This window comes from Saprospiraceae bacterium, assembly GCA_016715965.1.
Lineage (GTDB): Bacteria > Bacteroidota > Bacteroidia > Chitinophagales > Saprospiraceae > Vicinibacter.
The window spans coordinates 1,516,543-1,574,213 of sequence record JADJXG010000001.1; the positions used below are offsets into that span (position 1 = coordinate 1,516,543).

Below are 57,671 nucleotides of genomic sequence, written 5' to 3' on the forward strand. Positions count from 1 at the left end.
ATACAGAAAGTAACGATATTTCAATTGACCAAGCTTTCATTCTATATTCATTAAGATGGAGAATAGAAACTATATTTAAAAGCTGGAAGAGTTACAATAATTTGCAGAAAGTAATACCAACATATAATAAGTTATCAAAGGATAGAGTAGATTCAATTATAGTACTTTCTTTAATAAATATCGTAATACAACATAGAATGTACCAAGTGGCAATATTGTATAATAATAATCTTGGAAATGTGAACCAAATTAGTCTATTTAAATTTATAGACTATTTCAAAAAAGAAATCATTGATCTGCTTTCCAATCCAATAATAAACATCAAAAAATTAGTGGAAAATTGCAAATATGAAAAACGAAATGACCGTATAAACTATTTTAATAAACTGGCCCTCTAAGTTGACGCGTATGCGCTATGGCGGGACAAGCTGCTCAAAACTGCTTCGCAGATCGTTCAGTCGTCTTTTGACGACCAAAAGAAAGTAACATGCATATAATATGAAAAACATAAAATATTTTTTAAATTACAATAGTTGTTATGGGGTTCAATTTTAAAATATCGTTACAAAATTTGTATACACTTGTAAATCAGTAGCCATATTTTCAAATTAAAATTATTTTGGCCAAGTGTGTCATAAAAATTATTTCAAATTTATTTAAGCAGTATAATGCTTATAAAGTAAATCCTCTTTTATTTATTCTCATTATATAGATTGGGAATTTCAATGTTAATGAGAGGTTGTTGTTAAAATAAAAAAGCCCCTGAATACTCAGAGGCTTTTCTTTGATTCAGTATTTTACCTGCTACTATTTCTTTTTGGAGAGTTCGTAGAGTTTAGCCACATCCGGAGAAATGATAAACTCAATTCTTCTGTCCATGTTCATACCCTGACCAGTTGGTTCGAAATCGGAACGACCGGCTGCAGTCAATTGTTCAGCGTTTACTTTTTCATTCAGCATAAACCGAACCACTTTTGTGGCTCTGATGGTGGACAATTCTAAATTGTCTTTGTATGGAGCATCTGATTTTACACCGGATTTATCCGCATGGCCTTCCACCACGACATGAACTGCAGGACTTTTCTTAAAGATCTCTGCTAAGTTTTTTACCATTTTTTGTCCATTGGAGTTGAGGTTGGTAGATCCTTTGGAATAAAGTACTCTGTTGGGAAGAGAGACATACAATTTGTCACCTACTTCTCTCACTTGAAGATCGGTACCATCCAAACCAGAAAATGCTTTGCGGATTTCTCCTTTGATTCTTTGAATTTCGTCGTCTTTGGCTTTGTTCATTTTTTCAAGATCTCCTACCTGAGACTTGTATTTGTTCATTTCACCATTGGCGGCGCTTAAATCAGAATTTAATTTAGAGACTTGTTTGTCGAGGTCCATTTTTGCAGTCTCGCAGTCAGACAATTTGGATTTGTGAGAGTCCAACATTTTTTGGAGATTCTCATTTTCGGATTGTAAGGCTTTGTATTTTTTGGAGGACACACAGGAACCAGTACCCAAAATCAAAGCGATTGAAAAAACAAATAATTTGGTTTTCATCTTTTTAAATATTGATTTTTTAATAATTTGACTATTTTAGCCGCAAATATAATACAATTTATGTTCCAAAACTCATTCCCCAGCGATAAGATTTGCTATCGAGCCCACAAAGATCAATCACGCGATTGGTGACAGTGGCCAAAATTTCATCCGATGACTTCGGATTGGAATAAAATGAAGGTATGGCTGGACAAATGATACCTCCGGACAGAGTAACCATTTTCATATTTTCAATGTGAATCAGACTAAGCGGTGTTTCGCGAAAAACAAGGATCAGCTTTTTGCGCTCTTTGAGCATCACCTGGGCCGCCCTACTCATCAGATCATCTGCCATGCCATGGGCCACCTTGGCCAAAAAGCCCGCAGAACAAGGGCATATTATTGCAATGTCCCAAGCCGCCGAACCGGAAGCGATCGGTGCTGTGAAATCTTTGGTATCAAAATAAGTATAAGGGTATTGATCCCATGGAATTCCGGGATTTTCCAATGCCCAGTTGAGTTTGGCATTTTCACTGAATATCAACCCAATATGCACCTCTGGCATTTGACCAAGGGATTCGATCAGTAATTTGGCATACCTCGCGCCGGATGATCCAGAAATGCCAATGGCAATTTTTATTTTTTTTAATTCACTCAATGACTTCTCCTACTACAAAAATGCTGCCAATCACCACCACCAGTTCAGAAGTTTTTGCCAACCTCTTCGCGCTGGCTAAAGCATTTCTTACTTTTTTAAAAGATTTTCCGATAAGTCCATTTGATTTTCCCTGCTTTTTTAATGCCTTTGCATCCAGCGCTCTTGGGATAGAAGCCTGGGTGAAATAATAAATGGCAGTTTTTGGCAGTAAATTCAAAAGGGTATCTATTGATTTGTCTTTGACAAAGCCACACACGATGTGAACCTTCGAATAAGACTGTTGCTCAAGCCAATTCGCAAAATGACGTATTCCATCTTCGTTGTGGGCTGAATCCATTAATAGGTCATATTCAGCTTTTACAAAATGCCAGCGCCCCATCATCCTCGTAAGAGTCTGAGTATTTTGTAATGCCAGCTTTACATTTTCAGCCGAAATTTTAATTTTGGCTTCCTGACAAAAAAGACAAAAGGAGGCCATAGCCGTGAGAATATTTTCAGTTTGGTAAGGACCAGATAGCGATGCACTGAATGCAAGACTTCCATTTTTGCGGAGCCCCAATTCGGTAAGATCTACATCGCCGGCATACGAGAGCGGACTTTTCTTTGCTCTGCTGTGTTGATCAAAGACAGTCTGGGTCTCAGCTTGTCTTCGCCCAATGAGTACGGGCACACCAGATTTTATAATTCCGGCTTTTTCTTCTGCTATTTTTTCAAGACTGTCTCCCAACAAATCGGTGTGATCCCATGAGATGTTGGTGATGACACTGAGCAATGGTTTGATGATGTTGGTAGAATCCAATCTGCCGCCTAGCCCCGTTTCGATGACCGCATAATCTACCTGCTCTTCTTTGAAATAATCCAATGCCATTGCAAAACTCATCTCAAAAAATGAAGGTTGTATTTGATCAAACAATGATCTGTTGAGTTTGACAAAGCGCGTTACCCTTTTCTTTGGAATGTAAGCTCCGTTGATTTTAATTCTTTCTCTGAAATCTTTGTAATGAGGTGAAGTATACAATCCTGTTTTAAAACCATGCGTTTGCAACATGGCAGCGATAAGATGCGAGACTGAACCTTTGCCATTGGTGCCCGCAATGTGGATGCATCGAAGACTTCTTTCGGGATTTCCAAGTTGTTGACAAAGCGCTTTTATGTTGTGAAGGTCTTTTTTAAAGGCGCTCTTGCCATCGCGCTGGAACATTGGTAGATGATCCAACATGTATTTTAAAGTCTCTTTATAATTCACAAATTTGTTTTAATTATCTTGCTTAAACTCAAACCGGCTGAGACATTGTATCTGCATTCCAATCCAAATACTCCACCCAGTGTTTTGCTTTTCTGTTGGTGAAGTGCTCAATCTGGTGTCTACAGCTAAAACCCTGTGCAATGAGATTCTGACTTTGATTGCTTTCTCTGATGTTTTCTAATAGAGACATTTCGCCTATTTTCCGGGAAATTTCATAATGCTTTTTTTCATAGCCAAACATTCCTGCCATACCGCAGCAACCCGAGTTAATTTTTTCCAACTGAACCGCATCGCCAGGAACCAGTAATTTTTCCAAAGCACTTTGATCAAGCAATGCTTTCTGATGACAATGTCCGTGAAACAGATACCGACCCTCTTTGAGCCTGATCTGATTTTTTAATTTTCCTGTCTCCTTTTCCTGCATTAAAAATTCTTCCAATGCCAAAAACTGATTCCGGTAACCCTCCCATTTGTAATCGTCCATCAGGTCGTGCAGATCATCTTTGAAAGCGCTGGCACAACTCGGTTCTGCAAGAAGTACGGGAATTCCCTCCTTCAAAAAAGGATCAAGTGATTGAAACACTCTTTCGCCTCTTTCTTTCGCCTCTTTTAATAAACCCCGGGACAGAGCGGGTCTTTGACAACATCCAGTTGATTCTATCCTCACTTGATATCCACATTTCTCCAACAATTTGATGGCACCATGTCCGATGTCCGGATCGTGAAATTTGGTATAACAATCGGCAAAAAAAATAACATCGGGTCGTGGAATATTATTGAATCTGCTGGCTATTTTACTTTTGTGAAATGGATTTATTGTAAACAATGGAAGAATGCGTCTTCTGTCTAAGCCAGTGATTGACTCAAGCAGAAGCCTAAATGGCTTGGAGGAAATCAATGCGTTCGAAAGATGAGCCAAAGATCCGGATGCCAGTGAAGAAAGCAATGCCTGATGTTTGACCAGCAAATCTGTTGTTGAATATCCGCTCTTTGATTTTTGGTAAAATTGAATTTCTGATTTTAATTTAGACATGTCCACATTGCTCGGACATTCCGATTTGCAAGCCTTGCAGGACAAGCACAAATCCATGACTTCAGAGAGTCTTTCGGAATCCATTCCTTTTAGATCGAGTTGTCCGCTTAAAGCCAATCGGAGCGCGTTGGCCCTTGCCCTGGTACTTTCTTTCTCATCGAGCGTTGCTCTGAAACTGGGGCACATGGTTCCACCGGAAGTTTTGCGACATTCTCCGACACCATTGCACAAATGAACTGCTTCATGAAAACTGCCCTCGTCTCTGTAATGGTACATGGATGAAAAAGTCTGATCGCTGTAATGGCTTCCGTATCGCAAATTCTGATCGACCGGAGGAGAGTCCACAATTTTACCTGGATTCATCAGATGGTCCGGATCAAACAAATTTTTAACTTGTTTAAAAACCTGATACAATTGCGACCCAAAAAAAAGTTCGTTGTACGGACCTCTCGCCAGTCCATCACCGTGCTCTCCACTCCACGAGCCTTTGTATTTTTTTACAAGCGCGAGGGTTTTGAGGGAAATGTTTTTCATGCGCTGAATATCCGCATCATCTCTAAGATCTAAAAGTGGCTTGACATGCAACAAACCAACGCTGGCATGTGCATAAGCCACCACCGGTGTTTGCTCCTGCTTACAAACTTCAAATACTTCCGTGATATAATCTGCCAAATGCTCTACCGGTACCGCGGCATCTTCAATAAATGCAATAGGCTTCCTGTTGCCTTTGACACCCATCAGTAATCCAAGGCCTTTTTTCCGGACGGTAAATATTTCTTCTATTTTGACCGGATCAATAAATACGGGATGGGTATATCCAATTTTCCTGGCCTGCAAAGCAGAAGCCATTTTATCTGCTTTTGATTTTGCTTCTTCAGCATTTTCACCATAGAATTCTACAACGAGAGCAGCTTTGGGGTGACCTTGAATAAATCCACAGTACTTTTTTGTCTCCAAATTTTCTTTGCTCTTCTGCATCAGCAATTCATCCAGGAGTTCGACCGCTGCTGGTTTAAAAAAATTGATTTCTGCAATATGCGCGATGGAGTCATAAAAGGAATCAAAATGGACGACACACACTGACTGGGATTTTGGATTGGGCACCAGATTAATTTTGGCAGATAAAATGATGCCCAGTGTGCCTTCGCTACCGACAAATATTTTTGACAAATTCCAGTCTGGATCCATAAATTCATCCAAATTATATCCACCAACTCTACGCATGACCTTTGGAAAAATTTCAATGATTTCATTTTTGTTTTCAGAGATCAGTTGAAAAAGCCCTTTATACAATTCAGAATCGACTTCCTCCGATGAAAGTTTCTTTTCCAATTGCTCTTGTGTTAGTTTTTTGCAATGGATGATTCTTCCATCAGCGAGGAGAATGTTCAGTTCCAATACGTGATCGATGGTCTTCCCGTACATAATGGATCTGGTGCCTGAAGAATTGTTTGCTATCATGCCGCCAATGGTAGCGCGACTGGTGGTAGCAGGGTCAGGCGCAAAATGGAGTCCATGTTTTTTGATGGTTGCGTTGAGTTCGTCTCTCACCAAGCCAGGTTGAACCCAAGCCCATCGTTCCTCTACATTCAATTCCAATATCTGGTTCAGGTATTTTGTAAAGTCAAGTACAATCGCTTGACCAACAGTCTGGCCCACCAGGCTGGTCCCTCCACCTCTTGCAAGCAATGGAATGCGATGGAACTTGGAGAATTCCACCAATCTAACAACATCCTTTTCACTGCGGGGATAAAGTACTGCAGCCGGCTTAATCTGATAATTACTGGCGTCTGTGGAGTACATACCCCGGTACAATGGATCCCAATGTAGATCTCCGTCTATTTCTTTTTTAAGGTATTCAAAGTCCACATCAGATGAAGCTCTCAACATAATGGGGCAAAATTAAACCAAAAATTGATGTATATTGTGCCCGGTTTAATCCTATTTTTATGTCTGATACGCTTACTGCCAATATTTTTAGTTTTATTGAAAATACCCATTACGCAGGTAAAAAAGATTTTGTCGATGATATAGCTGAATTATTGCATTTGCAAAAGTCTTCGGTGTACAAAAAGATTAAAGGTGAATCATCACTTAGTCCGGACGACATTGCCAAATTGGGTAAACACTATCAGCTCAGCTTGGATGATTTGCTGGGATTGCAACAGGATAGAATTTATTTTGATTTTCCAGCGCTCAACGGAGAGGTCAAAAATGTCATGGATTATTTGATTCCCATAGAGTACAATATCAAAAGGGTCCAGATGATTCAACCAACCATCTACTACACCAGTAGAGAAATTCCAATATTTTATTATTACACCTCACCCAAACTCGCTGCATTTAAGTTCCATGTATTCTACAACATCAACTGGCGGGATGAAAAATTCAAAATGACCAGTTTTGATTTGAAAGAATATGAATTTAATCAGGATTATTTGAATATTTTAAAAAGTATATCGGACATCTATATGGGCTTAAACAGCATCGAGGTTTGGAATGTGACTGTATTTGACAACACGCTTAATCAGATTCGATACTTTCTCGAATCTGGTCTGATGCACCATGCTGAAGATGCACTTAGGCTGCACGATGAATTATTGGCACTGGTTGAAAAACTTCAGGAATGTTGTGAATTGGAAACAAAAAGACCTTTTGGAAAACAACTCAAAAATCAAGGAAGTTTGAGTTTGTTCAACAACGAAATTGCATTCACCGGTAACCTGATTTATGTCAAAAGCAATTCCATCCGCACGGTTTATACCACCTTTGACAATCCCAATTTTTTGAATTCTTTCAATCCGCGCCTCTGTGATTATACCGAAAAATGGCTCCACAGGATCATCAGCAATTCCATCCACATCACGGGTGGAAATACGAGAGATAAAAATCAGTTTTTTCTGAAAATTTCAGAAAAAATTGAGAGGTCAAGAAAACAAACTGAAAATTGGATTGAGTTCCATCAGGATAGACCAGAATAAATACATTTTAAGCTTTCTTGGTATTTGTCAGAGAGCCATATCTTCGATGGCCTGGGCCAATACATCCGGAAAGAGCTCAGGGGCGCAGGCAAACACAGGAATGCCAAGGTTGGCCAGTTTTTGTCCATTTGTTTCATTAAAAATTGGTTTGCCTTCATCATCCATGGATACAATACACTGAATATTGCAGTTTGATTGTAAAAGAAACTGGAAACTTTGAATCATTTCTTTGACAGGACCTCCTTCATCAAGGTCGCTGATTACAAACAGGATGGTCCTGGATAAATTTCTCATTTTTTGGCGCACATATTCCAGACCCAATCGTATATCCGTACCTCCACCCATGGGAACGCTAAACAATATTTCTACGGGGTCATTGTAAAGGTCCGTCATATCAGTGATCGCTGTATCAAAAAAGATGAGATGGGTTTTGATGGAAGGTAGGGAAGCCAATACAGCGCCAATGATGGAACAATAGATCGCAGATTGAATCATTGACTCGCTTTTATCCACCAGCAAAACAATCTCTGTCAAACGAGTTCCACGCTTCTTTCCATACCAATCCACCGGAATCACTGATTGTATATCCGGGATGTAGTGTTTTAAATTTCTGCCAATGGTTTTTGACCAATCAATTTGTGCTTTGGAAGGATGTATTTTTCTCGATCTTCCAATCATCGAAGACCTAATGGCTGCGCTGAATTTTGGCTTTAGTTTCTTTTCTGTTTGCTGCACCAATTTTTGCACCAGATTTTTTGCACTGTGCAATGCTCGGTCGGGTAGTATCTCCCGGAGAGCTATGATGGTAGCCACCATTTGGATGTCCGGTACAATGCGATCCAGCAATTCGGGCTCAAGCAACATCTGATGAGCGTTCTGTCTTTCCAGCGCATCCTGTTGCAACAACCGGATCATATCAGGTTGAAATTGTTGGCGAATTCCATCCAGCCATTTTCTGATTTTCTGAGGACTTTTGGTCAGACTGCCGGATTCTCCACCCGCACCATACAATGTTTTTAAAAGATCTTCCAATTTTTTCTCTTCCGCAGTCAACTGAATATCCGGATCCTTGGCATTGTGCGTGCCCAATACCAATTCCCAACGGTTTTCAGGATTTAGAACTTCTTCGTTCATTGATGCTAAGACTGGTAAGATAATTCGTATGCTTCCAAATGAGACTGATACCGCTTTTTCATTTCATCTTCATAAAACACACAAGCCATCAGGACCAACGCTTTTGTGGACAGCCGCTGAAGACCCAACCAGTTGAGGATTGCTTCTTGAGTTTGTTTAAAAATGTTTGGACAAAATTCTATCAATTCTTGTTCTGAGAGCAATGGCAATGCCGGGTTTTTTTCTTCTGTAATGATCAAACACCATTCATACCAGGCCGGATTGAAATACTTGTCAGGCTCCCAAAATGAGGCATTCAATTGCTCTTCAGAAAAAATGAGCACTCCATCTTCGCGGTCGTGTTCACACACATGGACTTGTCCGATATTTGGAGAAATAAATGGATGTTGATAAACAACTGTGCGCTGATACCTTTTCCAGATTTTCGGATCCTTAAATACACCGAGCTTTACAGCAGGCACCAAGACCATCCATTTTAGTTCTTCATAGAATTTGGCGAGATTCATTGGAATAAACTCATGTACCAGACAAGCTCGGGAAAGTTCAATGAAAAATTTGTTTTTCTCCTCTGATGCCATGTTCAGAATAAAAGAATATCTGGAAGATAAAAACAATTTTTCTCGTTCAGACAAGTCTGGTGTTTTGACTTGATAGAAATAGTCATTGATCTGATGCTTAAAAATAAACACTCCCACTGCCAATATCACCAGCATCAAAATGACAGTTGCATTTAGACTTTCCCGGGTAAAGCCATACCAAAAGTAGATTCCCGTTATGAGTAAAATTGGTATTAGAAAATATCTATACGGCATTTCGCGAGGGTTTATGATGTTGCAAACATTGGAAGAATAAGACTTGTTGGGAGATCGGCATAATGTCTTTCATGGTAGGTCGAAAAATGCGAACAAAAGTAATTCATTCCCGCTTGCAGTGCCGTTCAATCTGAGATTTAGGCCTTAAAATAATATTTAAAAAACAGAAAACCAAGGAATTAATACTTTGAGCGGAAGATAGCATCGATTTTTGTTAAAAATCATTTGTCAAAATGAATAAAGACCTATATTTGCAGCCCCAATTCATAATTTGGGGATACCAAAGGGTACCTTAGCTCAGATGGTAGAGCAACGGACTGAAAATCCGTGTGTCCCTGGTTCGATTCCTGGAGGTACCACCGCTAGCCCTTGCAATTTGAAAATTTGCAAGGGTTTTTTTATTGTATAATTTTGTAATTGATTGTATGGCTTATGCTTAAGTGCTGAAGAGAACTCCCTGAGTGAATTGTTTTTTTAAGGAATAATTACTTTCAATAGTATGAATTGTATTCTTCACTGGGGACTCTTTCAGAAAATGCACACAAATTTATTACTCTTAAGAAAAGAGGATAGTGTATTCTGATTTTATGAATATGATTTGAGATAATATTTGACACAGGTATTTTATCACGGTCCTTTATATTCAAATTTATAAGTTTCTCCCCTAACTAAAGTTATATTGCGGGCCTGCCAGGAGCGCCGGATGTTTGTGTAAAAAATCATGAAAACAATCTTCCAAATTGTAGTTGGCCTGATGGCGTTCACAAATGTTGTCAATTCGCAGTATTTTGTTCCATTGATTGATGAATCAAGAAAAGCCACAGAATCATTATCTGAAAGCCCAACGGATGTTTGGGAGATGAACCTCAGCTTTTTTGGCGGGTTCAGGGAAACAGGTGCAATAAAACAAGAGGAACTTGATAAAATCAATGGATCTGCCATCATCAATTTTCATAAATCGGATAAATTCAATTTTACCATTGGCTACACTTTAAATAAGATCAATACCAATGGCATCGCGACTGCCAGGCAATACTTCTATTCGATCCTTGTCCCGGATCTCGGCGGACAGGCTTTTTCTGCCAATTTTATCCGAAAATGGAAAGACAAAAAATATTTTCAATTGAATTTTTCAATCGGAAATGATCTTTGGGAAATAAATGGGACAGAATATGAAGCCAGTCCTTATTCAGTAAGGTTAAATTATATCTATAAACCTTTTGACCAGTACGAATTGGATGGTGAAAATTTCTTTGATATGCGGTTGGAATTAGGAGCCTGCTTGCGTGGTTTGAGCAATAACATCCTGGATCAAAGGGATGTATTGAAAACAAATTTCGGCATGGATCGGACCAATTTTTTTGGATTGGAGGCGAATGTGGTATTTACTTTTAATAAATTTAGTCTTTTCTTTCACCCAAGTATTATTTTCGCTTCTAAGGTGGATGGTTTTCCAAACCGCGGACTGTACCTTTTTGGAGCCCTGGTGCAGGGTGACGCATTAAGTTTTAAACTGAATAAAAAACAATAATTATGAAAAGTTTCATTTTAGTCCTTTTAATGACAATTATTTTGTCTTTCAAGCCCACCACCGATTCTGCAAATTTTGCTGAAAGTCTGGATTCGATTTCAACTGAGAAATTGGAAGCCATACTTTTGAAAAGAAAAATGGAAAATTTGGTAGATATGAAATTGGAATCTCCTGTTGACTTGAGTTATGCAAAAGGCCTGGTAAATAATTATATAATTGCCATGAAGAATAAATACAGTATTGAAAATGCAAACACCATTGAAAGATCGGTTTTGCTCCCATACAGTGAAATCGATGCGAGTATTAGCTTGCTTAAGTTTTATTATCAATCGACTTATCCAGATGCCAATAAATTTCAATACAGAATATACTTTGGTAAAAACAATTCAGTAAATCAAGAATCCTTTCCTACCGGTCATACTGCCATCGTGCGATTGTGCTATGACAGTATCAACATTCCAGATCTTATATCAATCCCTCAAAGTAGTAATACCATCAGAACCATATTTAATGTAGGAAATATATGTCCTCCCAATTGTCCTGGTGTTTTAGCGACACAGGATGACATGTATCATCAGTAATGTTTCTTCATGCTGGTTTATTAATACCAAGGAATCATTGTCGTTGCTTTGCTGTTCTCCTTTGGCAGAAAAGCAAGGTTCGATCCGGCCTATTTTAATTACTTTCTTTGGTATATTGTAATTTTTGAAATTTTTCTTGCCAATTTATCAAACTATTTATTTGGCTCTAATGTCATCATTTACAATTTCTTTGTGGTAGGCTGTATTGGATATTATGCGTTTGTTTATAACCATGTTTTAGCAAAAAATCAAATGGTCATTCCTATTCTCATCCTTTATATAATTTTGGTTATTTTTGAGAATATGGGTATATCAGGTTTTTATAAATTTAATCATATCAGTTATACTTTTGGAATGGTTTTTATAGGTATTCTCGCGATGATGTATCTTAAACATTTAGTGGATAATGGAGCGCATCAATTTAGCCAGAGCCCAATGTTTTATTTAAGTTTTGGAATTTTATTTTTTTATACCGCTTGTTTTACCATCTTGTTATTGAATCCTCTGATCATGAAAATAGACATTGGTTTATCCAAAGAAATCTATGTATTGGTAAAAGTCGGAAACATTATTTTAAGTTTGTCCTATTTACAAATAGCTTATTTGAATTGGAAAACAGAGAATTGATTTTATATATTGTTATCATTTCATTCATAATGCCATTGGTATTGAGTGGCATCTTGGTTTGGTTTTTTATGATTGCTCAGAAACGAAGACACCATGCAGAGTTATTGCAAAGAGAAATTCAAATCCAACAACAGAAAATGATGATTGAGAGGATCCAACTCATCGAGCAAGAGCGGGCCAGAATTGCCTCCGACATGCACGACGACCTTGGTTCAGGTCTTACCAACATCCGTTATTTATCAGACAGGGCCATTGAATCAGATGATCCGCTGGAAGATAAAATATATCTGAAAAGAATTGGTGATTACAGCAGTCAACTGGTTCGCAACATGAGTGAACTGATTTGGGCTATGAATTCAAATCTGGACAGCTTGGCCAATTTATGCGCGTATGTCAGAAGGTACGCCTATGAATACCTGGACCCATTCAAACTCAAATTGGTCTTTGAATGCCCTGATTTTCAGAATGAAGTCCATCTCAGTACAATTAAAAGAAGAAATTTATTTCTTGTTGTAAAAGAATTCCTGCACAATGTTGTTAAGCACGCGCATGCTTCTGAAGTGATGATGAAAATTGAATGTATTGATCATTCTTTCAGATTGACCTTATCGGATAACGGTCGCGGATTTAATGAAGTTCAAGCTTCGGGATCAGGTAACGGATTGAACAATATCAGAAAGAGATTGGAACAGATTGGGGCACAATGTAATTTATCGTCTTCCGATCAAGGAACTCAGTTGAGCATACTTCTGTTATTGGTTGAAGATCAAGATTCCGGGGCTTAGCTTAAAATATCCAATAAAACATGGCAATTCATATATTTTATCTTTGCTCTCTTAAAAACCTGAGCTTTGTCGATACAAGGAATGAATTTATTTTCAAACTAAATGGTACGTGATATGAGAGTAGCGATTCTGGAGGATATTAAGGAAATTGCAGAACGACTCCAACAGTTGTTTGGATCACAAAAAGATATGGAATGCCGGCAATTGTACCACAATGCTGAGGAAGCCATGCAGTTTCTTCCGGCAAATCCGGTAGATATTATGATCGTGGACATTGGGTTGCCCAATAAATCAGGTATAGAAGCGATCATGTATCTGAGCGAACTCTGTCCGGGTACTCAATTTTGTATGTTTACTGTGTATGAGGACGATGAGAAAATATTTCTATCGCTACAGGCTGGTGCAAGAGGATATATTTTAAAATCTTCTCCACCGGATAAAATCATTGAGGCTGTAAGAGAATTGTACGCAGGCGGTTCACCCATGAGCCCCAGCATTGCCAGAAAAGTGTTGAACTTTTTCAACAAAATTCCCATCGTTTCTAATCAAAATCTCGCCGGACTTTCATCCAGAGAGAATGAGCTTCTCGTGCATTTAGCCAAAGGATTGTATTATAAGGAGATTGCAGATCTGCTGGGTATCACCACCGGTACAGTCAAGCAACACATTCACAAAATTTACGAAAAACTTCAGGTATCCAACCGAACAGAGGCGATTAATAAAATTAACCATCCTCTGAAGTAGATACTAGTTAAAGGTATCTGATGATATAACTTTGGTTATATTCCTGCGTTTAGAGGCCCATCTATTTTTGTGGAATTATTTAACCATTAAATCCATAAAAATGATGAAATTAAAAAAATTACGACTATTGATTGTGCTTGGCTTCTGCGTAACCATCGCATTTGCGCAAACAGGCAATCCACCCAACGAAAAGTGGTACAGACATCTCCGAGGAGACATACACAATGTGGTTAACGATGTAATTCCGGCTCAGGATGGGGGATATTTTGTAATTGGAAGTACAAGATCAACAAAGGATGACTTTAATTTTTGTTATTCATGTAGCTACAAAAGAAATCAGGCTTATGTTATAAAGCTGGATCATCAGGGCAAGCCGTTATGGAAAAAGATTTTACTGCCACCAAATAATCAACTAAATGCATACGATAGTTATGTAAACCATGGCATAGAGGTTAATGATGGGATAGTTCTTGGAGGGTATTTGAGAAATGGGCTTAATCTGAGCAATCAATTTCATTTAGTAAAAATCAATAAAAACACAGGAGATGAAATTTGGGCCAGAAGAGTTGGAGATATCTGGCCAATAGATTTTAATGGGTATAACCCCATTAGGTTTATCAGCACCCAAGAAGGGTTTCTGGTTTGGGCTCAGAGCAGTATAAATACTAGGCACACAGTTCTTGTTAGATTAAGCCATGAGGGAACTGAAATTGCTAGAAGGACAATGGAAGATTTTCGTTTGGAAGCCTCGTGCGTAGTTCATTTAAACAATGATGAAACACCAAGTATTGGAAGTACCTCAGGCAATGTTATAAAACCAACCGCGGAATATCCCATACAAAAGACAGCTGATAATAATTATATTCTACTCGGATATAAAATCAACGAGAACGTTATTGACGAATGTAATTGTTATGATTCCGACCTTAGGCTGATGAAGATTAGTCCTAATTTATCAACAGTCTGGGACCGAAGCTATGGAGGCAATTCACAGGATTCCTGGAGAGATATGGTAGTCCATCCGAATGGTGAAATTGTGATATTGGGCCGTAGCTGCACGGAAGGGACCATACCCTATGGACCTGCCAATGTCAATAGTGAAAGTTGGCTGCTCAAGCTTAACTCTTTGGGAAATTTTTTAGCCGTTCAAAGTTTTGAGCAAGGAAATCCCTTTATCGGTTTTAGAGCGTTTGGTTTAGAACTCACCTGTGACAATAAATTAGCACTGTCAGGTGTTAGTTACCAGGGATTTGTCAACTATCCGGGAATTCAGAAATTGGATTGGGATTTAAAAACACCTATTTGGACGGTAAATTACCCAAATCTTGTCTTTACTGATGAATTTCCTTTTCATGATGTTGTCAGGGACTATTCTGGAAACTTAATCTGTTATGGAAATCAAAATAGATGGGAGACTATTGATATTGTGATTTGGGCACTACAGAGCGAATGTTCCTCATCCGGAAAATGCCAGAATGCTATTCCGATTCAGTGTAGTCAGACTTTAAGCGGAACGACCATCGGTAAAACATCTGAATTTGGTAGAACAGACTATAGTTGTTTAGCAACAAATTCATTGTTCGATGGAGCTGACCAGGTCTATGTTTTGGATAAAAATTCAGGAAGCGGATCATTGCAAATCAGTCTGGTGGCCAATACCGACCTGGACATTTTTCTTTTCGATCGGTGCGATGCCACAGGATTGAATTGCATTGGCAAAAGTACCGAACCACGCAGACCATCCGGAGGCAATGCCGAACTCATCAGATTTGACAATTTACCAGATGGAAGATATTACATCGCAGTGGATGGATTCCGTCCCAGCGAAAATGGTCCATTTGAGTTGACAGTTACATGTGGTAACCTGAGTTGCGTCAATGCAAGAAGTTTAAACTGCAACACACCAGTCACCGAGACAAACTCCGATGGGGTCAACAATGTCAGCACTTATTGTGGACTGACAAATACCAAAGGTACACTCAACGGATTTGCAGGTCGCGGCAAGGAAAAAGTATACAGCTTTAATATTGATGCAACACAGATGGTAAGAATAGATTTGACTGGTATGTCTCAAGGTAGTGATTTCGATATCTACCTTTTATCAGAATGCAACCCGGACAAATGCGTATCATCCAGTTTTAATGCCGGTACGACGAATGAATTGATCAATGTGACCTTAAATCCAGGCTTGTATTATGTGGTAGTAGAATCTTATTATGATCGTGTGGGTAGCTATACCCTAAGGGTGAATTGCACGACCGGAGGGGGAAGTATCCCAAGACCTCGTATCGTAATGCCCACCAACCTATCGGTTGAATCGGGTGAAGATGTGAGTTTTCCGATAACTGCTTCGAATTTTACCAATATGGCCGCGATGGAGTTTTCACTCAAAGCAGATGATCCTAATATTTTAAATATTTTGGGTATTGAGGGAAAGGCGATTACTCCGGCTTTCAATTTAACCTCTGCATCAAACATTGGAATCAGCTGGTTTTCTCAAAATCAACCCACTGTGACTGTTCCGGATGGTCAGGTTTTGTTTAATGTATTATTAAAAATAAAGGCTGCATCCGGCAAAACAGATATATCCATTACCGATGTTCCAACCGTACCGTATGCTCTAGCCAGCAGAAACGGAAGTCTTCAAACAGTTCCGTTGGATATTGGTAAGGGTTCTGTGGTAATCAATGAAAATTTCATTCAATTATGTGGTGGAATAAGTAGAATAGACAATGTGCCGGTTTCGGATGTCAACTTAATTGTATCTGGATCCAAAGCAGTCAATGGTTACAATCAGAATAATGGAAATTATTGCTTTACGAGTCTGCCCAAAGGAGGAAATTTTACAATTACGCCCGTGAAAAATACACATCTTAGAAATGGAATCAATGGCAGAGATCTTTATTTGATTCAAAGACACATATTGGGTGAGAGGTTACCAGGACCTTACAGGATCATAGCAGCGGATTATGATGGTAACAATGCAATAAACGGCAGAGATCTTTACCTGACACAGCGTTTGATATTGGGAGATTCGCTGATTCCTCCGGTTTCTTCCTGGCGATTTATAAGAAAGAACCAAATATTTTCAGACATTTCAAATCCTTTCATGGATCAACTTCAAACAAATATTACACTCAACAATGTTGGTCAAGCTCAGGTGGGACTGGATTTCATAGCCATGAAGGTTGGCGATGTTGATTATTCTGCGACTTTGCAGGAATCTGTTCTGAAAGTTCGGGGAGCTGCTCCGCTTCAATTAAGTCTATCAAAACATACCGCGATGCAAAATTCAGAGGTGGAAGTTAAATTAATGGTAAAAGGTTTTGACAACATAACTTCATTGGACTATACCTTACAATGGGATACGACAGTTATTCGCTTTTTGAGATTTGAACCACCGGCAGTCAATTCCTTGGGTTTAAGTGCTGGAAACTTTGAATCCACAACAAGCCCTGGGAAAATTGTGTCAACATGGTTCGACAATGGGACCGGTAAGTCTGTTTCAGATGGATCAGTCATTGCAAAATTTATATTCAGGGTTGTAGGACAGGTTGGGAGGAACAGCCCAATTCAGTTTGTCAATAGCCCGGTACCTCTTCAGGCTTATACCCGATCAGGTTTGGTGCAATCGGATACAATCACCGGCCGTGTGACAGTATCAACCATTAATTCTGTTGGCGAAGAGACCGATCTGAATTTTAATGTTTATCCAAATCCAGTGAATGATCAACTTTTAATTGAGAACTTATCCAATACCGTCGGCGCTCAATTTTATTTGTATGATGCCTTTGGCAAAGAAGTTACTCATATTCAGTTATCCACAAATGGCAATTTGATAAATACTGAAGATTTGAAAAGTGGTATTTATTTTTATCGGATTATGATTAAAGATAAATATCTGGTCAATGCTGGTAAACTCATAAAAAATGAATAAAAGAGCTATTTAAGGTTTTACTACTAAAAGTTCTATGTACATTGTTTATCCTGTGCTTTATGAATATCTTTTCATAAAGTGCAGGATAAATATTTTAACAATTGAGTACGGCACCAATTTGCTGCTAAGCGTACGAACATAATCCCATTTAAATGCCCTTATATTCTAAAAATAAATCCCAAATTTCGATCCTTATTTCACATTGAGTTTGACAGCTCGTAAATCCTCCGATCCAAATACTTCTGGAATGGTCTTCTGCAAAATCAAAAACAAAAATGATGGGCAAGTCCTTTTGGATAGAATGCAACTATGTGTATTTCTTTTCTTGAAATTTTATCAATCCTCAGTACCCGACTTCCGCTAATTGTCGTCTGATGATTCGCTGATAGGATGGATGATGTCATTGCCTATATCTGACTTGGCATGATAAATAACCATTTCATTTTTTGAAACCAGTCCCATACTGGTTTTAAGGCAAATCCAGTTTTTGGAGCCGGACCAATTCTCCATAAAAAAACTGAGTCGTTTTCTCAAAGTGCTCTGAATAATCCGTAACCAAAAACTCATTTTGTTTGGGCGATACGTTCAAAGAGAGTAGTTTTTCCTTGGTCAGAATGGATTTTAATTTTTCTGCTACCACCAGAGCAGAATCAATGACTTTTATTTTGAATTGATAGAACGCTTCGATTTCCTTTTTGATCAAAGGATAGTGGGTGCAGGCGAGCACCAGTGCATCAATATTTTTCAAAACAGGATCGGAAAGATATTCTTCGAGTACGACATGGCTGATGTTGTTGTTGTAAAATCCTTCCTCAATCATTGGAGCCAGTAAGGGAGTGGACAAAGCACAAAATTTCAGTCCTGGTTTTCTTCTCGACAATTTTTCCTGATATACACCAGAACCAATGGTGGTCTTTGTGGCGATAATTCCTGGGTGTAGTATGTCATTTGAGGCCACCAGAAACTCCACCATGGGATCGATGACATTGATCACGGGAATTTTACCTTTTAAAGCATCTCTCAAATATTCATAAGCTGCGGCAGAAGCTGTATTGCATGCGATGACAAGAGCTTTGCAATTTCTCTGATCTACCAGATATTCCGCAAGGCGGATGGAATACTGCCGGATGAGCTGAATGGATTTATCTCCATAGGGCATGTGAGCTGTATCGCCTACATAGATGAAATGTTCTTGGGGAAGAATTTGGTGAATGGCCTGAGCTACGGTCAATCCACCGATTCCGGAATCAAAGATCCCAATGGGTCTGCTATCTCCTAGATTAGATTCCAAGTTTGGTTTTCACCAATTTTGTAACATCCATCGACTCTTCTGCGAAAAGTAAAATTCCCGAGCTGGAATCAAAAATATAGGTGAATTGATTTTCTTTGGCAACCTGTTTAATGATCTCATTTATTTTGTCCAGAATAGGTTGCAATACTTCCTGCCTTTTGGCCATTAGTTGTTTTTGCATTTCCTGCTCGTATTCTCCTAATTTTGCTTCTTCCAGTTTCAGCATCTTGGCTTCTTCTTCGAGCGCTTTGGGAGATATTTCTCCGCTCTGCTCACGTCTTTGGAGATCTCTGTATTTACCTTCCAATTCCTGTACCATTTGCTGACCCTTTTTCTCCAGTTGAGATTGAAATGCCTGCAGGTTGGCATCTGCTTGTTTCACTTCCGGTATTTCTGATAGCAAAGCCTGGCTATTGACATATCCAAATTTCTGAGTCTGCGCATCCAAACCGATCAAAGAGCAGATCAATGAGAAAGCTAAAGTTAATATGTTGATTTTCATACTATTGAAATTAAAAGGCTGCAAAGATATTTTAAATTTATAAAATAAAACCGGTTTATTTGGACAAACCTTTGAGCTTCTTGATGATGTCCTCTGTTTTGTCCAGCTCCTTGTTGTAGTAGATAATGCCGGCCGTGCCGCTGGTATCAAAAATGGCATCAAGGGACCTGGCCAGTGCATAATCCTGAATGGCTGCATATACCTTGTCCTGAATGGGTCTGACCAGGTCTTGTCTCTTTTTAAAAAGCTCGCCGTCCTCGCCAAATTTGTCTTTCTGAAGTTTTCTGGCGTCTTTTTCCCGATTCATTATCTCCTCTTCCTTGAGTTTTCTTTGCTCATCTGTCAGAAGGACCTGTTCTGCCTGGTATTTATTGTACAAAGCTTTAATTTTATCATACTCTACCGCAATTTCTTGTTTCCAGACTGCTGCCACCCGATCCAGTTCGTCTTGTGCTTTTTTATAATCATCCAGGTTTTCGAGCACCTGATTGACATCCACAAGGGCAAATTTTTGTGCCTGAGCGGTAAGTCCCAGAGCCAACATTAAAAGAGAGGAGAAGAGCAATTTAAATTTATTCATGGTTTTAATTTTGAGAATTATGGATTAGACAAGCGGTGATCAGATAAGTTTCTTAAACGAATGTTAAAACATCTTAGTACCGCTGTTTCACATTTTTGTATTGTTTGAATAAAAACGATCGAGGGAAATTAAAAAGAAGACTGTCCGAAGTCAATATCCACTATCGGGCTTTTTTATAGACTGGAACGGTTGAGCAGGGTTCTCCGTACATGATACTATTGGCAAAGGGGATGAGTTTGGAAGTGACCAACAGATAGGCGGAAGCAGGGACTTCCAGATCGCTGCAGCCCTTGATAACCACTTTTGCAGATTCGTATTGACTCCAATCTTCTTGGTTGATATTTTCACCAATGACTTGCCGGGTGACTTCTGCCGGGTTCCCAAATCTCAGAGCGATCTCTTTTTCTGCGGCGTGTTTGGCTATCAACATATAGGCCCATGTCGGCACGATGGCATCGTTTGAGCACCAAACAGCCAACATTTTGTTTTCGTATTGATTCCAATCCAATTCTTTCAAAGCCTGTCTGAAATCAGCTTCTTTTAATATCCACTCTTTAAACAGAAATGGTTTGAGGTCAAAAGACACGATGGGTTTTTGAGGAAGGTATGGTTCGAGCTTTATGGTGACCAGTTTGCTGTTGCTCACCCGGTTGACCAAGGTCGTTTCATTGCTCATCTTCGGATTTTTCATTATCCAACACCGGAGCGAGCTCGATGGTTTCCTCGATGGGCGGTGCTTCTCCGATTTCCTGATCAGGTGGAGCAAAATCTTTGAGTTTGGGAAGATCGGACAGACTTTTTAATCCAAAATATTCCATAAACCTTAAACTAGTGCCCAGAAGAATGGGTTTTCCGGGTCCTTCGCTTCTTCCTTTAATTTCGATTAGTTCTTTTTCGAGCAATTTTTGGATCGAATGATCGCTGTTGACACCGCGTATTTGCTCTACTTCAGATTTCGAAATGGGTTGTTTGTAAGCAATGATGGCCAGTGACTCCATGGCAGCCCGAGATAGCTTTTTCCGATTATTGATCTTAATGTAGTCGGCTATCAGAGGAAAGTAATCGGGTTTGGACAAGAATTGAAAACCATCGGCGATTTCTTTGAGCTCAATGCCAAATTCTGGTGATTCGTATCTCTGGCGGATAGCCTCCAGAGCCTCATCGATAAGCTCTATATGAATGCTCAGGCCCTGGTTGTTTTCAAGGCAATATTTAATGTCTTCTTTGAGAATGGCTTGTGGCGCCGCAAAGATGAGACTTTCTATAGCAGGTATGTATTGGCTTGATTCCATGGTGCAAAGTTAGAAAACAGTCAGAGAGTAGGAGTCAGAGGATGAAATAAAATAGAAAATGGATTCTTTATTTAAAAAGACAGGGCACCACCCCGAGCGGGGCAGCACCCTGCATAACCCCAAAAAACCAAGTGAAAACTAATATCTTTAATGCTTATGGAAAATTTCAATCAAGGAGTTACAATAACAAGAACACAAATATGGTGATTTTGATTTTAGCCGGGCAGAAAAAACCTTTGTTTTATGTTAAATTATTAACCTGCTTTATTTTTTGATCCCTCTTTTATCCTTAAAAAACTTCTTTAGCAGGAGACCTGCCTCCTCAGAGCATAAGCCAAATTCGACCTGAGTCTTGGGATGGAGCAGATCTTTACCATAACGCATAAATCCAAGTTTTTCGTCTTCTGCCCCATACACCAGACGACCGAGTTGAGACCAACGAAGAGCTCCTGCACACATCACACAGGGTTCGAGGGTGACAAATAGACTGCAATTTTTTAAATACTTGCTTCCCAAAAATTCAGAACCGGATGTGATGGCCAACATTTCAGCATGCGCGGTCACATCGTGCAATAACTCCGTTTGATTGTGAGATTTAGCCAATATTTTGTTTTGGTGCACAAGGACGGCTCCGATCGGTATTTCACCCGCCAATTGGGCTTTTCTGGCCTCAGCCAGTGCCATTTTCATAAAATATTCATCGTTGAAAACTGATAGCAAAATGATAAAAATTTAATGGATTAGAGGCGTAAAGATATATCTTTGCAGATGGAAACAAACTTCTTCGCAGCACAATTTCCGGGTCAGGAAGCTCTGACCTTTGATGATGTTTTACTGGTTCCTTCCTATTCCGAGGTATTGCCCAGAGAAACGGACATTAGCACCCGGTTGACCACTGATATCAGGATTCACGTACCCATCGTTTCAGCCGCTATGGACACCGTTACCGAAAGAGACCTGGCCATCGCAATGGCCCGGATGGGAGGAATTGGCATGATCCACAAGAACATGAGCATCGAACATCAGGCTTCTGAAGTCCGCAGCGTGAAACGCTCTGAAAGCGGTATGATCATCGATCCCGTAACCCTTAAAGCGGATGCAAAGGTAAAGGAAGCACTTGCCCTGATGGAGCAACACAGCATTGGCGGTATTCCGGTGATCGATGAATCCAGCAAACTGGTGGGCATTCTCACCAACCGCGATTTAAGGTTTGAGGCGCATCCCAACCGACCGATTTCTGAAATTATGACACGGGAAAATCTGATCACTGCACCGGTTGGAACCAATCTGACCAAAGCAAAATCCATTCTCCAGAAATACAAGATCGAAAAATTGCCCGTGGTCAAGAAAGATGGAACCCTCATGGGTTTGATTACCTACAAGGATATTATGAAGTTGGAGAATTTTCCAAATTCGTGCAAGGACAATTTAGGTCGTTTGGTGGTTGGAGCAGCAGTGGGCATTGCCTCCGATACGATAGAAAGGGTGGAGGCACTCGTAGCTGTAGATGTCGATGTGATTTGTGTGGATACAGCCCATGGACACAGCAAGGGAGTACTTGATATGATCAAGTCCCTCCGAAAAAAATTCAAACATCTGCAGATCGTCGGAGGCAACGTCGCCACTGGAGAAGGCGCTTTGGCTTTGGCTCAAGCAGGTGTCAATGGGGTCAAGGTGGGAGTCGGACCCGGTAGCATTTGTACCACCCGTGTGGTGGCGGGGGTCGGTGTTCCACAGCTGACCGCGATCGCATTGGCGGCACACGCATTGAAGAAAAAAGGAATCCCCATTATTGGCGATGGAGGAATTAGATATACCGGTGACATACCCAAGGCCCTCGCGGCAGGAGCAAGCACCATCATGGCGGGATCGCTTTTTGCAGGGACCGAGGAAGCACCGGGTGAAACCATCATTTTTGAAGGAAGAAAATTTAAAGTGTACCGTGGTATGGGTTCCATTGGCGCCATGCAGCAAGGATCCAAAGACCGTTATTTTCAGGATGTGGAAGACGACATCAAAAAACTGGTGCCGGAAGGCATCGAAGGAAGACTTCCATTCAAAGGAAAAGTCTCAGAAGTCATGGTTCAGTATATTGGTGGATTGAAGGCCAGCATGGGATATGTGGGAGCAGCCACCATTACTGATTTACAAAATGCAAAAATGGTACGCATCACCAATAGCGGTATCACTGAATCCCATCCCCACAATATCACCATCACCAAGGAGTCCCCGAATTATAGCAGGAGGTAAGGGTGTGATACAACGATGGAAAAATATAAATATAAATATAGGATTCCATCTGCCCGATTAACAAATTCGGATTACGGTTCTGCTGCATTGTATTTTATGACCATCTGTACCCATAATCGTCATTACTATTTCGGTGATATTTTGGATGGAAAAATGCAATTATCAGAAATCGGTAATATCGTTGAAATCGAATGATTGAAAACATTTGATATACGTCAGGATATGAATTTAACCAAAGGCCATTATATTGTGATGCCAAACCATTTTCATGCCATCGTAGTCATTGGTAAAATCCATATAATACGAAACATGATTCCGATCGTAGAGACACCATGCATGATGTCTATGCGATAAATACCAATTCCAACAATCCCCCAAAAACAGATTTGGTCCCCAATCAAAAAATTTGGCTTCGATGATTCGTGGATTTAAATCGGCTGTAACCATTACTACCCACTAAATCAATCCTCAATTTCAGTGGCAATCAGGTTTCCGCGAAAATATAATTCGCAATGAAGATTCATATCATCGCATTTCAAATTACATCATTTATAACACATCCAATTGGATAGAGAATAAATTTTGTGATGATAGATAGAATTAATTAGCATCCAGATTTGTATAAAACTATTTCGCAATATCTTTCGAATGAGAATCTTACATTTTGAGTACTACTGATCATATTGCTTAAAATGTAATAAATACCACAATACTTTGTCCTCTTTTCTTTCACCAATCATTAGATTGTATTATATTTGTATAGATATTCACTTCAAATGTGGATAAAGATCAATTATTTATTTACAAAAAATCGAATGTGATGAAAGAGAAACTATTTTGTGCAATACTTATTTTAATCGGGCAATTTGCGGTAGCCCAGGATTATTGGGAGTGGGTGGATTCACCTCCCATTGGTTTGGTCAATTCCTTCGTACTGGATAAGGATGGACGTATGTATCAAGCGGTTTGTGACAGGATATACTATTCTGATGACCATGGCTCAAGCTGGGAACCTACCCAATTTTATTTTGACAATTGTTTTCCTTCCACATTGGCCATCAACAAAGATGGATTTCTTTTTGCGAGTACCATTTCAGAGGGCATCTACCGATCTGCAGATCGAGGCCAAACCTGGAAGCATCTGACCAATGGCTTGCCGGCTTGCTGCATCCAATCGATTGCATTTAATTCTGCAGGTCATATTTTTGTGGGGTCAAGAACCATGGGAATTTATATCTCTAAAGACAAAGGAGAGAGTTGGACAGAATTTAATGCAGGATTACTTCATTTAGGTGTAAGTGTGATTAGAATTAACGATAAGGATCATATTTTTGCCGGTACGGATCAAGGTATAGTATATAGATTTACGCAGCAGGGTTCCAAATGGTTTAATATAAACAGAGGCTTGAAGGGCGACAAGATTAATGATTTGGCCATTAATTCCAAAGGTCATCTCTTTCTTGGAACCAATAAAGGTGAATTGTATCGGTCTACCAATAATGGTGACCAGTGGACCCAATGTCTGAACAATTCTGCTTTCAAAACATCTTCGATTCGGTCAATTGTCATCAACCGTTTTGATGATATTTATATTGGGAGCCCCCATGGTGTATTGCGCAGCACCGACAATGCCCAAAATTGGACTTGGTTTAATCAAGGGTTGACCAATACCTATGTGTGCAAATTGGGCATCAATGCAAGAGATCAGATTTTAGCAGGAATTGAAATCGGAGTATTCAGGACCAACTCGTTGGTGAGTTCAACCAAAGAATTGTCAACATTGTATCCAAAGAATTTTGTTGAACAAAATTCTCCCAACCCGTTCAGCTCAACTACCCAAATTCCTATTTATTTGATGCGTGGTGATCGAATGACGGTAGATATTTTAGATGAATTTGGAAGAACCATAGACAACTTAAGGAATGAACCAATGGTGCAGGGTAGACAAATGATTGAATGGAATGCAGAATCTCACCCTCCGGGAATTTACTATTGCAGAGTAAGAGCAGCTGACTTTATACAAACGATTAAATTGATTGTGGTGAAATAATTTATTTTAATGCTGAACTTTGGATGTTTTGGTTCAGAACATTTTTTGAGCGATATCAAGGATTTAATTCAAATGGGAGGAGACTTGTTTTTATGATTCACAAGAATCAGCTTGGATATTGGAAAAGTCTCGTGGATTAAATCAAATACGTCAAATAAATGATTATTGTCAGGGCAGTTTACTGGTTATTCTCACGAAGGTCTCGAATTTTAATATCAAAGTCAATGCCATGCAATAATGATTTTGTTGAAGGATTGCTTAGGTGGGGTTACAGTTGGAATAAAAGCACGAAGGACACTTTTTTCTATGCCCCCCTATAATGCAAACAAATCCTGCCTTGGCTTAAGATAAGCTTTCTTTTATGTGGTTATATTCACTTAAATTCATGATTCATTTGTTTCTTTGTCCTCGCAATGAATCAACTGTCTTCTGATCTTCGAGTTTGTCATACCATCAAGGCGGTTCATTCATTCAATTTTAAAATCAATTGATTCAACCACGATTATGAAAAATATTTTTCTTCTTATTGCTCTGATGGCCATCAGCGCTCAAACTCGTGCACAGCAAGAAGCTTTATGGCTTCGGTATCCTTCCATTTCTCCGGATGGAAAAACCATATTGTTTAGTTATCAGGGAGACCTTTACAGTGTTTCATCAGAAGGCGGTGTCGCTACTCCACTGACCGTACACGAGGCATACGATTTTATGCCGGTTTGGTCACATGATGGACGTCAGATCGCTTTTGCCAGCGACCGCTATGGGAATTTTGATGTATTTGTGATGCCAGCCACCGGAGGCTCAGCCCAACGCCTGACTTATCATTCGGCCGGTGAATTTCCCAGTGATTTTTCGAGCAACGATCAAGAAGTAATCTACAGTTCCAGCCAACTGGATGCAGCTTCTCATCAACAGTTTCCCTCGGGAATTCTTCCGGAACTATACCGCATCTCCGTAGCTGGGGGAATGCCTCGTTTGTTGCTGACGACGACCGCGGAAGCTGCCAAATTCAATCGCGATGGATCTCTGCTGGTCTTTCACGATCGGAAGGGCTATGAGGATGAATTTAGAAAGCATCATACCAGTAGTGTGGCCAGGGATATTTGGAAATATGAAGTGAAGTCCGGTAAATACACCCGTCTTAGCAAATTTGAAGGAGAGGACCGACATCCTGTAATTGCTCCGGATCAACAAAATTGCTATTTTCTGAGTGAGCGAAGTGGCAGTTTTAATATTTGGAAAATGAGATTGGATGGAAGCAATCCAATACAGCTCAGTTTCTTTCAACGGCATCCTGTTCGGTCCTTGAGCATAAGCAATGAAGGTATCTTGTGCTTCAGTCAGGATGGAATGTTGTACACCATGAAGGAAGGTAGTGAAGCAAAAAAAATCACCGTTAAAATTTTAAACGACAAGCGTTATAATCCTTCAAAAACCATTTCGGTGGGCAATGGAATTTCAGAAATGACGCTGTCTCCCAATGGGAAAGAAGTGGCCTATGTCCATAGAGGTGAGGTTTTCGTTTCTTCTGTCAAGGAGGGCCACACAAAAAGAATCACCAACACTCCGGAACAAGAGAGATCGGTCAGTTTCAGTCCTGATGGTCGAAGCATTCTCTATGCCGGCGAACGCAATGGTAGTTGGAATATTTATCAAAGTACCCTGGCACGACAAGAAGAAAAGTTTTTTTTCAATTCAACCGTTCTGAAAGAGATTGCATTAATTGCGACTGATGCTGAAGAATTTCAACCGGCCTATTCTCCGGATGGAAAGGAAGTTGCCTATTGGGAAGAGCGCACGACATTGCGCGTGTTCAACCTATCCAGTAAAGCAACCCGAACAGTTTTACCGGGAGATCGCAATTACAGTTATGCAGACGGAGATCAACATTTTCGTTGGTCACCTGACAGCAAATGGTTACTGGCAGAATTTCTTCAGCCCAATCAGTGGATTGGCCAGGCAGGTCTCGTAGATGCCGCAGGAGGTAAAGAACCAATCAACCTTACAAAAAGCGGATACAGCAATTTTCAGCCCAAATGGATGATGGATGGGAAAATGATGCTGTGGTTTAGCGATCGGGATGGAATGAAAAATGACGCCAGCTGGGGAGGTCAGGCAGATGTCTATGGAATGTTTTTTACACAGGAGGCCTACGACCGATTTATCTTGAGCAAAGAGGAATATGAAATTTTGAAGGAGGAAGAAAAAGAGAAAAACAAGGAGAAAGAAAAAGAAAGCAATCCAGCAGAGGACAAGTCCAGAAATAAATCCGAAACGGAAACAAAAGAGAAAAAAGAGGAACAAAAAAAGATAGAGCCTCTGAAATTTGAATTGGATGGGATTGAAGACCGGAAACAAAGACTGACCATACATTCTTCCCTGCTGGGTGATGCCATCCTTTCCAAAGATGGTGAAAAGATGTTTTATTTGGCCAGGTTTGAAAAAGGCTTTGACCTTTGGCAGACAGAATTGCGCACAAAAGAAACCAAGATTCTCCTGAAGTTGGCAGCTGATGGAGCCGGTTCTTTAACGCTTGATAAAGAAGGCAAATTCATTTATCTCTTGACCGATGGAAAAATGATCAAGGTCGAGGTGGAAAGCGGAAAGCAGGAAAGCATCGGAATAAAAGGTGAAATGACCCTCAACGAAGATGTGGAGCGTTCCTATTTGTTTGAACACGCGTGGAGACAGGCCAAGAAAAAATTCTATGTAAAAGATTTGCATGGGGTGGATTGGGAAGGATACAAAAAAGATTACAGCCGTTTTCTGCCCTACATCAACAACAATTTTGACTTTGCAGAAATGATGAGCGAGCTATTGGGAGAATTAAATGCCTCGCATACAGGAGCTCGTTTTCGTCCGTCCGTTCCCCTGGGTGATCAAACGGCATCATTGGGATTATTTTATGATCAGACTTATACCGGCAATGGTCTGCGAATTCAGGAAGTGATGGCCAAAAGTCCGGTCATCCAAAACGGATCTAAAATAAGAGCCGGAGTGATTATTGAAAAGATAGATGCCAATACAATTACAACGGAGACCAATTACCACAGCCTGCTCAATCGCAAAACCGGCAAACCCACCCTTTTGTCACTTTACGATCCTGACAGCAAAACCCGCTGGGAGGAGGTGGTCAAACCCATTGGACTCGGAGAAGAGGGAGAGTTGCGCTACAAACGATGGGTAGAACGTTGCAGGCGCATCGTGGACAGTCTGAGTGGAGGCCGCATTGGTTATGTCCACGTTCGCGGAATGAATGATCAGAGTTACCGCACCGTGTATGAGGAAGCTCTTGGAAAAAATGCCGGAAAAGATGCGCTGGTGGTGGACACCCGTTTCAACGGAGGAGGATGGCTACACGACGATCTGGCTACTTTTTTGAATGGCAAAACCTATATGACCTTTATGCCCCGTGACCAAAACATCGGCAATGAACCTCAATTCAAGTGGCGAAAACCAAGCGCAGTAGTGATGAGCGAAGGCAATTACTCGGATGCCCACATGTTTCCATATACTTATCGCGCGCTGGGGATTGGTAAGTTGATTGGTATGCCAGTTCCGGGTACCGGTACCGCTGTGTGGTGGGAAGGACTTCAAAACGGAGTGGTCTTTGGAATACCGCAGGTGGGAATGGTGGATACCAATGGCAAATACCTCGAGAATCAACAGTTGGAGCCGGATTTGCTGGTACCCAATGATCCCGACGAGTTGAGCCGCGGTCGCGATCAGCAATTGGAAGCGGCAGTAGAAGAGCTTAAAAAACAAATTGGAAAGTGATTCGCAGGGTCCAAAGCACTCCAAAATCGCTATGATAAAATATCTAATCAAACACTAAAACCATTTTGGAATATAATGGGATTCTTGAAGAACCTCCTTTGGATCGCTTATACGAACGCAACAACAACAAAGAAGAAATGAAACAGCCAATATGGAAGAATTAATATCTCCAAAATACCAAATAAAATAAGCTGATATTTTTTTTTGAGCTGCTGACTTTCTTCATTAGAAAATCGCATGTTGTAGGATAGATTTGTTTTAAACACTCCTGTACAAATTTCGGTCCAGTGGAGCCACCATATTTGAATCCAAGTGGCTTGCATTTGAACATTATCAGCTTATCTTAATTCTGTGTTTATAAATTCTCCATAATTCCACGGTACTCCCTTCCGATGGGAATAGAAATTCCATTTATTTCAACTTGTTCTGATGTGTATGATTCAACTTTGGTCGTTGAGATGATAAAGGAACGGTGTATTCTCTTAAAAAGTTTTTCAGGAAGCAGGCTTTCCATTTCATGGGTACTCAACTTTGACGTAAATTGATTTTTGATCGTCACAATCTTGATATACTCCCTTTGACTCTCAATGTATAAAATATCGGAATAGAGAATTTTCACTTTTTTCTTTTGAACATTCAGAAAAATGTAGTCTTTCCTGGTAGGTGCATCATCAGTCTCTGAACCATCTTGGCGAGTGATCTTTACCTTATTGACGGCGACCAAAAAGCGTTCGAATGAAAAGGGTTTGAGAAGATAGTCTGTCACATTCAGATCATAACTCTGCAAGGCATATTGATGATAGGCGGTTGTAAAAATAACAGCCGGCGGGTGAACCAGGGTTTTCAGGAAATCTATTCCCTTTAGTTTTGGCAGATGTAAATCAAGGAAAATGAGATCAGTTTTATTTTCACGCAGAAATTCAATAGCCAGCAGTGCATTTCGGAAACTTCCTTCTAGTTCCAAAAATGGTACCTGTCCTATATATTCGATGAGTACTTTCATGGCCAAGGGTTCGTCCTCAATCACAATGCACTTGATATTAGACATGGCTTGTCAAATTAATTTTTAATGTAACTACAAAGACGGAGTCAACGGAATGGAAGCTCAAGTCGTAATCAGTATAAAGCAGTTGAAGTTGCTTTTTGACATTCGTAAGTCCAATGTTTTCCTTCATCATCTTTTCTTCTCCGGAATATTCGTTTGAATTTTTTACCTTGAAGCACAATTGATTGTTTTGAACAGAGAGATGGATATCCACAAAGGGCAAATGACTGGATTCAGAGACACCATGCTTGAATGCGTTTTCGACCAGGGGTATCAACATGAGAGGCGGCAGTTTCTGTTCCTTATCATCTATGTCATATACAAAATTTACTTTGAGAGAATCATCATACCTCAGTTTTTCAAGGGCAATATAATCGTTGACAATGGCTATTTCTTGCTCCAGGCTGATAAACTTTTCACTGGTTTCATACAGCATGAATCTCAATATGGAAGACAATCTCAAAATAGATTCCTGAGTCTGGTCTGATTTCTCAATGGCCAACGAATATATATTATTCAATGTATTGAATAAAAAATGAGGATTTGTTTGGGACTTGAGGTAATTCAATTCTGCTTCTTTTTTTTCAAGCAAGAGTTGTTGGGTGACTTGTTTAAGTCTGTAATTATCGTATAAAAGTTTAGACAGACCAAAGAAAATAAAGGAGCTGAATCCGCCCTGAGCTTGAAACAAAACATCTTCCATCATTCTTTGATACGCGGTGTCTGGAACGATGCTTACATGCCTTAAAATGGTATAAATCTGACATTGGACTCCCAGTACTTTCCAGCCATACAATCCAAATGAAAGGAGTATAAAGTGTAAGCCTGTGAAAAGGATCCCGGCCAGAAAGTTGACATAGATCATTTTTCTCTTCTTTATGATATAGGGTACGCTCCATTCAAAGAAAAGCAAATGGACCCCCGTAATAAAGACTGCTCTCCATACCTCATTCAATACTTGTGGAACAAAGGTTTCTTCATGTGTCATGAATGCAGAAAAAATCCATAACAAAAGCCAGGCAAGCCCTGACCACAAATAAAATTGATATCGATTGAAGGCCGAAGAAAATTTCATACCTGTTTTTAAGGGCAAAGTTCAGCAATTGTTTTTACATCTGCTCTCTCACGATACAAGATCTTTGTGTCGTTTGTAGACCATTTCTTGTTGTTTGTTGACGCAGCGCTTATTAACAGATTACATTGGTATAACATTGCACCGTATTGTATCAGCTTATTGAATTTTTTTCAGTTTAAACTCAAATAGATTTATATACATGAAACAGTTCCTTCTATCCGCATTCATTCTCATCTTTGGATCTTGCTTCCAGGTAGCTTTTGGTCAGGACAAGGTAGTAGATCTTCCCATGGATCAATTTGACAAAATCTTGTCGGAGCATTTCAAACCAAATGAAACAGGTGCTACTGTTTTGGTTTCAAAAAAAGGACAGGTTATCTATCATAAGGCTTTCGGTATGGCGAATCTTGAATTAAATGTGCCCATGCATACAGATCATGTATTCTGGTTGGCTTCCATTGGTAAGCAGTTTACTGCGGTCGCCATCCTCCAATTGATCGAAAAGGGAAAATTAGAACTGCACGACGAAATCACCAGATTTATTCCTGATTATCCTACGCAGGGAAATAGAATCACCATTGAACATTTGCTCACCCATACCTCTGGCATTCATAATTATTCAGGAATCAAAGACCCGGAAAAGAAATTGGCGGTTGATTGTAAACCGGAGGAGGTCATAGATTTCTTCAAGAACCTGCCAATGCGATTTGCACCGGGAACAAAATGGGAATACAGCAATTCTGGATACTTTTTACTGGGTTACATTATTGAAAAAATTTCCGGTAAAAAATATGCAGAATACCTGGATGAAAATATTTTTAAGCCATTGGGAATGGCGAATACCCATTTTGCCAATAACAAAAGAATTATTAATAACCGTGTGGGTGCTTATAGTATGGGAAACCAAGGTTATGAAAACTCGAGATATTTAAATGAGACGATTATTTTCTCTGCCGGAGCAATCCAAACCACGGTTTCAGATTTTTTTAAATGGCATGAGGCAGTTCATTCTTACAAATTGGTCAGGAAAGAAACCATGGACAAAGCTTTCAACCGATATAAATTGTCGGATGGGCAAGAAGTGGACTATGGCTATGGTTGGCGTCTTGGATACTTGTACGATCGTCCAAGCATTTGGCACGGCGGGATGATCGAAGGTTATGGAACCATGGAACTCCATTTGCCAAAGGATGATGTATTTATTGTGATCTTAACAAATTGTGATTGTACTTATCCCAAGGATATTGTCAGGAGATTGGCCGCATTGACCATCGGAAAGCCCTACCAATATGAGGAAATCATCATTGATAAAAAAGTGTTGTCTCATTATTCAGGACTTTATGAAAATCAAATGGGTCGCCAACATCTGATTACAGTCATTGAAAATCAACTCTATTTTCATTCCGGCAGAGGACCCAAATTCCAATTAAAGCCCTATCAAATAGACAAGTTTTATTTCGCAGATGATTTAATGGAAACCATTGAATTTGATAGAAATCATCAGGGAGAAATAGTCTCATTCACTCTCCAGAAACTCACTGGAAACGAATCATTCCTTAAAACAAATAAACCGATTCCGGATGAAAACGGAATCAAGCTGGAAGAGAAGATTTTAGCAAGTTATGAGGGTGATTATGAAATTCCATCGGCTTTCACTTTTAAGGTTGTCCGGGATGAATCGCGAATCTTTATAAAAGTAGTCGGACAAGACCCGTTTGAAATTTATGCTCAGACAGAAAACAAGTTTTTTGCCAAGGTGGAAGATGCTCAATTTGAATTTATGAAAGACAGTGCGGGGAAAATTACAAAAGTAATCCTGAACCAGGGAGGAAGACAAATTGAAGCGATCAAATTAAATGAACAATAGAAATTTTATAAAGCTGTAATCATAAAAAATGAATGACATATCTATCTTCAGACTTTATCTATTGAGAGCGGTCTACCTTTTTGTAGCAGTGGGACTGGGCTTTACAATATGGCCTACCATCATTGGACACACATCCATTCTGCCTTTATGGCGTGGTGTTGGATGTAGCATGCTCGCTGCTGTATCCATTCTTGCATTAATTGGAATCCGTTATCCTTTGGCCATGTTACCCATTCTTTTCTTCGAACTCATTTGGAAATCTGTCTGGCTTATCGCCATTGCGCTGCCACTTTGGACTTCAGGACAAATGGATCAGATAAATTTGAATACGACCTATGATTGTTTGACAGGAGTCATTTTTCTTTTTGTCATTCCCTGGAAATATGTTTGGTTTCAATATGTAATTAAGAATGGGGACCCCTGGCGTTAAAATTTTTTAAATCCACTTCTATGAACGCAAATGAACTAAAGAAAACAGCGAGGTTGACTGGAATCTTCTATCTCCTTTGGATATTTACTGCATTTTATAGTCTTGTATATGTACAATCAAAAACTTATGTCAAAGGAGATGCTGCGGCCACCGCTGCCAATTTTCTGGCGAACGAATTCATATACCGAACAGGGATCGTCAATGGCTTAATTGGTAGCATCCTTTGGATTTTTATCGTTTTGTTATTGTATCGCATGTTTGTGCAAGTTCACAAAGCGCAGGCTCTTTTGATGGTGGTATTGGTATTGGTCCAAATTCCGGTCTTTTTTATCATGAATGCCCTGGATCTGACCTCACTCATGCTTTTTAAAGGTGAAATATTAAAAACATTTGAACTTTACCAACGACAAGATCTGTCCATGTTTATCATAAAAATAAACGACTACATTTCTATTGCGCTTGAAATGTTTTGGGGTCTATGGCTTTTCCCGTTTGGATATCTGGTGTATCAATCAGGATTTATCCCAAGAATATTGGGTACATTTTTGATACTTAATGGAATAGCCTATGTCATTCATTGTTTGACCCATTTAATTTTTCCAATTTATCAGGATTTTGTTTTTAAATTATCGACTCCCATTTGGACTCTGGGAGAAGTTTCAATCATGTTATGGCTAGTAGTCAAAGGGGCTAACATTCATCAGAAAGATCTGTTGGAAGAAAACAAAATTTAATTTTACCCTTTGCAAACAACATATCTTTGGACCAGTCCTGTAAAAACAAATGTGGTAATACAGTAAAAATTTGATCCAACGGAAATGAAAGATTATTCTCTACATTGTATAATTGCTTAGAATGGCAAAAGGCACTTGAGAAATATACAAATTCCTTTGACTGAACAATTTGTCAAAAATGATCATTATCTATGTGAATTTTTAGCTTAAATTTATTTTTTCGTTCATTTGTTATCATCTCTTGGAAACCATTTCCATAATAGTTTTAGCCATCTAAAATTCCCTTCAATCTTGGAAATTTTGAGTAGAATAGAATTCCAAAAACTTAGTCTCAAGGATCTTGATGAACTGCGGGAAATCAGCATAAAGACTTTCTATGAGTCCTTTGCCATGGGCAATACTGAGGAAAATATGAGGAAGTATTTAACTGAGGCTTTTTCTTTAGAACAGTTAAGTGCAGAACTTACGGATGAAAATGTTGAGTTTTACTTTGCAAGCATTCATCAAGAGCGAATAGGATATATAAAACTAAATCATGGTCTGGCACAAACCGAGATGAAGGAAGACAATGCTCTTGAGATCGAACGCATTTATGTTTTACGCAATTATCAAGGCCAAAAAGTAGGGCAAGCCCTTTATGAAAAGGCACTTCATATAGCAAGACAACATAAGCTTGACTATATATGGCTGGGCGTTTGGGAAAAAAATACAGCTGCCATCAGGTTTTATGAAAGAATTGGTTTTGTTGAATTTGACCGGCATATTTTCAAATTGGGCGATGAAGATCAAACAGATATCATGTTGAAAGTAAGAGTAGAGCACAGCTGAGAGATACTTAATTTAATATAACTGTAGAAAAAAATTAGCCGGGACTTCAACTCCGATCAGAGTCAGGGTCCCGGCTACAGGATAGAAGATAGGTTATTGAAATCAATGAACCAGGATGCTTCTAGTGTATGTTTTATTTTCTGACAGAACTTTTAAATGGTAAGCTCCTGAAGGAAGCTGGCTTACATCTAATTGATTTGTATTCGAAAAATCAGATAGATTTTTAGAAAGAATTAATCTACCCTGGGCATCATACCATTGATATTCTTTGATTTTACCTTGGTCTAACAATTCCATAAAGATGAAATCTGATCCCTGGCATCGGATATTCTGCAGAAACAATCTGAGTGCTGGGGTCAATTTTAAATAAGCCATGAGTTGTGCCTACAAGGAGTGATATGGTCTTGCTGTAATGGATTTTATGTAGGAGCAATGTGCCATGTGACCCATCTTTCATTTTGTCCAGAGAAATTGAATTGAACTCAATTTTAATATGGGCCTGCTTGTTTTTTGTCGCAGCAATTAATAGGTCCTTATTTGGCAACAGCTTGATTACTTCATTCTGTCCACAAAACCAAATCGTTCCGTCTTCCAGCTCCACAAGCTTACATAGGAAGGAATAATGCTCTTCTATATTCACATGAAAGAATTGATCGCTCCCAACATCCAAAATATCCAAACCATTTTCATGTTCTACCCAAATCCAGCCACGACTATCTTCGAATAATTGACGAATTTCGCCACCACCCACTGCAAATGGATTAAACGGATCCGGTGAAAATATCTTAAATCGGGAGCCATCGTACCGGTTGAGTCCGTCTTTGGTGGCAATCCAGATAAATCCATCTTTGCTTTGGATCATATCAAAGATCATCTCTTGGGAGAGTCCGTCATTGACCGTCAATCGGGATATGACAGGCACTGATTGCCCGGCCAGCTGTTGTGCAAGAAGAAATAAAATGAAGCACCGTAAAATGGACATTATATGGACTTGAAAAAAGCTGGTGTAAATATTAGTTTTTAACTTTATAAAAATTTAACAATCTAAAAAGTCGATCACTAATAAATGATTAGCTTTTCTATTGAGCTTCTCTTATTGGAGCTTAGCTTAACGAAGTAAACTCCTTTAGGAAGATCGGATACATCAATATCAGAGTTAGCTGATTGATTTAAGCTTTGAGTTAAAGTTATACCTTGCTCATTCAGAATTTCGATGTGGTATATTTCTGTGCCGGAAATAGTCAGTTTATTTTGTGTCGGGTTGGGATAGAAGATGATTGTCTCATCTGAATCAGGGTTATTTGCATCGGTTGATTGGACAGCTTCATAGAGTCTGACAGATTGGAGGGTCCCTAATACAAGGTCTTTATCGCCATCGTTGTCAATATCTGCAAAAACCGGTGCTACAGAGGTTGGCCCTGTAATATCTCTAAAGGGGTTATCTATGCCGGTTTTTTTTGTAAATTTGGCAGCTTGCTTCGAGCCGGTGTTTTCAAAATACAGGAGTTCCGGTGATGACAGGTCATGTCCTATGACTGCGTCGGTTAACCCATCTTCATTGACATCGTGAAATGCAATTTTGGATCTCGCACTCAATCCTGCTGTAGCTATAGGATTCTCCGCTTCATTTCTTGTAAATTTTGGTTCATTCCTAGTGCCTGTATTTTCATAAAACAGAATGTTACCATCCGCATCGGTAATAAACACATCCATGTCCATATCTCCGTCAAAATCCATGAAGGCAGGATAGGTACAGATTCCTTCTGTCAGGACCTGATCCAGGGGATTCATGGCATCAGTGACCCAAACAAAATCCGGGTTCATGGCATTGCCATCGTTTCTGAAGTATCGGATGATATTGACCCACACTCCGGAAAACATATCCATATCTCCATCACCGTCAATGTCTACGAAACTCGGAGCGCAACATCCGGAGTTATTTCTATAATTAACGAGAGGATTGTCAGAACCCGTTTGTTGGGTGTAGGCCGGATTGGATCGGGTTCCTGTATTTCTGTAGAACAGCATTTCATTTGAAGCATATTGCCCTACGAACAGATCAAAATCACCGTCCGCATCAATATCTACCAAAGCCGGTGAAGCGTAGTTAAACAAGCTAACCGGTGCAAATGGATTGATCGTTGCTAATTTGTAATCATATTGCGCATCAGTTCCGTCGGGAATTGCAAGAAGAAGGCAACTAATGGCCAAAATTGATTTAATTTCAGATTTTACCATGATTTTTTCATTTGAAGCAAAAATAGGCATTTTTAGGGCATGGTTTCGATTAAATTTGAGGCGGTGGCAAGCTATTGTATTTGCAGCTGTTTTTGGCTTATCGATCGATTTTGGGGGGATAAAGCAAATTTTCAATTCCGAAAGACCCAATTCAATATGAAATTGGGAAGACTGGTTTCTATTCAGGAAGAACAAATACAAATCAAAATACAATAAAACTCCCTCCCGTGTGAAAAGCCATATATATTTCAAAAGTCAGTCTTGCATGAATCATTGCATCTATACCATTCCTGTACAGTATCAGAATAAGCATAGACTTGAGTGATTCAAATTATCATTAATCGGACGAATCAAAATGATTTGACGAGGATTTAAATGTAATTCCAGGAATATGCATTTGCTGAATTGGTCTTTTGTTTCAAAATATATCTACTGAGTCTGTGTTATTAATTTCAAAGAGGGATTTATGTTGAAGACCAAGATAACGATAATGTGAAATTAACCAAGATGAAGAAACCCCCAATCTCTTCTACTAGGACATTCTTGTACTCTAATAAGATTCATTTAGTATTAATTTATTGAATCTAATATTCTATTTGTATCATATATTGAGATTGGTATTTGCTATGATTTTTCTAGTAAAAACATTCGTTCCGGAAAACGATTATAAGGATAGATAGGGTAGAAAGGGTTTATGGTGCAGAATAGACGGATTAAATATGGTATGATTTCAGATGAATGAATCGGCACTCGATTTGAGTTAATTGCTTTTCAGTTTGGGTAAATAATGGATTTGGAATAGATAGTATTTCACCCTGATCAGCAAATGGAGTCGCGATTAAAAATTGGGTATTTGAATGATCTGCCGGATACATGCTTGATGTAAAATCTATAAGGGAATTAAACCACAAGTGATTCAATGTTCTGCTGAACATGTGAAAGTTTATATTCCTCTTTTTCTGTGACACTAGTTTTTTTTATCAAAAAAAAAATAATGCAATCCCATCGATTAAATCATAACAAATCAAAATTCATGCTTTTTTCTTATTTGAGGAAATTGACTGGAGTAGGTATATCTTTGATTATCACAACCAAATATTGCATCTAGAGATAAATCAATGGATTCATTATCTTTGAAAAGCCTCAATTTGTTTTCTGGTAATGTTAATCTTGTAGTGAAGATGGTTAAAAAATACGCTGGTCATGTGCCCACTTCCTTTTCCAAGGAGGAATGAATTTTCTTCTATAGTTTGATACCATTTATTGGAATACTCGAGAAATTCTACGTCTCTTGAAATAATAAAGTTGGGATGATCAAAGGCAATGTAAATGGACGAAAGATTTTTGGTTTGCACCAAGACGTGGTTGGAAGTATGTAGTATTTTGTTCTCATACAAATGAAAATTGGAAACCAATCCTTCTTGTTTAGAATTCGTCATTGCCATTTCCTTGATTCTTTGCAAAGTCGATTCCAGATCAACGAGTAAACCCATTGCAATATCTTTGTCAAGGTCTCCTGCTTCAAAATAAAATCTAATTTGTTCTAAAGTTATATCAATTACATTGGTGTTCCAGTATTCAAATGTATTGAGATTGGCATATTTGTCCCATATTGTTTTAATCTTAGAGATCAGATCCGGAGGAAATCCATTTGAATCAAAAGGGGCACGAATATACTGTTCTACCTTCCAAACAGTTTTCGCAAAAACATAAAACATGAAAAGTGCCAGATTGGGATAAAGAAAGTAGTAAAATATCGGTAATTCTCTGGTTGCATAAAAAACCTTAGCTTCTTTTTCCTGATCCAGTCCACTCAAATTGATTGAAAGTCTGGTCAGGTATTCCTCTATATTTCTAATTGGATAAACGATATTAGGCACAGAAAACAACTTTAATTTTCCAAGATTGCCAAATAAGTCATTGGTGTCAATGGAGTAATGTTTGATCAGGAATAGCATTTCATCAACCGTATAAAAATGATCAGCCCTGTTTTTCTTATAAATAGCAGTAATACTGCAATTTAACAATTCGGCCAATTCATTCACCCACCTTTTCTTGTCCTTAATATTTTCTTTTAACAAATCGTGAAACCGGTTCTTGATTTCCTGATTAAAATTATTCATATTGTATAAATTTATAAGTTTTTATGGTTTAAAAATATCAATTTTAGCCAAAGATAAGTAATTAGTTACTATTATTTTAAAATTTTGTACAAAAAGTTTAAAAAACTAGTTTAAATCTGTCCAACAAATCCAACACATGACATTCAGAGGCAAGTACTTTTGTTCTGATAATTTTATTGTTCACTTTTAACACCTAATTTTATGTTACACTATTCCCACATTTTTAAGTATTGGCAAAATTTAATGCCTTTAAGAGCTTTTAAAATATGCCTTTTGATCCTTGTTGTATTTTTTGATCATTCAGTTGTCCAAACACAAGATTTGGATCCTGTTAAAAAAATTAGTTATGATCAGCTTGAGACCGTTTCATTTGCGATTTCCAGTGATTTAAGCCTGGAGACTCTTCACCCATCCGACATTCTAATGGCACGTAGTGAAGTAACTAAAAAAAGCAAAATCATCACGGTAGATCAGTCTGGTAAATTAAGAACGGAAACAATTTCGTTGTATAGCAATGGTCAAGAAAAGAGCCAATTTACAAGACCTTATCGAACCGTTCTGGATGATCAAGGAGTTAAATTTTATAATGCTGAGAATGTCCTTTATTTTCAAGAGCAACATTCAGAAGGTGAAGAAATTCCAACTTTTGAATTAACGGAAGATTTTATGGATCATTTTGGCTATCATCCCACCTTGCAAAAGCCAAATCAAGATGAGCTATATGCACTGATTAATTCTGGTTTTTCAATTGATTTTGATGGACAGAGTATTCTGACCTTAGTTGATTCTAATTTCCGCGCAGTTTTTGATTTTATCAAGCAATCCACTTTGGAGGAATTTTATAAAAATGGTGTATTGCACCATAGCATATATACCCAGTTTTCTCCAGAATTGGAAAATGGTATGACTGTTAAAGTCTTGACTATTGATAAGTCTTACCTCTCCCTAAGAAATGGAGGATTAATGGAAAAAACCACTCAGACTGAATTTAATAATTATGAAATAGACAACCAATCAGTTTATCAAATAGAGAATTTTAACGATTTAAACACGAGATCCAATAGTTCTCAGTCGAGAATAACAATAAATCAATTTGACAACAAGGTATTTACAAAACAAGAGTCGGTGGTTTTATGGCCTAATCCAATGACAGATATCATAAATGTTGAGGTGAATGATTCTGCTGGTAAATTGGAATACAGGATATTAAACTTACAAGGTCAAACCATTGTCTCAGGTGGATTTCAAAGAAAAATACAAATTAACCTTTCCGACATTTCTAGCGGATCATACATTCTGGAAATTAAAAATGGAACTAATTTTTACTACAAAAAATTTCAAAAAATCTAACATTGTTTAACTAACTAGAAAAATTACATCATGAAAAAATTAAACTTCACTATATTGTACCTTATTATGTTTTATCTTGGCAATGTCATGGCTCAGGAAATTCAAGGTCAAAATAACCAACCAGGTGGTGCAGCAGGATTTAATCAAGTGATTGGATTAGGCGGACCTTCAATAGAAGCTAATTATGTACCAACACAGGTCGATAATCCACCAGTATCACCTGCTCCGGATGAAGGGCTAAGAAACATTTTTTGGGTGCACGGACTAAATGGTGACATTGGTTCTTGGGCAAGAGCTGCTACTGCATCTGAATTTAATGTAGCACCTGACTTTTCGGCGAGAAAAGTAATTTCTAATTCGAATTTCACCTATACCCAGTCTTCTGGTTTGTTAGATGCATCTGCACAGGTTGGTACCTGGATTAGAGGCACCAAGGATAATCATCCCGACAGAGACTTTATCATTGCACATAGTCAAGGAGGAATCGTCAGCCGTGGATTGTTGCATTTAAATTTTTGCACCACGCCTAAAACCAAACCAAATTTTGGAGGTTTGGTCACATTTTGTAGTTCACACCAAGGAGCACTTTTATTGAATAATGTAGCAGAATTTGAAAAATTGGCTATAAAAATGTGTACTGAGATGAATGACGGTCCAATACTCGAAGGATTATTAGATTTCAAAATTTTTGGTTTACCTCTTCCCTGGAGACTGGGAAAGAAAGTATTGGTAACCGTGGATAGCCTTTGTGAAGATTTTACCAAAACCATTTTCCCATTAGTATTAAACAAAGAAACACCAAACATTACCAAAGATTATGAAGTTGGGGCACCATTGTTAAAAAAGATGAACGATTGTCTGGACGGAAATCGAGAACTTGAAGTTTTTCCTAAAGTTGCATTTTATGGTGTTGAACCAAAAGAACACCTTATGCTTAGAACTGTTCTTTATTTTGCGAAATCTTCTCAAGTACCAGATTATTTTCAAGCCAAAGATGATGATGAACTTATTTCTGATTTTGATACAACATATTCAAAATATCGAAGAAAATATGAAACTTATGCAAATAACTATAATATTGCTTATGATCACTATAATAAACTTGAGTGTTATAAAAAATGGAAAATTCTACCACCACCTTGTCATCAGCTAAAGAAGGACGTTGAAAAGTATAAAATTCTCAAGGAAGCTTACTTAAAAGGAGTGAATTTTTTAGATCAAATGGATGATCAGTATAAATTAATTATTGGAGCTTTGGAAATCAAAAAAATCACAAAACATTTCTGTGTTTGTGAGAACCGTTTGACTGGTAGGGTTGAACGGTATGAAGTCAGCGATCCTACTTTATGTAATAGAAAGACCAGACCAGAAATAGAATGTTATCCTTTAGATCAGATTGAGTATTTAAGAATAGAAAAAGATTCTGACGGGGTCGTGTTGGCAGAATCTGCAGCCAATTTACCGGGTGCTACTTATGCTCCTCAAGAAATGAAAAATTCCTCTCATATGCAGGCAAGAAATGATGAGGAATTGAAAAAGGGCTTAATAAGGTTGTATGAGGGAGGAACCGATCCATTTTTTAGAACTCGTGCGAAATAGATTAATTTACCAATGGAGGCAATTATTTGCCTCCTTTTAATTAAATAACAAAATGAAACAATTTACTTTAATGCTTGGATTATTTTTTTACATACTCATACATTTGGCGTGTGAGCCACACGATATGCCTTGCATAAATCCACCTTGCGAGCCGATAGACACTACTATGCCAAAACCAATGGTCGATACCAATATTGTGTGGAAACACAATGCTGACACCAATCGGAATATATGTTCTACTATGAAGCCGGTGTTATTTGGAAACACAGTTTTATTCAGCCGCAGAACCTCAGGAATCCCGGATGGATTTATGTTTTTTGATAAAAAAACAGGAGAGCTTCTCCATTTATACGAGGATCATATTAGCCCAAATTGGAAATCTGGATCCACTTATCAATATGAACAATTTTGTGTGGTAACAGATTGGCATGAGGTCTTCCTGTTGGATTTAACAACGAATAGATTGATTAAACGAATCAATCTCAGAGATTATGGATATGAGGGTTTACCGAGAATCGGTGGACTTGGTGAATGGGTGTATCTTCCTGTTGAAAAAGTAGGACATCCCAAACAGGAATATACCAATATCTGGTTGCGCTGGAATATGATGACTTACCAATTGGAAGAGGTGCTCACCATCGTGGATCAAGGCACTTTTGTCGCAGGTTTTGAATCCCTTGCTTTTTGGTTTAAACCAAATGGAGATACTGTGATGATCTTTCAAAATAGACAATACGATTTTATCAATCGAAATCGACGCATCGATCTTTACGCTTACAATATGCGGACCAGAGAATTTGAATGGAAAGTTGACTCATTTACCCGAACAGGTAATACCAGTATCTTCCCAATAATCATTCAAGAGGACCGATTGTATTTTCAAGGAGGGAATGAGGCATTTTGTTTTAGCTGTGTCGATGGAAGTGTAATTTGGAATCAATATTTTCCCGGTGAAGGTTTTTTTGTTTCAAATGCGATTTTAGAGGAAGGATTATATGTACTCAAGGGTGAAACAAAAAAAATGTACGCAATCGATCATAAATCTGGAAATATAGCCTGGGTTAATAATGATGCTGGTACATCCTCAAGCAACTTGGTATATCACAAAGGTTCTATTTATTATGAGACGGGTCAGGATGGTTTAGGAGTCCTACGAAGGATTAGGGTAAGAGATGGAAAGGTGGATTGGACCTTGTTTCCAAGCTCCTACAAACAATTTTCACACGCATCCTACGGGCCATCCGGCATTGCAATTGACCATGAGACCGACCTGTTGTATGCCAATGACCGGGTGTATCATTTGTGTATTAAATTGCCAAAATAAACCCTGTTTTTATGATTCAAGAACTACCTAAAACTATTTGAATTATTTTTAACACTAAGATTATGAAAACAATTAAATTGATTTGCTTATTCTGTCTTTTAAATGGATTTATGAGTTGTGAACCCAGTGATCTGATCACAATTATTTTAGATCAACACCCTCAGGATACCACATTTACTGCGTCAGTTATAGACAGCAATATTGTTTGGAAGTACAATCCGGGTTTAAACCGCAATATATTCTCTTCCATGAATCCAGTACTGTATGGCAATACCGTATTGTTTAGCCGCAGGACTTCGGGATTACAGGATGGGTTAATGTTTTTTGACAAAAAGACAGGAGTGCTTCTGAATTTATTTGAAAATCATACGAGTAATGAATGGTTATCTGGAGAGAGCTATCAATACCAGCATTATTGTGTACTGACTGACTGGTACGAAGTATTTTTATTGGACATGGAAAACAAAAAAATACAAAGAAGATTCAACCTAAAAAATTTTGGATATGAAGCCCGTCCCAGGATTTCAGGATTTGGAGAATGGATATACATTTCTGTAGGCCATAATGGCCATCCAAGGAAAAATTATACAAACACATGGTTGCGATGGAACCTGACCACAGACCAAATGGAAGAGATCTTGTCTATAGAAGATCCAGGAACTTTCGAAGCAAGTTTTGAATCACTGGCTTTTTGGTTAAAGCCAAATGGAGATACCGTAATGATCTTTCAAAACCGACAATATGATTTTATTAATAAAAATCGGCGTATCGATCTATATGCTTTTAATATAAGGACTAAGGAATTTGAATGGAAATTGGACTCTATTACCAAAACTGGCAATTCCACTATTTTTCCAATTCTCATACAAGATGATCGTTTGTATTTTCAAGGTGTAAATGACGTCTATTGTTATAGTTGCTATGATGGGAGTTTAATTTGGGAACGGTATTTTCCGGAAGTAGGAATTTCTAATGCAAACGCCTTACTGGAGGAAGGAAATTATATACTTCAAGCCGGAGAGAATAAAATGATTGGGATAAATTCTTTGAATGGGAAAATTAACTGGACTAATCATTCTGCAGGCTATTCACTAAGCAATTTAGTATATCACAAAGGATATATTTATTATGAGACAGGTAAGGATGGATTAGGAGTCTTACGACGGATAAGGGTAAGTGATGGAAAAGTGGATTGGACGCTTTTTCCAAGCGCCTACAAACAGTTAACAAACGCATCCTACGGCACTTCCGGAATAGCTATTGACCATGAGACCAACCTGCTTTATTCCAATGACCGGGTGTATCATTTGTGTATTAAATTACCTAAATGAACTAAGTCAGGGATGCAATGCTTTAACAAGATTGATTCTATATTCAAGCAACACTAAATAAGCGAACACCAATTTATTACTAGCAAAAGATTTTATTACCTGATTAATTCAGCAAAATGCGACCTGCAGTAAGTGCTATTAAATTGTATGTCGTAAGCTTTACGAATGTATACATTCTTACTTTTTGGACCAATTTCACAATGCTTTAAAAAATATTTATTAATTCACTTAAACACCAACAATTATGAAAGACCTTATTAAATTTTCTTTCGTCATTATTTCATTAATCATCACCTCCAACCTATTCTCACAAAATTTGGGAGTGAGAATTGGGATGAATTTATCAAACATGTATTTAGCGGATATAACGCATCTATATAGTAAAGATTTTAAATTAAATCCGGGAATTCATTTAGGTTTAACTGGCAATTTGCCACTCAACAGAATATTTTCACTTGAAACAGCTTTGCTGTTTTCAAAAAAAGGTTTTATAAGTGAAGGTCAAGAAGACTATTTAGGAACATTAGCCGAGATTAAAGGTACTACAAATCTCTTCTACCTTGATATTCCATTAAATCTAAAAGCTGCATTTAGTATGAAAGCAAGTAAAATATATTTTCTATTTGGGCCCTATATTGGAATTGGTATTTTCGGTGAATCCCGTTATGAAATAAACCAATCAGGCGCAACTAAAACAAGAACTGAATTGGTCTCATGGGGATCTGATCCGGAATATGACGATATACGTAGATATGATTTAGGGTTAATTATGGGTGTTGGAATTGAGTTGACTTCTTTTCAGTTTGGAATAAATTATGGATTTGGATTAGCCAATATTTCGCCCTATATCGCAGATGAGATTACCATGAATAATTTAGTTTTTGGATTATCACTCGGATATAAGTTTAATCGTATCCGACCAGTAAACTACCAGTAATTTAAAATCATAAAGGTCAATAGATTTGCAAAAAATGAAATCTATGAATCTGTGGGAATAATTGCCTCAGAATTGGAAACCAAAGTGAATATAAGCAGTTGCTTGGATGGTTGCGATTGATCAACATTTTTGAGAACAGGTAGCTTCCAGAAAATGGTTAGGACCGGGTTTTGGACTCTTTTATCCTATCTGTTTCAAAGCTCCAGAACCCTGGATTGCACTAGTTGGCATTTTTCTGAATTGCTTTATTCTAAACTATTCATTGTCTTTAGACCTCATGAACATTTTAGAAAAACAAGCGGCCACTGGATCTCATCCAATGGCCGCAGTATAACTGATTCTGATTAAATGTTTGGTTGAAACTTATGGTTTCTTTAATTTGTTGGCAAAATCTCCGCCTTTCACCATGCTGATTTTGTCCAGACTGACGTGCTTTTTAATGGCTTGATTCACCTGATCAACGGTCAGAGTGGAGAGTTTTTTCTCAAAATCTTCCGTAAACTGATAAGTCCGACCGATGTGATGCAAATAACTCAAACCGGAAGCAAGTGAATTGTCCTGAGATCTGGTCACCTTGCGGGATTGCAGTATTCCTGATTTTGCTTCTTCGAGTTCCTTGTCTGTAAATCCATCTTTCAGCATTTTTTCAATTTCTTCTTTGAAGGCTTGCTCCAGACGATCGCGGTTTTCCGGTGCATAAATGGCATACACCGTAAAATTACCGGCCCTGTCCAATGATTCTGCATTCAGCTGAGAGCCCACTCCGTAAGAAATACCTTCCTTCTGGCGAATTCTGGTGGCCAAGCGGCTGTTTAGAAATCCTCCTCCCAAGATATAGTTGGCCATTACCAGCGCAGGATATTCCGGATCATCGTCCCGCACCGCTATATTACAACCCGCCAAAAACATGGCATTGGCCTTGTCCGGCGTTTCGATGTTGAGGTCTTTTTTAGGAGCATCGTTGTATTTGGCCGTGATTCGCGCATAAGGCTTGCTGCTTTTCCATTTTCCAAAATCTTTCACCAACTGGGATTTTATCGCGTTTTCATCAAAATCACCTACAATGGCTACAGAGGCATTGGTGGAACCATAAAATTCTTTGTGAAAACTCCTCAGCTCGTCAATTTTCAGATTTTTAACAGCCTCCATTTCTTCTTCCAGACTCATGGTATATCGGATGTCACCTTTGGGGTAAGGACTGAGGTGTTTGGTGTACGCCAATCTCACCAGAGATTGGGGATCTGATTTTTGCTCTTCCAGGTTGGCGAGATCCTCGTTTCTGAGTTCTTCAAATTCCTTTTCTGAAAATGCAGGGTTTTTCAACATGTCGTTGACCATGCTGAGCACCTGGGAAAGATTGTCTTTGGTGGTCTGCACAGAGGCTGTGACCTGACCGCGGGATTCATAAAAATTGACCCTGGCTTTGAGTTTGTCCAGCTCGTCCTTGATTTGTTGCCTGCTCATGGTTTTTGTGCCGCGATCCAGCATCGCAGCTGTATAATTGGCGATAACAGCTTTGTTTTTTAAACTATTTTCGTCACCCATGTACAAGGTCATGGTAGCATTGACCATATTGCCTTTGGTGGATTTTGGCAACAGTGCCCATTTGATGGAATTGCTTTCCTGTCCTCTTTTGGTGCGCTTTTCAATGTTCATGGGAGATGGGTCAAAATCCTCACCCTGGGCTTTCGGGGGATCTCCTTTGTAACCCTTGAGCAGAGCAGCAATATCCGGGGCAGAAGGAATTTCCGAACGGTCTGGTTTTTCTTCCGGAATAAACAATCCCACGGTTCTGTTGCTTGGTTTGAGATAGGTGTGCGCGACCCTTTGCACATCTTCCTGGGTAACTTTGCGGATATGGTCCCTGTAAAGGAAGGTCAATCTCCAATCACCCATCCCGATGTATTCGCTTAACCTCCTTCCAAGGGCTTCGGTGTTGTTGAAAAGCAAATCAAAATCTTTTAATTTTTTGGTGATGGATCTTTCCACTTCTTCTTTGGTGGCCGGATTGGATTTCATTCCATCCAGGGTTTGAATCAGGGTGTTTTTGGCGTCTTCAAGATCGTTTTCTTTCCTCACCTGAGCGTTGAAATAAGCAAAACCGGGTTCTTTCAAAGTGGCGCACCATCCCCAAATGCTGGAAGCTTTTTTGGTTTCCACCAGGGCTTTGTATAGTCTGCCCGAAGGCTCTGACGTCAAAATATCGGTGAGGACATCAAATGCAGCTGCATCGGGATGTGCACCGGGAGGAATGTGATACATACAAGCCACCGCCTGGACATCTCCCACTCTTTTTAAGGTGACCAATCTTTCTCCATCCTGGACGGGTTCTTCGGTATAGGTAGGGATCAATTCTCTTTCGGGTTTGGGTATCTTCCCGAAATATTCTGTCACCAAATCCACCACTTTTTTCTCATCGATTTTACCAGCGACCACCAATACGGCATTATCGGGCTGATAGTATTTGCGGTAGAAAGCCTGGAGTCTGTCGATCGGCACATTTTCAATGTCTGCTCTGGCTCCAATGGTGGTGTTGCCATAATTGTGCCATAGATAGGCAGTTGACATCACCCTTTTCATCAAGACGCCGGTTGGACTGTTTTCTCCGGACTCATATTCATTTCTCACCACAGACATTTCGCTGTCCAGGTCTTTTTTGGCAATAAAAGAATTGACCATGCGATCGGCTTCGAGGTCAAGCGCCCAGCGAAGATTTTCTTCGGTGGCCGAGAATGTCTCAAAATAATTGGTTCTGTCATACCAGGTGGTTCCATTCGGTCTGGCACCATGGCTCGAAAGTTCGGATGGGATGTCTGGATGTCTGGGGGTTCCTTTAAACACCAAATGTTCCAAAAGATGCGCCATTCCTGTCTCGCCATATCCCTCATGTCTGGATCCTACCAGATAGGTAATGTTGACAGTGATGGTTTGTTTGGAATTGTCCGGAAAGACCAAAAAGCGAAGTCCGTTGGGGAGCTTGTATTCTGTAATTCCTTCCACCGAGGTGACTTTTTCAGCTTTTGGATCTGAGTTTTGGGCATTGGTGGTGGAAAGGGTTTGGGCACTGGCCTGGTTCATATTGTTGTCCTGTTGGTTGGTGGTTTTTGCCGAAGTGGCGGCTCCGACAATTTTAGGTTTTTTTGGGTTAAATCCCTGGGCCTGCAGTGTATGAAAGCAGACACCGGTTGAGATTAACAAGAAAAGAATGGATTTGATCATATTTTGCATTTTTAGTGATTAGACGTATGTGTTTCCAAGCATTAACGTACCAACTACGAAAGTGTTCGTAATTGAAGAAAAATATTTTGTCAATTTAGGACATAATTGATCGGCTTAAGTTTAAGATGCTCTTCCATTTGGCTGGATCTAATGATAAAAATTATCTATTCAATATCACCCTGTCTCAGTTTTTCCATGTTCTCGGCGACCCTCAGGGCCTCAATGATATCATCCAACTGGCCGTTCATAATTTCGCTTAAGTTGTACAATGTCAGATTGATGCGATGATCAGTCACCCTGTTTTGAGGATAGTTGTAAGTTCGGATTTTGTCCGAGCGATCGCCGGAACCCACCAATGATTTGCGCTGGGCTGCAATGCTGGACTGGTGGGCCTGAAGGGATTGTTCCTTTATTTTCTGGATCAATCTCCCAAATGCAATTTCACGGTTTTTGTGCTGGGATCTGCTCTCGGTGCTTTCGGAGACTACCCCGGTGGGTAGATGGGTAAATCTTACCCCTGATTCCGTTTTATTGACATGTTGACCTCCGGCGCCACTTGATCGAAAGGTGTCAACCCTTAAGTCAGCTTTGTTGATGTCCATATCTTCCAATTCCATTTTTGGGAGGACCACTACAGTGGCTGCACTGGTGTGCACCCTTCCGGAAGCTTCTGTATCCGGTACCCTTTGGACCCTGTGAGCACCAGATTCGAATTTGAGTTTGGCATATACATCGACTCCCGATACATCAAGGACAATCTTACTGTATCCTCCAACTGTACCTTCTGTTTCTGAAAGCACTTCCCATTTAAATCCCTGCAAATCAAAAAAACGGGTGTACATTCTCAATAGATCCCCTGCAAAAAGGCTTGCCTCGTTACCACCCGTACCGGAGCGGATTTCAAAAATGACGTCCTTGCTGTCTTCAGGATCTTTGGGTACCAATTTAATTTTAAGGTCTGCTTCCAACCTTTTCAATTCTGAATCAGCAAGCTCAAGCTCTTCTCTTGCAAAATCTGCCATTTCTGCATCAGCTCCTTCCAGCATTTCTCTGGCATCTTGCCGGAGTTTTAAATTTTTAAGGTATTCCAGATACAAACGGACGATTTCTTCGAGATCCTTGTATTCTTTGCTGGTTTTTGAATATTCGCCAATGTTGGATACAACCTCCGGATCAGAAAGCCGCTCTTCCAAAGTCTTGTACCGTTCGTGGATGGATTCTAATTTTTGAAGCAATTGCATACATTATTGGCTAACAGGGGGCAAAAATAGCTTTTGCAAAGTTATTGCGATTATATTTTATTTGCAGTGATATCAATGATTTCAATGATCTTTGATCTTTCCAATATGAATTATTTTGAGATCATAAAATTAGCATTTTCCAACCTCAAAGCCAATTTGATGAGGACGATTCTCACCATGGTAATTATTGCACTTGGCATCACTGCCTTGGTTGGAATTCTAACTTCGATTGACGGAATTTTGTATGCCATGAATAAAAATTTTAGTTCGTTGGGTGCAAATTCCTTTTCCATCGAAAAGAAAGACAAAGGCTTTAAGATGCGCCAAAGGGGAATGAAAAAACTGGAAGCTCCGGTGATTAGTTATGAACAGTCGAAGAGATTTAAAAAAGCGTTTTCTGAGAAAGCCATGGTATCCATCAGTTATGCTGCGGGAAGCAGCGCATTGATTAAATACCTTGAAAACAAAACAAACCCGACCATTCAAATAAGGGGAGTGGATGATAACTATGCCACCATCAACGGACTCGAATTGACAGAGGGCCGTTTTTTTTCGGCATCAGAGCAAGAGTATGGTTTGAGAAAAGCAGTATTGGGATCCGATTTGGTAAAAACTCTTTTTGATGGAAAGGAATCAAATGCTTTATCAAAAATCATTGCCATCAATGACCAGAAATATGAAGTAGTTGGTGTACTTAAGTCAAAAGGAGCCAGTATGAATGAGGGCGCAGATAAGCGAATTTTGATACCATTGGAGCGAAGCAGAATTGACTTTGCAAAAGCAAATCCGGATTTTGATTTATTGGTCTTATCACCTGCTTCAGAATTGACTGAAAGTTTGATTTCTGAGGCGATTGGCGAAATGAGAATTATTCGGGGACTTAAGAGTTATGAAGAAAATAATTTTGAAATAAATACCAGTGACGGATTGATCAGCTTTCTCAAAGAGAACACCACCAAAATAAGAGCTGCTACAATCGTAATTGCCTTGCTAACACTATTGGGTGCGGCCATTGGATTGATGAACATTATGCTCGTTTCAGTCACAGAACGTACGCGTGAAATCGGAATTGCGAAGGCCTTGGGCGCAACGCGAAAAAATATTTTGAATTTATTTATGACGGAAGCCATTCTCATTTGTCAAATTGGAGGCATCGCCGGAATTTTAATAGGAATACCCATCGGTAATTTTGTCACCCTGTTGATGGGTGGAGATTTTTTGATTCCATGGGCATGGATTCTATTGGGATTTGTTGTTTGTACTTTTGTAGGATTATTTTCCGGACTCTACCCGGCACAAAAAGCTTCCAAACTTGATCCGGTTGAATCTTTGAGGTTTGAATAAACCTATGTTTTAATCAGGCGAACTGTTTCGATACGGGTGTCGGAGACCAGTTCAAAAATAAAAGTATATCCATCCTGACTTATTTCCATCCCTTGTTCTGGAATGGCACCCGAGGTCATCACCAAATACCCTGACAAGGTGTGGTATTCTCCCTCCGGCAAATGTAAATGATAGGTATTGTTGAGATAATTGATTTCCAATCTGCCTGAAAATACAAACTCAGATTCTGAAATTATTTTTTCTATAAATTCTTCCTTATCATGTTCATCTTCAATTTCTCCAAATATTTGCTCAAGGATATCTTCGAGGGTTATGATTCCTGAAGTCCCTCCATATTCGTCCACCACACAGGCGATGGAAAGGCGGAGTTTGTTCATGCGAAGCATCAGATCATAGACATTGAGTGTCTCGGGTACAAATGGCATTTCCATGATCATCTCTTTCAGGCTGTCTGATGGCTTGAACAACTGCTGATGGTGTACATACCCCAATACATTGTCTATGTCACCATCCGTCACCAAAATTCTGGAAAGCTTTGATTCTGAAAAAAGTTGTATTAGTTCTTGAATGTTTTGGCTTACATCAAGGTGTACGATTTCATTTCTAGGTACCATACAATTTTTCACCCTAACCTGTTTCAGGTTGAGGGTATTTTTGAAAATGTCAGTATCGATTTCTTCATCGGTAAGTTTCATAGAACCTTCCATGTAATGTTCCAGATCAAGAATTGAAAAGCGGTATCTGGTGGGAGCAATGGTGGCTTTTGAAAATTTCCGGATCAGGAAATTGGAAGCTGAAGTCATAACCAGTGAAGGAATGTAAAGAATCTTGGACAAAAAGCTGAGCGGAAGCGCTGTATATTGGATTAATTCGTTGGCAAACAATCTAAAAAGTACCTTGGGGAGAAACTCTCCAAAGATTAAAATGATGGTCGTGACCAGAAGGGTATTGGCAATAACCTGCATTCCGGTACTCCATTGTGAGAGTTCAAGAAAGGGGGTAAGCAGGGTGGTTAAGAGATAGGTTAAACAGACAAGAGCGATGTTGTTTCCCAACAAAATGACCGAAATAAATTTTTCAGGCTTATCATAAAATTCAGAAATTATATTGCTGCTGCGATCTCCTTTGTTTTTCTTTACCTCAATACTGAGCTTGTTGGCTGTAAAAAAAGCAATTTCAGCACCGGAGAAAAAGGCACTGAGAACAAGAAAGAGAATAATCCAAAAAACAAGCATCTGTTTGATTGTTGATGCAAAGATATTTTATTTGAGGGATTTCGTTTTGTTGTCTTGAAATGGACCAAGAGCGATTGAAAATGACTAACTTTACGTCTCTTTATAAAAAAATGTAAATTTTTAAAATATATAAAGAGAAAACAGATATATAAAATACATATAGTCAAGGATATATAATGGGATTGTTCAATTTTTTTATGCAGGAGTTGGCCGTGGATTTAGGTACAGCCAATACACTGATCATGCAGGATGGCAAAGTAGTGGTGGATGAACCCTCGATTGTTGCAATTGATAAAAAAACCGGTGAGACCATCGCGGTTGGGAATAAAGCCATGCAAATGCATGAAAAAACCCATCGAAACATAGAGACGGTTCGACCTTTAAAAGACGGCGTGATTGCAGATTTTCAGGCGGCTGAGAACATGATTCAGGGAATGATTCAAATGATTGGCAGCAAGCGCAAGTTTTTTACCCATCTGAGAATGGTCATCTGTATCCCTTCGGGTATTACAGAAGTGGAGAAAAGAGCAGTTTTTGATTCTGCCGATCACGTAGATTCCAAGGAGACTTATTTGATTCATGAACCAATGGCCGCGGCCCTTGGAATTGGTCTCGATGTTGAAGAACCTGTTGGCAATATGATCATTGACATTGGTGGAGGAACCACCGAAATTGCGGTCATCGCTTTGTCTGGGATCGTCTGTGATCAATCCATCCGGGTGGCAGGTGATGAATTTACAGAGGACATCATCGATTATATGAGGCGCGAACACAATCTCCTGATAGGAGAAAGAACCGCAGAAAAAATAAAAATTAATGTTGGATCAGCAATTCAAAACTTAGAGAATCCACCTGAACCTTACGCTGTGAATGGAAGAGATCTCATGACGGGTATTCCCAGACAGATTATGATTCGTTATGAGGAGACTGTTGGCGCGCTCGATAAATCCATCATGAAAATTGAAGAGGCCATTCTCAAGGCATTGGAAATGACGCCACCTGAATTGGCTTCTGATATTTACAGAACGGGTTTGTACTTAACAGGTGGAGGTGCTCTTCTAAAAGGACTGGACAAACGATTGAGCATGAAAACACATTTGCCCGTAATTGTTGCAGATGATCCGTTGAGGGCAGTGGTAAGAGGTACAGGGATTGCACTCAACAATACGGATAGATTTTCTTTTCTGATTGATCGTAAAAGTTTGTAATCGTTTAGATTGTCAGGATCATCCAATCCATTTGACCAAAACACGCTTAGTCAATAGATGTTATGTTGGAAGCTTTTAAAACGGTAGTTAGGAACGGCTCCTTCATTTTGTTTTTAATATTGCAGCTTTTGTGTTTTTTCTGGGTCGTCAAATACAACCAAAAACAATCTCAGATTTTTTTTTATTCTTTACAAGTGGCAGCCCAAGCCACAAATGCCAGGGTAAAGGACATTGTTTCCTATTTTTCACTTAAGGATAAAATGAAAGAGCTCAAAGAGGAAAACGCCAATCTTTTGAAAGACCTAAAAAATATTCAGGAATTTTTAAAAAAAGATAGTTTGGCGCAGCATTTTAAAGACAGTTCTGTTTTGAAGCAAAATAATCATTTTAATATTATTTCTGCTGCCGTAGTGAATAATTCTATTTCTCGAAAAAACAATTACCTGACCATTGATAAAGGAAGTTTGGATGGTGTAAATCCTGGAATGGGCGTGATATCATCAAAAGGAGTGGCAGGCATTGTGATGGACACGGGTATTCATTATTCGATCGTTATGTCGCTTTTGCATTCTAATTCAAGGTTGAGTGCCAAGCTCAAGAGAAGTGGTTTTTTTGGGACCTTGGTATGGAGAGATTTTGATCCACGTTATGTCTATCTGGAAGAGATCCAAAAATATGCCGATGTTCAGGTAGGTGATACTGTTGTGACCAGCGGTCATTCTATCATTTTTCCGGAAGGCATCCCGATTGGTGATGTTATTTTATTTGGAGTAGAACCAGGTGCCTTTACCTACACCATGAAAGTTCGTTTGTTTCAATCATTTTCATCCCTTAAATCGGTCTATCTGATCGATCACAAATACAATAAAGAAAAGCAGTCTCTTGAAAAAAGAAGAATAGAAGATGAATAAAGAGATAAGAGCCAATGTGATCAGAATAGTGCTGTTTGTTTTGTTGCAGGTGCTATTGTTAAAGGACATACAAATCATGACTGGTTCTGTACAATACCTTTATTTGATGGTATATCCCTTATCCATCATCATGCTACCACTTGCGATGCCTCAATTCTTTTTATTGCTTACCGCATTTGGACTTGGCTTCTTTGTTGATCTTTTTTATCAGTCGGTTGGGGTGCATGCATCTGCCTGTCTTTGGTTGGCGGCGGCAAGACCTTTCATTCTGAGATACCTGGAACCAAAATCTGGATACTCCACGGGATTAATATTGAGTGGAGGAAGTCTTGGTATTTTTTGGTTCTTGCAATACATTTCCATCTGCCTTCTTGTCTTTTTCTTTTCTTATTTTTGTATGGAGATGTTTTCATTTGTGTATCTGGGTACGATTCTGATCAAAACAATCGTGAGTTTGTTTGTATCTGGAATGATTATTTTTTTGATACAAATTATCTGGAATCCTAAATACTAAATTGGTGATTGGAGAAGATAAAAAATGGAGGATTCTGGTAGCTCAATTTAGTATTCTGCTGGCATTTATTGTATGCGGAGTTACATTGGCAAAATTACAGCTACTCGACCCCTATTATTCCAACAAGGCAAATGCCACCACCCTCACTCAGAAAACCATCTATCCGGCAAGAGGATTATTTTATGACCGATATGGAAAATTATTGGTGATCAATTATCCTGCTTATGATATTATGGTAACCCATAGGGATGTTCCTCCAAATTTTGATACTACCTCGTTCTGCCAATTGCTGGGTATTTCTACGGAAGATTTCATTCAGGGACTAGATAAAGATTGGAAGTCCGGTAAGTATAGCAAATCAGTTCCATTTGTATTCCTCAAAAATGTGGAAAGTCGTGTTTATCAAAAATTTCAGGAGAATCTTTATCGCTTCCCCGGATTTACGGGTGTATTAAGGGCTATTAGAGAATATACAGAACCCAATGGGGCCCATTATTTGGGTTACATGGGTGAAGTAAGCAGACAGATACTAAATGAAGAGGGGACAGATTACAGACCGGGAGATTATCTGGGGGTGACTGGTTTGGAAAAACAGTATGAAGCATTTTTAAAAGGCACAAAGGGTGTCAATTTTGTGATCCGGGATAAATTAGGAAGAGAAGTGGGTTCTTTTGAAAATGGTCGGTTGGACAGGAAGGCCGTTTCCGGAAGCGATCTCATTTTAAGCATAGATCTTGAGTTGCAAAAATATGGCGAGAAACTGATGCAGGACAAATTGGGTAGTATTGTCGCGATAGAACCATCCACAGGAGAAATCCTTTGTCTCGTGTCTTCACCAAACTATGATCCTAATTTACTTAATTTTAATAAATACCGGGGCAGGAATTACGCTTATTTATTATCAGACACTCTCAAACCCTTGTTTGACAGGTCCGCCTCTGCAGTTTATCCTCCAGGCTCCATCTTCAAACCCATTTTGGCTTTGGCGGCAATGCAGGAGAAAGTTTTAAATGAAAATAGCTATCATGCTTGTAGTGGTGCATATTACTATAAAACGGTGTCCTACGGTTGTCACCGGCATCCTGCACCAAGAAATCTAAGTATTGCATTGCAGCATTCCTGTAATTCTTATTTTATTCAGACTTTTAGAGATCTGATAGAAATTAATGGATTTTCCAAACCCAATGAAGGACTGGATTTATTGGTGAAATATTTGGGATACTTTGGTTTGGGAAAACCCTTGTTGTCAGATGTGACCACTGAAAACGGAGGCTTTATTCCAACATCTGATTTTTATTCCAGAATGTACAAAACAGACCGTTGGAGATCCACCTACATTATTTCTGTGGGAATTGGTCAGGGGGAGTTGCAATTGTCCACCATGCAGATGGCTAATCTCGCAGTTATCTTGGCCAATAGAGGATTTTATTTCACCCCTCACTTAATTAAAGGATTTAAAGATTCTGATCATCAGATACCGATTGAATTCAGAACAGAGAAAAGGGTACCGATTGATCGAAAATATTTCAAGCCTGTAGTGGAGGGAATGGAGATGTGCGTGCGGGCTGGCACAGCCACTAAAGCGTTTGAAAAAAATCTTTCGATTTGTGGTAAGACAGGCACTTCCCAAAATCCACATGGTGATGACCATAGCGTATTCTTTGCATTTTCTCCGAAAGATCATCCAAAAATTGCCATTGCTGTCTATGTGGAAAACGCAGGTTGGGGTGGCGAGGTGGCTGCACCTATTGCCTCTTTGATGATTGAAAAATACCTGACT

Annotated in this window: 46 protein-coding genes and 1 tRNA gene (2 of these 47 only partly in view); 26 read left to right on the forward strand and 21 right to left on the reverse strand. The window is 39.1% G+C overall.

Annotated elements, in window-relative coordinates:
* Window positions 1–398: the 3' portion of an IS4 family transposase gene (locus IPM48_05640; GenBank protein ID MBK9271058.1), read on the forward strand. Its footprint begins 934 nt before the window's first position; 398 of the gene's 1,332 nt are visible here — the last part of the coding sequence; its start codon lies off the left edge, out of view; the stop codon is at window positions 396–398.
* 409 nt (window positions 399–807) lie between these two features.
* On the opposite strand, the gene IPM48_05645 is transcribed toward IPM48_05640, so the two are convergent.
* From IPM48_05645 to IPM48_05660, 4 genes are read right to left on the reverse strand one after another with little or no spacing between them, the layout of a single operon-like run.
* Window positions 808–1,551, reverse strand: coding sequence for an OmpA family protein (locus IPM48_05645; protein ID MBK9271059.1), 744 nt, complete (start codon window positions 1,549–1,551; stop codon window positions 808–810).
* 58 nt (window positions 1,552–1,609) lie between these two features.
* Window positions 1,610–2,188 carry a UbiX family flavin prenyltransferase gene (locus tag IPM48_05650; protein MBK9271060.1) on the reverse strand — a complete coding sequence of 193 codons (579 nt, stop codon included), beginning with the start codon at window positions 2,186–2,188 and terminating at the stop codon, window positions 1,610–1,612.
* Window positions 2,181–3,434, reverse strand: coding sequence for a bifunctional folylpolyglutamate synthase/dihydrofolate synthase (locus tag IPM48_05655; GenBank protein MBK9271061.1), 1,254 nt, complete (start codon window positions 3,432–3,434; stop codon window positions 2,181–2,183). Before IPM48_05655 ends, IPM48_05650 begins: the two co-directional genes overlap by 8 nt.
* A 28-nt stretch (window positions 3,435–3,462) precedes the next feature.
* A complete protein-coding gene (locus IPM48_05660) occupies window positions 3,463–6,357 on the reverse strand; it encodes an FAD-binding oxidoreductase (protein MBK9271062.1) in 2,895 nt (964 codons plus the stop codon).
* A 59-nt stretch (window positions 6,358–6,416) separates the two neighbouring features.
* Between IPM48_05660 and IPM48_05665 the strand changes: the two genes are divergently transcribed.
* Window positions 6,417–7,448: a helix-turn-helix transcriptional regulator gene (locus IPM48_05665; protein ID MBK9271063.1), complete on the forward strand. Its 1,032-nt coding sequence runs from the start codon at window positions 6,417–6,419 to the stop codon at window positions 7,446–7,448.
* 27 nt (window positions 7,449–7,475) lie between these two features.
* On the opposite strand, the gene IPM48_05670 is transcribed toward IPM48_05665, so the two are convergent.
* Window positions 7,476–8,582 carry a VWA domain-containing protein gene (locus IPM48_05670; GenBank protein ID MBK9271064.1) on the reverse strand — a complete coding sequence of 369 codons (1,107 nt, stop codon included), beginning with the start codon at window positions 8,580–8,582 and terminating at the stop codon, window positions 7,476–7,478.
* Between the two features lie 5 nt (window positions 8,583–8,587).
* The gene (locus IPM48_05675) at window positions 8,588–9,394 is read right to left on the reverse strand and encodes a hypothetical protein (protein MBK9271065.1); all 807 of its coding nucleotides are present in this window, start codon (window positions 9,392–9,394) and stop codon (window positions 8,588–8,590) included.
* A gap of 286 nt (window positions 9,395–9,680) precedes the next feature.
* Between IPM48_05675 and IPM48_05680 the strand changes: the two genes are divergently transcribed.
* The 7 genes from IPM48_05680 (at window position 9,681) to IPM48_05710 (ending at window position 17,599) form a co-directional block, all read left to right on the forward strand.
* A tRNA-Phe gene (locus IPM48_05680) sits at window positions 9,681–9,753 on the forward strand.
* Between the two features lie 362 nt (window positions 9,754–10,115).
* Window positions 10,116–10,925, forward strand: coding sequence for a hypothetical protein (locus IPM48_05685; protein MBK9271066.1), 810 nt, complete (start codon window positions 10,116–10,118; stop codon window positions 10,923–10,925).
* 2 nt (window positions 10,926–10,927) lie between these two features.
* Window positions 10,928–11,506, forward strand: coding sequence for a hypothetical protein (locus tag IPM48_05690; GenBank protein MBK9271067.1), 579 nt, complete (start codon window positions 10,928–10,930; stop codon window positions 11,504–11,506).
* Between the two features lie 303 nt (window positions 11,507–11,809).
* Entirely contained in the window at window positions 11,810–12,133 is a 324-nt protein-coding gene (locus tag IPM48_05695; protein ID MBK9271068.1) for a hypothetical protein, read from the forward strand.
* A 29-nt stretch (window positions 12,134–12,162) separates the two neighbouring features.
* A complete protein-coding gene (locus IPM48_05700; GenBank protein ID MBK9271069.1) occupies window positions 12,163–12,918 on the forward strand; it encodes a hypothetical protein in 756 nt (251 codons plus the stop codon).
* A 114-nt stretch (window positions 12,919–13,032) separates the two neighbouring features.
* Window positions 13,033–13,662, forward strand: a complete 630-nt coding sequence (locus tag IPM48_05705; protein ID MBK9271070.1) for a response regulator transcription factor — start codon at window positions 13,033–13,035, stop codon at window positions 13,660–13,662.
* 100 nt (window positions 13,663–13,762) lie between these two features.
* Window positions 13,763–17,599 carry a T9SS type A sorting domain-containing protein gene (locus tag IPM48_05710; GenBank protein MBK9271071.1) on the forward strand — a complete coding sequence of 1,279 codons (3,837 nt, stop codon included), beginning with the start codon at window positions 13,763–13,765 and terminating at the stop codon, window positions 17,597–17,599.
* Between the two features lie 469 nt (window positions 17,600–18,068).
* On the opposite strand, the gene murI is transcribed toward IPM48_05710, so the two are convergent.
* The 6 genes from murI to IPM48_05740 all read right to left on the reverse strand — a co-directional run bounded on the left by murI (window position 18,069) and on the right by IPM48_05740 (window position 21,984).
* Entirely contained in the window at window positions 18,069–18,890 is an 822-nt protein-coding gene (gene murI, locus IPM48_05715; GenBank protein MBK9271072.1) for a glutamate racemase, read from the reverse strand.
* Complete coding sequence (locus tag IPM48_05720) at window positions 18,880–19,392, reverse strand: OmpH family outer membrane protein (GenBank protein MBK9271073.1); 513 nt, start codon at window positions 19,390–19,392, stop codon at window positions 18,880–18,882. Before IPM48_05720 ends, murI begins: the two co-directional genes overlap by 11 nt.
* 55 nt (window positions 19,393–19,447) lie before the next feature.
* Complete coding sequence (locus IPM48_05725; GenBank protein ID MBK9271074.1) at window positions 19,448–19,972, reverse strand: OmpH family outer membrane protein; 525 nt, start codon at window positions 19,970–19,972, stop codon at window positions 19,448–19,450.
* 160 nt (window positions 19,973–20,132) lie between these two features.
* Complete coding sequence (locus IPM48_05730; protein MBK9271075.1) at window positions 20,133–20,648, reverse strand: DUF2480 family protein; 516 nt, start codon at window positions 20,646–20,648, stop codon at window positions 20,133–20,135.
* Window positions 20,638–21,264 carry an SMC-Scp complex subunit ScpB gene (gene scpB / locus IPM48_05735; protein MBK9271076.1) on the reverse strand — a complete coding sequence of 209 codons (627 nt, stop codon included), beginning with the start codon at window positions 21,262–21,264 and terminating at the stop codon, window positions 20,638–20,640. The genes IPM48_05730 and scpB overlap by 11 nt, the downstream gene beginning before the upstream one ends.
* A 264-nt stretch (window positions 21,265–21,528) precedes the next feature.
* On the reverse strand, window positions 21,529–21,984 hold the full coding sequence (locus IPM48_05740) for a nucleoside deaminase (protein ID MBK9271077.1): 456 nt from the start codon (window positions 21,982–21,984) through the stop codon (window positions 21,529–21,531).
* 48 nt (window positions 21,985–22,032) lie between these two features.
* On the opposite strand from IPM48_05740, the gene guaB reads away from it, so the two are divergent.
* From guaB to IPM48_05755, 3 genes are all read left to right on the forward strand, one after another.
* Window positions 22,033–23,514: an IMP dehydrogenase gene (guaB, locus tag IPM48_05745; protein MBK9271078.1), complete on the forward strand. Its 1,482-nt coding sequence runs from the start codon at window positions 22,033–22,035 to the stop codon at window positions 23,512–23,514.
* 820 nt (window positions 23,515–24,334) lie between these two features.
* Window positions 24,335–25,564, forward strand: coding sequence for a hypothetical protein (locus IPM48_05750; GenBank protein ID MBK9271079.1), 1,230 nt, complete (start codon window positions 24,335–24,337; stop codon window positions 25,562–25,564).
* Window positions 25,565–26,068: 504 nt separating this feature from the next.
* Window positions 26,069–29,338: a PD40 domain-containing protein gene (locus tag IPM48_05755; protein MBK9271080.1), complete on the forward strand. Its 3,270-nt coding sequence runs from the start codon at window positions 26,069–26,071 to the stop codon at window positions 29,336–29,338.
* A gap of 355 nt (window positions 29,339–29,693) precedes the next feature.
* Here IPM48_05755 and IPM48_05760 read toward each other — a convergent pair whose 3' ends face one another.
* The gene (locus IPM48_05760; GenBank protein MBK9271081.1) at window positions 29,694–30,386 is read right to left on the reverse strand and encodes a response regulator transcription factor; all 693 of its coding nucleotides are present in this window, start codon (window positions 30,384–30,386) and stop codon (window positions 29,694–29,696) included.
* The gene (locus IPM48_05765; GenBank protein MBK9271082.1) at window positions 30,379–31,458 is read right to left on the reverse strand and encodes a histidine kinase; all 1,080 of its coding nucleotides are present in this window, start codon (window positions 31,456–31,458) and stop codon (window positions 30,379–30,381) included. Before IPM48_05765 ends, IPM48_05760 begins: the two co-directional genes overlap by 8 nt.
* A 199-nt stretch (window positions 31,459–31,657) precedes the next feature.
* On the opposite strand from IPM48_05765, the gene IPM48_05770 reads away from it, so the two are divergent.
* The 4 genes from IPM48_05770 to IPM48_05785 all read left to right on the forward strand — a co-directional run bounded on the left by IPM48_05770 (window position 31,658) and on the right by IPM48_05785 (window position 35,317).
* A complete protein-coding gene (locus IPM48_05770; protein MBK9271083.1) occupies window positions 31,658–33,325 on the forward strand; it encodes a serine hydrolase in 1,668 nt (555 codons plus the stop codon).
* 28 nt (window positions 33,326–33,353) lie between these two features.
* Complete coding sequence (locus IPM48_05775; GenBank protein ID MBK9271084.1) at window positions 33,354–33,755, forward strand: hypothetical protein; 402 nt, start codon at window positions 33,354–33,356, stop codon at window positions 33,753–33,755.
* Window positions 33,756–33,775: 20 nt separating this feature from the next.
* Entirely contained in the window at window positions 33,776–34,489 is a 714-nt protein-coding gene (locus tag IPM48_05780; protein ID MBK9271085.1) for a DUF4386 domain-containing protein, read from the forward strand.
* 300 nt (window positions 34,490–34,789) lie between these two features.
* Window positions 34,790–35,317, forward strand: coding sequence for a GNAT family N-acetyltransferase (locus IPM48_05785; GenBank protein ID MBK9271086.1), 528 nt, complete (start codon window positions 34,790–34,792; stop codon window positions 35,315–35,317).
* 102 nt (window positions 35,318–35,419) lie between these two features.
* Here the strand turns inward: IPM48_05785 and IPM48_05790 are convergent, their stop codons facing one another.
* The 4 genes from IPM48_05790 to IPM48_05805 all read right to left on the reverse strand — a co-directional run bounded on the left by IPM48_05790 (window position 35,420) and on the right by IPM48_05805 (window position 39,678).
* Window positions 35,420–35,614 carry a T9SS type A sorting domain-containing protein gene (locus tag IPM48_05790; protein MBK9271087.1) on the reverse strand — a complete coding sequence of 65 codons (195 nt, stop codon included), beginning with the start codon at window positions 35,612–35,614 and terminating at the stop codon, window positions 35,420–35,422.
* Window positions 35,592–36,299 (reverse strand): hypothetical protein, encoded by a 708-nt coding sequence (locus IPM48_05795; GenBank protein ID MBK9271088.1) that lies wholly within the window; start codon window positions 36,297–36,299, stop codon window positions 35,592–35,594. Before IPM48_05795 ends, IPM48_05790 begins: the two co-directional genes overlap by 23 nt.
* A 77-nt stretch (window positions 36,300–36,376) precedes the next feature.
* Window positions 36,377–37,585, reverse strand: coding sequence for a T9SS type A sorting domain-containing protein (locus IPM48_05800; protein MBK9271089.1), 1,209 nt, complete (start codon window positions 37,583–37,585; stop codon window positions 36,377–36,379).
* A 1,097-nt stretch (window positions 37,586–38,682) separates the two neighbouring features.
* Window positions 38,683–39,678 (reverse strand): hypothetical protein, encoded by a 996-nt coding sequence (locus tag IPM48_05805; protein MBK9271090.1) that lies wholly within the window; start codon window positions 39,676–39,678, stop codon window positions 38,683–38,685.
* Between the two features lie 273 nt (window positions 39,679–39,951).
* Here IPM48_05805 and IPM48_05810 point away from each other — a divergent pair, with 273 nt between their 5' ends.
* The 5 genes from IPM48_05810 (at window position 39,952) to IPM48_05830 (ending at window position 46,219) form a co-directional block, all read left to right on the forward strand.
* Window positions 39,952–41,028: a T9SS type A sorting domain-containing protein gene (locus IPM48_05810; GenBank protein ID MBK9271091.1), complete on the forward strand. Its 1,077-nt coding sequence runs from the start codon at window positions 39,952–39,954 to the stop codon at window positions 41,026–41,028.
* A 30-nt stretch (window positions 41,029–41,058) separates the two neighbouring features.
* Window positions 41,059–42,627 (forward strand): hypothetical protein, encoded by a 1,569-nt coding sequence (locus IPM48_05815; protein MBK9271092.1) that lies wholly within the window; start codon window positions 41,059–41,061, stop codon window positions 42,625–42,627.
* Window positions 42,628–42,679: 52 nt separating this feature from the next.
* A complete protein-coding gene (locus IPM48_05820) occupies window positions 42,680–43,951 on the forward strand; it encodes a PQQ-like beta-propeller repeat protein (GenBank protein MBK9271093.1) in 1,272 nt (423 codons plus the stop codon).
* 62 nt (window positions 43,952–44,013) lie between these two features.
* A complete protein-coding gene (locus tag IPM48_05825) occupies window positions 44,014–45,282 on the forward strand; it encodes a PQQ-binding-like beta-propeller repeat protein (protein MBK9271094.1) in 1,269 nt (422 codons plus the stop codon).
* 244 nt (window positions 45,283–45,526) lie between these two features.
* The gene (locus IPM48_05830; GenBank protein ID MBK9271095.1) at window positions 45,527–46,219 is read left to right on the forward strand and encodes a PorT family protein; all 693 of its coding nucleotides are present in this window, start codon (window positions 45,527–45,529) and stop codon (window positions 46,217–46,219) included.
* A 363-nt stretch (window positions 46,220–46,582) separates the two neighbouring features.
* On the opposite strand, the gene IPM48_05835 is transcribed toward IPM48_05830, so the two are convergent.
* A complete protein-coding gene (locus IPM48_05835) occupies window positions 46,583–49,297 on the reverse strand; it encodes an insulinase family protein (GenBank protein MBK9271096.1) in 2,715 nt (904 codons plus the stop codon).
* A 305-nt stretch (window positions 49,298–49,602) separates the two neighbouring features.
* Window positions 49,603–50,673, reverse strand: a complete 1,071-nt coding sequence (gene prfA, locus IPM48_05840) for a peptide chain release factor 1 (GenBank protein ID MBK9271097.1) — start codon at window positions 50,671–50,673, stop codon at window positions 49,603–49,605.
* A 165-nt stretch (window positions 50,674–50,838) separates the two neighbouring features.
* On the opposite strand from prfA, the gene IPM48_05845 reads away from it, so the two are divergent.
* Window positions 50,839–52,023, forward strand: coding sequence for an ABC transporter permease (locus IPM48_05845; GenBank protein MBK9271098.1), 1,185 nt, complete (start codon window positions 50,839–50,841; stop codon window positions 52,021–52,023).
* Between the two features lie 2 nt (window positions 52,024–52,025).
* Here the strand turns inward: IPM48_05845 and IPM48_05850 are convergent, their stop codons facing one another.
* On the reverse strand, window positions 52,026–53,258 hold the full coding sequence (locus IPM48_05850) for an HlyC/CorC family transporter (protein ID MBK9271099.1): 1,233 nt from the start codon (window positions 53,256–53,258) through the stop codon (window positions 52,026–52,028).
* A gap of 176 nt (window positions 53,259–53,434) precedes the next feature.
* On the opposite strand from IPM48_05850, the gene IPM48_05855 reads away from it, so the two are divergent.
* The 4 genes from IPM48_05855 to IPM48_05870 all read left to right on the forward strand — a co-directional run.
* Window positions 53,435–54,466, forward strand: a complete 1,032-nt coding sequence (locus IPM48_05855; GenBank protein MBK9271100.1) for a rod shape-determining protein — start codon at window positions 53,435–53,437, stop codon at window positions 54,464–54,466.
* A gap of 62 nt (window positions 54,467–54,528) precedes the next feature.
* The gene (gene mreC / locus IPM48_05860; protein ID MBK9271101.1) at window positions 54,529–55,377 is read left to right on the forward strand and encodes a rod shape-determining protein MreC; all 849 of its coding nucleotides are present in this window, start codon (window positions 54,529–54,531) and stop codon (window positions 55,375–55,377) included.
* Complete coding sequence (locus IPM48_05865) at window positions 55,370–55,891, forward strand: hypothetical protein (GenBank protein ID MBK9271102.1); 522 nt, start codon at window positions 55,370–55,372, stop codon at window positions 55,889–55,891. The genes mreC and IPM48_05865 overlap by 8 nt, the downstream gene beginning before the upstream one ends.
* A 4-nt stretch (window positions 55,892–55,895) precedes the next feature.
* Window positions 55,896–57,671: the 5' portion of a penicillin-binding protein 2 gene (locus tag IPM48_05870; GenBank protein MBK9271103.1), read on the forward strand. It continues 72 nt past the right edge of the window; 1,776 of the gene's 1,848 nt are visible here — the first part of the coding sequence; its start codon is at window positions 55,896–55,898; its stop codon lies off the right edge, out of view.

What these genes read in the sequence shown, in the direction of transcription:
- IPM48_05695 (MBK9271068.1), top strand. Translation starts at nt 11,810, where the DNA reads ATGGGTATATCAGGTTTTTATAAATTTAATCATATCAGTTATACTTTT.
- IPM48_05755 (MBK9271080.1), top strand. Translation starts at nt 26,069, where the DNA reads ATGAAAAATATTTTTCTTCTTATTGCTCTGATGGCCATCAGCGCTCAA.
- IPM48_05670 (MBK9271064.1), bottom strand. Translation starts at nt 8,582, where the DNA reads ATGAACGAAGAAGTTCTAAATCCTGAAAACCGTTGGGAATTGGTATTG.
- IPM48_05765 (MBK9271082.1), bottom strand. Translation starts at nt 31,458, where the DNA reads ATGAAATTTTCTTCGGCCTTCAATCGATATCAATTTTATTTGTGGTCA.
- IPM48_05805 (MBK9271090.1), bottom strand. Translation starts at nt 39,678, where the DNA reads ATGAATAATTTTAATCAGGAAATCAAGAACCGGTTTCACGATTTGTTA.
- IPM48_05845 (MBK9271098.1), top strand. Translation starts at nt 50,839, where the DNA reads ATGAGGACGATTCTCACCATGGTAATTATTGCACTTGGCATCACTGCC.
- IPM48_05865 (MBK9271102.1), top strand. Translation starts at nt 55,370, where the DNA reads ATGAATAAAGAGATAAGAGCCAATGTGATCAGAATAGTGCTGTTTGTT.
- IPM48_05825 (MBK9271094.1), top strand. Translation starts at nt 44,014, where the DNA reads ATGAAAACAATTAAATTGATTTGCTTATTCTGTCTTTTAAATGGATTT.
- IPM48_05775 (MBK9271084.1), top strand. Translation starts at nt 33,354, where the DNA reads ATGAATGACATATCTATCTTCAGACTTTATCTATTGAGAGCGGTCTAC.
- IPM48_05780 (MBK9271085.1), top strand. Translation starts at nt 33,776, where the DNA reads ATGAACGCAAATGAACTAAAGAAAACAGCGAGGTTGACTGGAATCTTC.
- IPM48_05760 (MBK9271081.1), bottom strand. Translation starts at nt 30,386, where the DNA reads ATGTCTAATATCAAGTGCATTGTGATTGAGGACGAACCCTTGGCCATG.
- IPM48_05830 (MBK9271095.1), top strand. Translation starts at nt 45,527, where the DNA reads ATGAAAGACCTTATTAAATTTTCTTTCGTCATTATTTCATTAATCATC.
- IPM48_05790 (MBK9271087.1), bottom strand. Translation starts at nt 35,614, where the DNA reads ATGGAATTGTTAGACCAAGGTAAAATCAAAGAATATCAATGGTATGAT.
- IPM48_05720 (MBK9271073.1), bottom strand. Translation starts at nt 19,392, where the DNA reads ATGAAAATCAACATATTAACTTTAGCTTTCTCATTGATCTGCTCTTTG.
- IPM48_05855 (MBK9271100.1), top strand. Translation starts at nt 53,435, where the DNA reads ATGGGATTGTTCAATTTTTTTATGCAGGAGTTGGCCGTGGATTTAGGT.
- IPM48_05710 (MBK9271071.1), top strand. Translation starts at nt 13,763, where the DNA reads ATGATGAAATTAAAAAAATTACGACTATTGATTGTGCTTGGCTTCTGC.
- scpB (MBK9271076.1), bottom strand. Translation starts at nt 21,264, where the DNA reads ATGGAATCAAGCCAATACATACCTGCTATAGAAAGTCTCATCTTTGCG.
- IPM48_05690 (MBK9271067.1), top strand. Translation starts at nt 10,928, where the DNA reads ATGAAAAGTTTCATTTTAGTCCTTTTAATGACAATTATTTTGTCTTTC.
- IPM48_05660 (MBK9271062.1), bottom strand. Translation starts at nt 6,357, where the DNA reads ATGTTGAGAGCTTCATCTGATGTGGACTTTGAATACCTTAAAAAAGAA.
- IPM48_05665 (MBK9271063.1), top strand. Translation starts at nt 6,417, where the DNA reads ATGTCTGATACGCTTACTGCCAATATTTTTAGTTTTATTGAAAATACC.
- IPM48_05685 (MBK9271066.1), top strand. Translation starts at nt 10,116, where the DNA reads ATGAAAACAATCTTCCAAATTGTAGTTGGCCTGATGGCGTTCACAAAT.
- IPM48_05675 (MBK9271065.1), bottom strand. Translation starts at nt 9,394, where the DNA reads ATGCCGTATAGATATTTTCTAATACCAATTTTACTCATAACGGGAATC.
- IPM48_05705 (MBK9271070.1), top strand. Translation starts at nt 13,033, where the DNA reads ATGAGAGTAGCGATTCTGGAGGATATTAAGGAAATTGCAGAACGACTC.
- IPM48_05835 (MBK9271096.1), bottom strand. Translation starts at nt 49,297, where the DNA reads ATGAACCAGGCCAGTGCCCAAACCCTTTCCACCACCAATGCCCAAAAC.
- IPM48_05725 (MBK9271074.1), bottom strand. Translation starts at nt 19,972, where the DNA reads ATGAATAAATTTAAATTGCTCTTCTCCTCTCTTTTAATGTTGGCTCTG.
- IPM48_05700 (MBK9271069.1), top strand. Translation starts at nt 12,163, where the DNA reads ATGCCATTGGTATTGAGTGGCATCTTGGTTTGGTTTTTTATGATTGCT.
- guaB (MBK9271078.1), top strand. Translation starts at nt 22,033, where the DNA reads ATGGAAACAAACTTCTTCGCAGCACAATTTCCGGGTCAGGAAGCTCTG.
- IPM48_05815 (MBK9271092.1), top strand. Translation starts at nt 41,059, where the DNA reads ATGAAAAAATTAAACTTCACTATATTGTACCTTATTATGTTTTATCTT.
- IPM48_05645 (MBK9271059.1), bottom strand. Translation starts at nt 1,551, where the DNA reads ATGAAAACCAAATTATTTGTTTTTTCAATCGCTTTGATTTTGGGTACT.
- IPM48_05820 (MBK9271093.1), top strand. Translation starts at nt 42,680, where the DNA reads ATGAAACAATTTACTTTAATGCTTGGATTATTTTTTTACATACTCATA.
- IPM48_05795 (MBK9271088.1), bottom strand. Translation starts at nt 36,299, where the DNA reads ATGTCCATTTTACGGTGCTTCATTTTATTTCTTCTTGCACAACAGCTG.
- IPM48_05850 (MBK9271099.1), bottom strand. Translation starts at nt 53,258, where the DNA reads ATGCTTGTTTTTTGGATTATTCTCTTTCTTGTTCTCAGTGCCTTTTTC.
- IPM48_05770 (MBK9271083.1), top strand. Translation starts at nt 31,658, where the DNA reads ATGAAACAGTTCCTTCTATCCGCATTCATTCTCATCTTTGGATCTTGC.
- IPM48_05750 (MBK9271079.1), top strand. Translation starts at nt 24,335, where the DNA reads ATGAAAGAGAAACTATTTTGTGCAATACTTATTTTAATCGGGCAATTT.
- IPM48_05800 (MBK9271089.1), bottom strand. Translation starts at nt 37,585, where the DNA reads ATGCCTATTTTTGCTTCAAATGAAAAAATCATGGTAAAATCTGAAATT.
- IPM48_05730 (MBK9271075.1), bottom strand. Translation starts at nt 20,648, where the DNA reads ATGAGCAATGAAACGACCTTGGTCAACCGGGTGAGCAACAGCAAACTG.
- mreC (MBK9271101.1), top strand. Translation starts at nt 54,529, where the DNA reads ATGTTGGAAGCTTTTAAAACGGTAGTTAGGAACGGCTCCTTCATTTTG.